This is a genomic window from Sphingobacterium olei (assembly GCF_005048855.1).
In the GTDB taxonomy this organism is placed as follows: Bacteria; Bacteroidota; Bacteroidia; order Sphingobacteriales; family Sphingobacteriaceae; genus Sphingobacterium; species Sphingobacterium olei.
In genome coordinates this window covers 403,699-461,369 of sequence record NZ_SUME01000004.1, presented here as the reverse complement: position 1 = coordinate 461,369, position 57,671 = coordinate 403,699, and the positions used below count along the sequence as shown (strand labels likewise).

Here is a 57,671-nt window from a genome sequence, read left to right as displayed (position 1 = left end):
TACCATCATATGTACTGGTACCACGACCAATTTCATCCAGCAAAATCAGGCTACGATCCGATAAGTTGTTCATAATGCTGGCCGTCTCATTCATTTCTACCATGAACGTAGACTCACCGGATGATAAATTATCTGAAGCGCCTACACGGGTAAAGATTTTATCGACTAATCCAATATATGCCTCTTTCGCCGGAACGAACGAACCGATCTGTGCCATTAAGACAATCAGACCTGTTTGACGTAACAAAGCCGATTTACCCGCCATATTTGGCCCTGTGATAATGATAATCTGTTGTGTATCGGGATCCAAATACGTATCATTGGTGATATAGTCTTCACCAATAGGAAGATTCCGTTCAATAACGGGATGGCGACCTCCTTTGATATCTAACAACCTGTCTTCCGTAATTTCCGGCTTTACATAGTAGTTCTTATCTGCAATAACCGCAAAATTAAGCAAGACATCCAATTTAGCAATCAATTGCGCGTTAAGCTGAATAGGCTTTATATATGCCGCTATAGCAACTAGCAATTCGGCATACAGCCGGTTTTCGATGACTTGAATTTTTTCTTCCGCTCCTAATATCTGGTCTTCGTATTCTTTTAGCTCTTCGGTAATATAACGTTCGGCATTGACCAGGGTCTGTTTTCTAATCCAACCTTCCGGCACTTTATCTTTATGTGTATTGGTTACTTCAAGATAATAACCAAATACGTTATTAAAGGCTATTTTCAACGATGGAATCCCCGTTAATTCAGACTCTCTACGTTGTATTTCTAACAAATAATCCTTTCCACCGAACGCCACGCGTCTCAATTTATCGAGATCAGCATCAATACCGTCTGCCATCACGTTTCCCTTATTCAAGGCAACGGGGGGTTCAGGGAACACCTCTTTTTCGATCTTATCACGAATAATCGAACAGGCGTTCAACTGTTCAGAAATAATGCGCAACGATTCAGATTCCGACACATTTGTTAACTCTTTTAGCTTCTCGATAGCGAAAAGCGATCGTTTAAGCTGTATGATTTCACGTGGATTTGCCTTCTGAAGACCGATCTTACTGATGAGTCTTTCCAGATCACCTACTAATTTGATTTCCCTAATCAATTCATCTCTTAAATCCCGATTTTGATGAAAATACTCGACGACATTCAGACGTTCCTGAATGGATTTTTTATCTTTCAGAGGCATAACAATCCACCTTTTGAGCAAACGTGCCCCCATTGGAGAAGAGGTGTCATCCAAAACATCTGATAATGTAATTGCATTTTCATTTGCTGAACCAATTAACTCTAGATTTCGAATCGTAAAGCGATCCAGCCACATGTAGCGATCTTCCTCTATACGCGATATATTGGAAATGTGTTGCAGATTGCGGTGTTCTGTTTCATTCAAATAGTGTAATGCAACACCCGCGGAAATAATACCCAGTGGCATCCGATCAATGCCGAATCCCTTCATGGAGTTAACTTCAAAATGTTTTTGAAGCGCCTCTTCCGCATAGTCGCCCGTATAAGGCCACTCATCCAATAGATAGGTATAATAGGTGTTGCCAAAATGTGCGATAAACTCTTTATTCTGCTTCTTTGGCATAATGACTTCAGTAGGTTTAAACCCCTGGAGTAATTTATCAATATAGCTGATGCTACCCTGTGCGACAAGAAACTCCCCAGTCGATATGTCTAAAAACGCTACGCCTACCTGTGTCTTATCTATAAATAAAGAAGCTAGATAGTTGTTTGATTTTTGTTGGACAATATTATCATTATATGAAACACCCGGCGTTACTAACTCTGTGACACCACGTTTTACAATGGTCTTAGTTTGTTTCGGGTCTTCCAGCTGATCACAGATAGCCACACGTTGGCCGGCACGCACCAATTTTGGCAGATAGGTTTCCAACGAGTGATGTGGAAAACCTGCCAGGGCCGTTTCTGACTCACTCCCATTCCCTCTCTTGGTCAATACAATACCTAAAATCCCTGCTGCCTTAATTGCATCCTCACCAAAAGTCTCGTAAAAATCACCAACTCTAAACAACAGTAAAGTACCTGGATATTTGGTCTTAATGCTGTTGTACTGCTGCATTAACGGAGTTTCTTTCTTTGCCTTTGCCAATGGTTTTATGCTTTTAAATAAGCTGTAAACTTAGATAAATTTGCTTTTATTTGCAATTATAATTGCCTTGAACCAAAGCAAATTTTAAATAAACTTACTTACATTTTTTCTAAATAATTAGGGATAAAATTATTTAGTTTTGTTGACTCAAAGTAAAGTCTGATGGCTATCAAACGCGTGAATCGAAGAAAAAGAAATAAAATAAAATCTCTTCCTATAAAAAAGAAGATTTTGAAATGGACATTACGTATCGTGGGCGGATTTTTTGCGGGTACTATTTTTTGGGTGCTTCTTCTTATCGTTATGGATCCACCGATCACATACCTGCAGCTCCAACGTGCATTTGAACGAAAAGCTGCAGGAAAAGATTGGAAAATAGACAAAGAGTGGCTAGATTATAAGGACATCTCAGACAATTTAAAACGAGCGGCAATAGCAGGAGAAGATGCACATTTTATGACACATAATGGCTTTGACACGAAAGCCATCAAAGAAGCTATCGAAAAGAACAAGGAAGGAAAAAAATTACGGGGAGGAAGTACCATAAGTCAACAGGTGGCCAAAAATGTATTCCTATGGCCTGAAAGATCCTGGCTACGTAAAGGACTAGAAACCTATTTTACCGTGTTGATTGAAATATTTTGGAGTAAAAAACGTATTCTCGAAGTATATCTCAATGTGATTGAAATGGGACAAGGGGTATATGGTGCAGAAGCAGCATCCAGATACTATTTTTACAAATCCGGAAAAAGTTTGAGCAAAAAAGAAGCGGCATTAATTATAGCGATCTTACCGAGTCCGCAAAAATGGGACGCCCGCAATCCATCAAACTATGTAAATCGTAGAGCAAATAACATCGTTAGGTATTTAAATTACTATAGCATTCCTGAATAAAACCTTCATAAGGGCGTCTAAAAAGGGAGCCACCCAAAAGAAAAACGCATCATTACGAGGAGAGCAGCGAAGAAGCAAATTTGTTATTCTACGTTGCGTAAAGACTGCCGCGTCGTACCTCCTCGCAGTGACGTTTAAGTAGACGCCCTGTGATTACAATCACGACGATACAGTGCTTTTTAGAGACATCTCATAAAGATTCCTGACCGCACTTTCAGAAAAAATACTAGAATATCACGCATACAGGTTGTCCGATTGCTATTCTCTTCTTGCTATCTGTAAGTGCACCTGTTTTGATATTACGATTAAAAATTATAATTTCATCAGACTGCTGATTCGTTACCAGTAGAAATTTTCCTTCTGGAGAGAAGTTGAAATTTCGAGGTGATTTCCCTTCTACTGAATACACGCTTTTTTGTTCTAGAAGTCCATTTTTCAGAATCTTATAGTGAACGATAACATTTGCTTCGCCACGATTCGTGGCATATAGATATTTCCCATCCGGAGATATCTTCACGTCCGCTCCTCCCTGTTCGCCGATAAATCCTTTTGCATAGATCGGCAACGTTTGATGGAGTTTCCAGTGTCCGCTACTATTTTGATAAACCGCAATCTCACCGGTAAGTTCCGCCAGTGCGTAAATGGTAGCGGCATCTGCCGCAATAGCAACATGACGGGGCCCGGATCCACCTTTTAACTTAATTTCCCCTACTTGTTGAAATGCGTAATCTGTACCCGTATTTACGATGGCATATTCCACGACACGATCCGATCCCAAATCCGAGACATATAGTCTATCCCCTGCTGTATTAAAAAATGCGGAGTGGACATGAGAACTTTTCTGTCTGGATACATTTGGCCCTGTACCTTCGAACTGGATAAAGTCTTCTTTCTTATGAATATAACCGTCGGCATTCAACGAATATAAGACCAACGAGCCGCTGCTGTAATTGGATACCGCCAGCACAGGTTCTTTATTTCCGATGGCAACATGGCAGGGGTGCTTACCTTCTGTTGACAACTGATTTAACAGATCAAATTGTGGATTGGAAAATTTCAACGCGGATACCTTTCCGTTTTCATCTTCATTAACCGCATAGATATATTGCGCATTGCGCGCTAGAAAAGAAGGATTATTGGTTTTAAAATAGGACTGCATCGTAGCATCGCCACTGGAAACATCAAAACTGTACAGATATATCCCCTCACTATTCCCTTTATGCGTATAGGTTCCGACAAAAAGAGGGATAGATTGTGCGCTTCCGGATTTTAGCATAACACTCATTACGATATGTATTAAAAAATATTTCATATATATATATAATTATTCAACAATATATTGTCTTCAATGGTATTCATGAATGCTCCGCGATTTGACTTTTATGGTCATATGGAATATTTGCTTTTTGATCTCACCTCAAGCTAAATGAATATTTAAAAATAGTAATAATTCAGGTGCTAAACGAATTATACAAAAATAGGAGACGCCCCCTAGGAAAAAACTGTTATACCCGCTACTGTTTCGTCACAGTCAAGACTCCTTTATCAATCCCGGACGACAAATCCAAGACAAACACATATGTCGCTCCATTTTCCAACTGTTTGCCCGTTACGAGTCCAAGATTTCCGGAATCTCTCCCGTTTGTACCATCACCTATGAATATGACATCGCTTGAACCTGTAATAGAAGTATGACCAAACTCGCCACCCCATCCTTTCTGATGGAAAAACTTAAAGTTTATATCTGATGCCCGTATCGTTTGTCCTGCAACAACTGTAATTTGGTATTTTTTACCTCCGATAGGTGCCATGCATAGGGCTTTTTCGGTAGTCCATCCAACTTCATTTCCAGCTAGAGACGGTTTCCCAACACCTTGTCCAATAATCCAGACCGCTCCCGTACCATCATTATTTAAGGTCGCAAGATTATCCCCTTGCATCGCTTCAATAACAAAATATTCTTTCCCAAAATCAGCAGTAATCCGATATTTACCCGTCATCGCATTAAAGAAATACTTGTCATCTTCTTGTCTAATGTAATCCGCATCAATCCACCAACTTGCCAGTTCTTCAATGCCATCTATCATTAATTCCTCGTTGTATGTCAGCTGTAAATCTACAGCGTACAGATCGTCCGAGATCATACGCATCCCATTTCCATTCACCGCGTATCCAATAATAAAAGGACTCGCTTGATAATTAAATGTATTAAACGAAATACTATATTCGCCAGATGTAGAATTGGAAAATGGAATAGGTTGTGCACTGCCTTCCGTTACCTTATCGACGTCCCAACCGAATTGGACAAGATTCCCATTTGTACCATACATAGGAGCTTCTATATATCCATTCACTTTAAAAGGCAGATTTTCGGTCAATTCGTACTGGTATAACCCAACTTTTTCCATGCGATAGGATACAGTCGGTGTAACTAGCGTTAAATACGGAAAATCAGGGCGTGCCAACGGAAGTTCAACCTCTTTCTCCGTTTTTGTTAACGTAATGTTCTGTAACGTAAATTTCAATGTTGCCGTTCCATTAGGCACATTGGCATAGTAAGGCACAAAAATCTTACCCGAATATGTGCCATAAGTCTTCGTGCGTATGGTTTGCTCCGCTACTACATCTTCGCTATAATACAATTGTACTTTTAACGTAGAAAGATCAATAGCCTGGTCTGCGACATTTACCGTATAGGAAATGCTGTCTCCAAAGAAAGCATTGGTCGGTACAGCTGTAATATCGATACTCGGTAACCCCTCACCAATAGGAACAATCAACTCCTCCTTACAGGAAGAAAAAGCAATGCAACATGCTATAATGATCATATAATTGATACAATTTTTCATCCGTTTCATTTTTTCTAAAGTGTATAATTTTAAATGGCCATCGAGAACCTTCATGAAGCTTTCATGGCTGTTGGTGTTGCCAGCAATCATGGAGTTTTTTTCCAAGAATAAGATACTACGGATTTTGCCGGTGCTTCGTAACTAAAGTGATTTTTACCATCTGAAAACGTAATACGCGAAGCCTCACCTGTATCATTGATAAGCACAACAGCATAACTGTTATCCGGATTTTTAAAAGCCGTATAAATAATACCTTCTGCGGTATATCCTTGTGTCCCGATACGTACTGCCCCTGGTTTCACAACAGAAGACAAATGTCCGACGATATAATAATGTGAGTTTTTACGTATCGTTTTGTAGTCTCTGGAACTAATATCTACCGCTCCGTAACAAGTCTGACATCCTCCGTCTCTATTCGGGCCACGTTCGGTATCCAGCATCAGGTTCCATACAATTACGGCTTTACTCCAATTGTTAATCGTCCCAAGTCCCACTTCCTTCATATCTTCCAAAAGACGTAAGCCAAGATTTTGTCCATCATTCCATGTACCTATTGAAGTTTCGGTAAAAATGATCTCCTTATGTGGGGCCTTAGCCTGAATGTCGAGTAATTCAGCTTTGTTACCACCATAATTGTGATAGGCAGAACCAGCGAAATAGGTGGCGGCGGTTGCATCCTCAAATATTTTAACCGGATAATCTTCTTGATCAGCCATGTTGTCGTAATTGTAGTTGTGATCAAAAGCATATATTTTAGTATCAAGTCCGGCAGCTCTGAGTTTCGGTCCTAAGGCATCACGTACAAATGCTTGCTGTTCGTGCCAAAACATCAACATGGACGCTGAATTGCCCGGATTCAAGGGTTCATTTTGCGGTGTGATGGAATAAATCTCAATCCCGTTAGTATTCATCGCTTGTATCCATTTCACAAAATAGGTCGCATAATCCTGATAATGTGCAGGATTTAGATGTCCACCAGTCCACGAATCAAAAGGCGCCAAATTCGTGAGATTATTTACTTTCATCCATTTAGGCGCTGTCCAAGGTGAACCTAAGATTTTCACATTCGGATTAATAGCCAATATTTCTTTCAGGACAGGAATCACGTAATCCGTTTCTTCTGATTGAAGTGCAAAATTGGCTAGCCCTGGCGTGTCATTCAGCGTGTACTCGCTAAGAGAAAAATCCGAACAGCCTATAGCGATACGAATATAGCTTTGCCCCATACCTTCGGATTCAGAAAATGTTTCCTTGAGAAATTTTGTTCTGTCCGATGACGTCATCTTTAGTAAATTATAAGCAGTTGAGCCTGTAATGGCTGCTCCGAAACCGTCCATGGTTTGATAGGTTACGCTCTCATCCAAAGTAACCGTCCTGGGGGACATGTTGGATGTCGTGCTAAAGTTGACAAAGGATTTTCTGAAATCCAGCGTTCTACTACCTGTAGTTGTATAGATTTTGATATCTCCAGAAGTAGGTTCTGTAGGGTTTTCAGGAGTCAATGAATTATTGTCTGAGGCACAGGCCGTAAAGATGGAAGTAATGATACTTCCGCATATTAATGTATTTCTAAGATTAAGCATGTTATACAATATTAATAACCAAGATTTTGTTGAATATTAGGATTCTGATCAATGACCGACTGCGGAATAGGTAAGCGATAAGAATTGGCACTAAATGGGTACACCTGTGTTCTACGTCCGGTATCTTTTGCAAACACAGAATTCATAACCTCTTCGACTTTGTCCAGTCTCACCAGATCAAACCAACGTTGCCCTTCGAAAGCCAGTTCCAAACGCCTTTCTTTCAACAGCGCATTCAATAGTGCTTCTCTATTTGTCCGGGTAGCTGTACCTAATTTGGGGAGATTCACCCGTTGTCGAACCTGATCGATAATGTCTGCCGCTGCAGAAAGTTCAGGACTGTCTTTTAAGATCATTGCCTCTGCTTTAAGGAGCAAAATATCTGCGTAACGGTATTTGATAATACTATTTAAAGCCGAACGTATCTTATACATAAAAGGATAACTGCTCGTTGGATAATAATTGCTCCAGGTCGTCTGATAATACACGATAGATTCAGTATATCGAATTTGATCACCTTCTAATTCGTATGCTCTGATCAGATCACGGGAAGGAGTTACCCACTTAGCCCAGGTAAAATTCGAGTTGTAGTTGATCAAATCACGGCCAAACATCCAGGTTACCCAGTTGCCATTTCCAGAAAAGAACTGCGCTTCCAGAATAGATTCTTTTGTGTTACGCATTTTAGCATCCGTGTTATCCGCATTCATCCCAAAAAGATTGGTAAAATCGGTCTCCAAAGCAAAACCATCAGCAGCTAGTTCATCGGTATATTGGATTACTTTCGTATAATCACGGATTGGCTTTTCAGCGTAGACTTTAGCTAATAGCGCCCTTGCGACAGATTTAGAAAGCTTCGTTTTATCCGAAGAATTGTTACCGGGTGCAAATGGCATCGCCTCTAAAAGATCTTTTTCAATTTGTTTGTACACCTCTTCTTCTGTACTTTGCTTCGGAAAATATTCATCGTACACTTCTTCTATGGTCTCGGCAGTAATATCTCCAGCTATTGTTGTGATAAGTGGTATGTCTCCCCATAAACGTACCATGTCAAAGAATATCATGGCTCTGAATATTTTTGCCTCGGCTTTATACTGCTGTCTTTCGGCAGTGGTTAGGGAATTATCCTGTACCGAATCTACATTCACGATCAACAGATTCGCGCGCGCCACATCTTCCAAATAGCGGTTCCAGTCTCTGCTCATGACGGAGTTCGAGCCTTCAATCGAATTATTTTCAAACGGCAGTACTTCAGCTCCTGTGGTCCCTGCATAGGCGTTGTCACTATGCGAATCCCCTATCAATAGTACGTCGAGATACCAATGCTCCTGACGATCACGTAACTGATTATATAACGTTTGAAGATGACTCTGCACTTCAGCTTTATTTTTAAAAACGACCTCTTCCCCTTCTTCATTAATGCCTTGTGTCACATCTGAAAAAGAATCCAAAGGGTCTTTGTTTAACGAACAGGCGCTCCATAGCAACATCATTGCAAAGAGTACAATTTGATATATAAAATTTCTTTTCATTACTTCCAATTTTTACGTATTAGAACTCAAGACTTACACCAACTACATACGAACGACTATGCGGATACGTCCCCCAATCTATTCCTTGTACAGCGCCACTCCCACCCCATTGATTTACTTCAGGATCCATACCCGAATAGTTCGTGAAAGTCAACAGGTTGCTAGCTGATACAAATGGTTGTAATTTATGGATTCCCCACCTTGTCAGTACATCACCTTTGATATCGTAGGAAAGGGATACATTTTTAACCCGTAAATAGCTGCCATCTTCGATAAAATAAGTTGAATTTTTTAGGTCAAAGCCTGCCTTTGGCACTTCGGTATGTTGACCAGGAACGCGCCATCTCTGCAATACTCGGGTAGATTGGTTTTTACCATCGTACATACCTTCCATCTCCATTCTTGATGCATTAAAAATATCATTGCCATAGGTTCCCTGAAGAAATATGTTTAAGTTAAAACCTTTATAAGCGAAGTTGTTGGTTAATCCAAACGTAAAGTCCGGATTTGGATCACCGATATAGGTACGATCTGAAGAAGAGATCCTTCCATCACCGTTAATATCGCGATACATCAATTCTCCGGTTTCCACATCTACGCCATCGCTAATGTATCCAAAGAAACCACCGAGAGCTCTTCCAGGTTCATTGCGTACGACCGTTTCGTTGACAAAGTTGGACGTAACGGCTGTATTATAGATCTTCTGTAAAGCCAAGCTTTCTAATTTATTCTTATTGAACGAAATATTAAAATCTGTACTCCAACCGAAATCACCAACGAGATTCTTCGTATTTGCATTAATTTCAAATCCCCGGTTACGCATGACACCTTCGTTTCTCATGATCGTACCTGACACGTTTGCACCACTCGGTACCGTTACATACATCAACATATCCTCGGTTTTTTTGTTATAATAATCCACGTTCATGGATAACCTGTTGTTGAATGCCGTGAAATCGACACCTATGTTGCTTTGGGAAGTAGTTTCCCAGGTCAAATCCCTGGTCCTTAAATTGCCGGCACTAATAGTTGGCACGGCATTTTCCTGTCCTGTTACAAACCATTCAATACGTCTGAGATTATACATTTGCAAATACGCATAATCACCCAACCCGGATTGATTACCAGTCTGTCCCCATCCGCCTCTTATTTTGAGATCATTCAGCCAGTCGACATCACTTAAGAAACTTTCGGCAGAAAGACGCCAGGCAGCAGAAACAGAAGGGAACACCCCCCAACGGTGATCGGGATGCAATTTGGAAGAGCCATCTGTCCGTACATTTGCCGTCAATAGGTAACGGCTATCGTAGTTATAAGCGACACGTGCAAAATAGGACATAATTGCCCAATGCGACGCGCCTGATCCGGTACCATCCCACGAAATTTTGTTGGCCGCATTCAGGGTTTCAATCAAGTTATCACGGTAATGGGAAGCATTGATCCAGCTATTTCTGTAATCAGAGCTCGTCCACGACGAACCGCCCATTGCTTCTATGTTATGCTTATCGTATGATTTATTGAAGGTCAGTATATTATCAAAAGTTAATACCGTGTTCATATTGCGGGCATCGGAACCTTCGCCGTATTGATTTCTACCCCATGAGGTAGACAGGGGGTCCAAAAAAGTCGTTGCCATCGCATTACGTCGATCTAAGGCAAACGTTGTTTTAAAATTAAGTACAGGAGAAAACGTGATGGTACTGCTTCCCGATGCGAGAATACGGTTCTCCCTATTTTTATTGTTTTTACTACGGGCAATATTTTCCAGCGGGCTGGTAATGTTTATACCGTAAAAATCGGTATTGTATTGCCCCGGGTTAAACACGTCCCAAATAGGTGCAAATGTCGGTGTGTTAATAACCGAAAGTACGACTCCACCCCGATTGGCTCCTGTACCCGTTATAATGCCATTGCTATTGTAATCCGAATAAGCGACATTAGCATTGATGGTGAGCCAACTGCGAACTTTGTTTTCAATATTCCCTCTAAAGTTGTACCGTTTGTAGAAAGCGGTATTGATAACACCTTTTTCGTTGAGATATCCACCTGAAAGGAAATAACGCAGTTTGTCGGTACCGTCAGAAATGGATAACTGGTAATTCTGAATATTTCCCGTGTTATAGGTTTCATCAAACCAATCGGTTTGATCGGTCAATCCCACAGGTATATTAACCAGTCCGATTTCGTCCTGGAGTTCTTTATACTGCGCGGTATTCAGCACCTCTATCTGATTAGCAACTCTATTTTGAGTTGCCTGTACATTAAATCCTATCTTCGCTTCACCTACTTTACCTCTTTTGGTCGTGATTAATACCACCCCATTCGCCGCGCGTGATCCATAGATTGAAGCAGATGATGCATCCTTTAGGATCTGCATATCGGCGATATCATTAGGCGATAGAAAATTAAGGTTATCGACAGGTACACCATCCACCACGTACAGCGGATCATTGCTTCCGTTAAAGGAGGTGGTTCCACGGATACGTATGGAAGTTTCACCACCGGGAGCGCCATTCGGCTGGATAACAGATACACCCGCTGCTTTACCCTGAATGGCCTGTCCTGCAGAGACAATAGGACGCTCATTCAGATCTTCGAGCGATACACTCGATATCGCAGTCGTTACATCTTTCCGTTTTACAGTACCATAACCAATTACGACGACGTCCTCCAACATGGATGACGATGGTACAAGACCGATATTGATCATAACAGCGGTCACTGCTATGGACTGTGTATCATACCCCAAATACGAAATACTAATCCTAGAATTGGCAGGTAGATTGGAGATAGAGAAATTTCCATTCTCATCGGTCGAAGTGGACAAATTGGTTCCGACTACTGTAACAGTAGCTCCAATAATGGGTTCATTTGTACTTTCATCGGTGACTTTTCCGCTTATGCTCGACGGGTTCTGGGCATAGAGTCCTGAACTGCACAGCAGCATAGAAAATAGTATAAGATGAAACGTAACTTTGGTAAAAAGCTTCATAGACTTATAATTGTTTAAACTATAGATTATAATGGAGGAGATATCAATTAGCTCCTATACAAAGGTAAAGAAGTAGGAAAGCTTTATTCTAGCATTGAAGGAAGTGGAGTACTAAAAAGTAACACAGAACACAACAAAAACAACTGTAAAACAGACTCTTACAGAAAAACATCCATTAAAGAAAGTAACTATTTATAGCCGATTAGAACTGAACTTCGCCGATTTTTTTAATCTTATCTTCGAATTCATCCTTAGATCCCAAGACTTTATTACGCACTTTTACGCGATAATTATAAACCGTTCGTAAGGAATAACGGAGGAAGCTCGCAATCTTTGTAGAGTCAGAGATACCCAAACGGATCAAAGCAAATATACGTAACTCCGTACTGAGCAATTCTTCGGACTTTGGAAGGATCTGTTCCTCCGGTTTCAATAGTTTGTTGAATTCGTCTATAAAAGACGGGTACAAATTCAAAAATATAATATCAAAATTACGGTAGAGATCCTCCAACTCTTCCTTGATCACATCTTGTGATTTTAAATGTTTGAGTATATCACTCTCTTGCTTATTCGCCAGTTTCTTCAAAATCGTTTTACGTGCGTTATCCATCTTATCGATATAGGATGAGCATATATCAAAAAAATGGGCAATATACTCTTCTTTGATATGGTTGGATTCAGAAAGTTCGTTATTTACTTTGAGAAGCTGGTCGTTCAGGTGATGCAGGTCATCATTGGCCTGTTTAAGTGCTATCCGTATTTTTTTTAGTTTTTTAATTTGGATAAAGAGAACCCCAAGAACCACCGACAATATAATAGTCATCAAGCTGATAACCATCAAGTAACTTTTGAGCTCGTTTTTTTGCCTATTTTCCTTTTCTTGAAAAGAGGCATTAATAATGGGATAAAAAGACGAACTTTCAATAGTTCGATAACGAACGTTGCAAAAAATAGCATCGTTAATTGCTTCCTGAATGTATAAATATGCTTTATCAACATCTCCCTTTTCGTAGTAACATAAGGCCAAACTTTGTAGAGATGCATTGTCCTTAACCGCATGTTTGATATCAGTTAGTGCGGACAGACCAAAAAAATAGATTTGCTTGTCTAATTCTCCTTTGTTCTTATAGATTATCCCCAATAAGTAAGCGATTAACCCACGTTCGCTAAGGGTTTCATCGGTCTCCTGTAATAATTGACGGAGGAGTTTCTCTGCAACCGTCGTTTCATTATTGTAAAGTTTTTTCGTCGCATAAGTGATCTGGTACTCTATAGATTGAGGATCAAGTACAGATAATAGCGAATCCCGAAATATTTCACTTTCTCTAAAATAAAGATCGTTATTACTACTTTGTCCATAATGGCTACTGAATTCAGAATACGCCTTATAATAATCAGGCAATAAATCTTCCGACATTTGCGCTCTGCTTATTTGACTCAGCAGATCTGCGGACTCTATAAACTTGCCTGCTGATGAATATAAACTTGCCAGTTGGATGAGGGACTCATCAATAAGATATTGATTGTTCAGCTCGCGTCCGATAAGTTGGTTGGCTTTTATATAAAATATAGCCGAATCAATCTGGTATTTTTTAAATTCATGATAGAGATTGAGATGCAATACATATTTATCATGCAGGTTTTTTGTCGTTTTTAATGCATCTTTGAATCTGGAGATGGTTTCAATTTTCTTTGATTCGAATTGGCTTTTTCTATTTAATAGAAGATGTAGTTCCTTTTCCACAGAATCGACCTGGGAACTAGCAAATACTACTGTATCAAAACTTAATACACTACATAGAACAACTAAAAATTTATACATTGCCAAAACGTTACGCACCATACGAAATTCGCTTACTTCCCAAAATCTCATTGCGTATAAAAATAGAGCAATTAATATAAATAGAGAAGATTTATTATCCTCTTTATCTATACGTTAAAATTCGTTAAACAACAGCATTATAGCATTCCGAAATTTTATCTTCGTAGCATACGGACACTTATTGATATAAGTCGGCTTACACTTATGCAGAAAATAAATCTACTTTTACAAATAATTCTGATATTTTTGTATCTATAATGCTGAGACACAAAATTAACGGACAATAAGGTACAATAGCAAATAAAAAATAATATACAGATGAAAAAACACATAGGATTAACGGTTTTATTACTTACAACGGTATTTTCATCTTTTTCCCAAGAAAGATTGGTTGACCGCATCGTGGCTACCGTAGGTAATAGTTCAATCTTACAATCCGACCTTGAGATGCAGTATGCACAAGCGCTAGCAGAAGGGAGCAAGCCCGATGAAACCATAAAATGTGCAATTCTTCAACAATTATTAACCCAAAAACTCTTGGCACAACAGGCCGTAATTGACTCCATAGAAGTATCGGAATCGCAGGTGGATGATGAATTAAACAGGAGAATTCGTTTCATGACACAACGGGCCGGTGGTAAAGAAAATTTGGAATCATTTCTAAACCGATCGCTTTTACAACACAAGGAAGAGATGAGACCTAGCGTAGCTGAGCTCTTAAAAGCGCAGCGGATGCAGCAGACTATCGTTTCTAAAATTGATGTAACCCCACAGGAAGTAAAAAAATACTTTGAGAGCTTAGATGCAGATAGTCTTCCTTATTTTGATACAGAGATTGAATATGCACAACTAATTGTTAACCCTATTCTAACCAAAGAAGAGAAGCAAACATTTAAAGATAAGGCAGAAGGATATCGCCAACAAGTCGTAAATGGCTCAGACTTTGGTACCATTGCCCGCTTATATTCTGAAGATGGCTCTGCACCCAGTGGTGGTGATTTAGGATTTGCTACACGTGAATCGTATGTGAAAGAGTTTTCTGCTCAAGCTTTTAGACTGAAAGAAGGCGAAATATCTCCCGTATTTGAAACGCAATATGGATTTCACTTTTTGCAGGTACTCGCCAGAAGAGGTGAAGAAGTGAACGTAAGACACGTACTCGTTAAAACAAAGCCTACACCGGCTGCTCTACAACGCACAAAAGCCAAAATAGACAGTATATACGATAGAATTGCGGCAAAAAAAATGGACTTTAATACGGCCGCATCTTTATATTCCGACGATAATTTCACGAAATATAATGGCGGGGTCGTCACAAGCGAATATGATGGTTCTACATTGATTCCGGTAACCCAGTTAAATGATGTAACCGTATTTAATGCCATAGATCCACTAAAGGCTGGCGAAACTTCTAAATCCGTATTAGTTACCGATAAAAGAACCGGTGAAACATCTTACGTATTATACTACTTGAAGTCGCGTATACCGCCTCACAAGGCAAGTTTAGAACAAGACTTTGCAAAAATCAAGGAAGCAGCTAAACAAAACAAGACCAACATTAAATTGAGTGAATGGTTTGAAACGCGTAAAGACAATACCTTTATCGATGTAAATCCAGATTTCATGACCTGTCAGGAATTGGAAGACTGGGTGAGTACCGGAAAAGTCGCAAAAAACTAGTCGAAACGATAGCAAGAAAAAAGGGAATGATTTACAAGTCATTCCCTTTTTTCTTGCTATCGCTCAAATAACATTTCAATAATCACACGCCACTGATAATCATCTTTCAATTGCCAGACACGAATGTAATTGAATTTAGTTGCTTTATCTTTGGTATGAACGGTTGCTGTGCCCGAAGTAAAAGCAAACTCGCCACTATATGCCCGCCCTACCTCTGCTGGTGTCGTTACGATCTCATATCGTTGCTTTTTTAAAAAGGAAAGCACGTTGTCTTTACCTTCTATTTCCTCCTGCCAAGGATAATAAAAACGAACGTCCTCTGCCAAAAACTCTTTATAAGCTGTCTCATTATTTGCCTTTAAGACAGTTGAAAACAATTCATCCGTCTGAAAAACGATATCTTCGCGTTGCTTCAACCGTACCTGAGACCGGTGTTTTAAATACCAGGAATCGTCAGGCTCGAAATAGATGAGATCGCTAGCTACCTTTTTGCCAAAATTCTCTACCTCGGCACGAATCGCAACTTTCCAATCACCTTTTTTTCCTCTTTTCCAAACAGTCAAATATTGTCCATGCCGCTTAACGGCTCCCACTTTCTGAAATTGCATTTTTCCCGAAGTCAATCCCCAATCTAAACTTCTGGAGACAATCGCAAAATTAGGCTCCCATGACATCACATCAGGAATATTGGGCCTGTTACTTAAATAATTAAACGCATTGACTGTAGAAGGCACATAAAAGATGGACTCCTTATCGATTATTGACATGAATGCAGCGTGTGGACTCTGCATCTTTGCTATTGCGGCCGCATTTTTATCTGCAGCTATAAGTCCGCCTACTTTATCCGGAAGCTGTCCATACAACTTTGTGAAGGAAGTAAGACCGATAAAAAGAAAGGTGTTAAACAAGAAATTAAAATTCATATTTTCCTGAACTATCAAATCTTATTCCAAAGTGTTCCTTCTTTGCTATCTTTTAGTTGAATTCCAATAGCGGTCAGCTCTTCGCGAATACGATCTGAGGTCGTAAAATCTTTATTTTTCTTTGCTTCATTACGCAACTTAATGATCACATTCATCAGATTATCAACACTTTCTCCATCTCCCCCTAACTGATCATCTTGCAGTCCCATAATATCACAAACGAAATGCTGCATCAATTCTTTTATATCAGCCAGCGTCTTTACGTCTACTTGTTGTTTACCGTCATAGACTGAATTGATTACCCTTACGATTTCAAAAAGTTCGGCAATAAGGATCGGGCTGTTAAAATCATCATCCATGGCGGCATAACAATTTGCTTTGATACTTCCTATATTGTGCTGGATCGATGAATTAGCCGAAGGAGTAATCTTATCTAACAGATTAATAGCGGCCATTAGACGCTTATATCCTTTATCTGCCGCATCCAGTGCTTCATTGGAGAAATCGAGCGTACTTCTATAATGTGCCTGTAGCATAAAGAAACGAACCGCCATCGGTGAATAGCCTCTTTGCAACAAAGGGTGGTTGCCCGTAAACAATTCATGTGGCAAAAAACCATTACCTGCAGACTTTGACATGCGCGCACCGTTCACGGTCAACATATTGGTGTGCATCCAATATTTAGCCGGATCAGTATGATTACAAGCTTGAGACTGTGCAATCTCATTGGTATGGTGCGTAGCTGCAAGATCCATACCTCCCCCGTGTATATCAAATTGATCGCCCAAATACTTACGGCTCATGGCCGAACATTCGATATGCCATCCTGGAAATCCGACACTCCAAGGCGAAGGCCAACGCATAATATGTTCAGGTTTAGCTTTGATCCAAAGGGCGAAATCCAATCTACCTTTCTTTTCATCTTGACCACCCAGCTCCCTGGTATTGTTTAATAAATCTTCCAGATTTCTGTTGGTCAAAATCGTATAATTATATTCTTTGATGTATTTTTCTACATCAAAATATACCGTACCATTAGTCTCATAGGCATATCCATTATCGATGATCTGTTTAATCATTTCAATCTGTTCGGATATATGTCCCGTCGCCGTGGGCTCTATGCTCGGTGGAATGGTATTGAATAAACGCAGTACATCATGAAAGCCTATTGTGTACTTCTGAACAATTTCCATTGGCTCCAATTGTTCCAATTTCGCTTTCTTCGCAAATTTATCATCACCTTCATCATTATCACCTTCTAAGTGACCGGCATCTGTTATGTTGCGTACGTAGCGCACTTTATAACCGAGATGCAACAAATAGCGAAATATGAGATCGAATGATACAAATGTCCTACAATTCCCCAAATGCACATCGCTATAAACGGTAGGCCCGCATACATACATTCCCACCATATTGGGATGAATGGGTTCAAATTTTTCTTTCTTACGCGTAAGGGTATTGTATAAAACTAAATTGTGCTGCATAGCATGATACTGCTTAATCTATTTTTGTCTAAAAAACACTTGAATAGGAACTCCTGAGAAATCAAAGTTTTCTCTTAATTTATTTTCAACAAAACGTTTGTAAGGGTCTTTGATATACTGTGGTAGATTACAGAAAAAGGCAAACATAGGTGACCTGCCCGGAATCTGGGTTATATATTTTACTTTGATGTATTTACCTTTTGTCGCCGGAGGAGGATAATTTTCAATAATATCCAACATCACGTCATTCAGCTTCGAGGTAGGGATTTTCTTCGTTTTATTTTGGTATACCTCCATAATTGTTTCTACCGCCTTGAAAATACGTTGCTTTTCAGTTACCGATGTAAACAAAATTGGCACATCATTGAAAGGTGCAATTTTCTCACGGATACGTGCCTCAAATTCCTTGGCTGTTTTATGGTCTTTCTCCACCATATCCCATTTGTTCACGAGGATAACAACACCCTTTTTATTCTTTTCTGCTAAATGGAAAATATTTATATCCTGTGCTTCCAATCCGTCGTTAGCATCGATCATCAGCACCACGACATCCGAGTCTTCAATTGCTTTGATCGTACGCATGACCGAATAAAACTCGATATTTTCGGTCACTTTTGTCTTTCGACGAAGGCCTGCAGTATCAATTAAAAGAAATTCATTTCCAAATTGGTTATAATGTATTCGTATAGCATCCCGTGTGGTACCCGCTATCGGGGTCACAATATTACGATCTTTACCCAGCAATGCATTGGTTAAAGAAGATTTGCCGACATTGGGTCTACCTGCGATAGTAATTTTAGGTAATGTACTCTCTTCTTCTTCCAGCACTTCGAAATGCGAAACCACCTCATCTAACAGTTCCCCTGTACCCGATCCGGTAGCGGAAGAAATGTTAAAGATTTCACCTAATCCGAAGGCGTAAAATTCTGCCGAGGCATGGTGCAATTTTGCATGATCTACTTTATTGGCAACGACGTATACCGGCTTTTTACTGCGGCGAAGAATATTTGCAATGTCGTCATCCAAGTCTGTGACACCTGTTGTGACATCTACCATAAAGAGGATTACTGAGGCTTCTTCAATTGCAATATGAACCTGTTCGCGAATAGCAGCTTCAAATATATCATCCGACCCGTGAACAAACCCGCCCGTATCGATTACGGTAAATCTTTTACCGATCCACTCAGCCTCTCCGTAATGCCTATCGCGCGTGACACCACTAAAATCGTCGACGATCGCTTTACGACTTTCGGTCAGTCTATTATAAAGGGTGGATTTACCTACATTCGGACGCCCAACAATTGCAACTATATTTGCCATATTAATATATATTAAAAACGTTACCTCACGGCAACTCTAAATTATGCTTTTTTTATAAGGTTACAAAGTTACGGATAAATAAGGGATTTTCACCGCTATAAACAAAAATGGCTTTGCAATATAGCAAAGCCATTTTCTAGTGCATAACCGCCGAAATTCGACACCAAGCGATTAATTAGTTGGATTCTGCGTTAGTGTACCTGGATAAGAGTTTATCGCATCCTGCGGAATATAATAGACCACACGGTAATCCGTAGGTGCGATCGCTTCAAACTGTCCGTGCGGACCTGGATACTGCCGGACCAATGATCCTCCATTGCGGAAAACGTCGTAGCTGCGTTCTGCCTGATAGGCCAGTTCTAATTGACGCTCTTTATCAATTCTCTCGCTCGCATTAGACGCATCTAAAGAACTATATCCGCCGTTTACGATAGAACGTGTTCTGATCTCGTTCAAGTCTGTCAGTGCAGCGCCATAGTCCCCAAGTTTAGCATAAGCTTCTGCACGGTTCAGATACACCTCGCCTAACCTACTGATCACTGGCGAATGAAGATGTGAATCTTCACCTTCACGAGAAGCTTTCGTAATATAAAACTGTGGATAAACTCTATTTAAACTAATGAAATAATCAATCACCCCTTGATACGTTTTACCATCCTTATACTGAATACTATAAATTTCTTGTGCTGCGTCAATAGCACTTAAGGTATAGATATCTTGACCTTCTTTGCAAGTTATACTATTACCATTACGTATTACCGTGTCCTGCACATAGTTTAGCACATTCGCACCATCTTCTTTAATGAAACGGAAAACTTCCAAATAAGCACCCGTAGTTGCATTTTTTGAATATGTTGGTTCAATAAAAGCAGCACGTGCATCTATCATTTTGTATTTTTCCGGACGCCAATCATTTCGTCCTGTTTCGTTCAATAAGTCGATGTATTTGGCACTAGCGTACATTTCACCCCAGCCTTGTCCACCAATATTAGCATACATTCCGCCGATTCCGTAATAATGGTCAGAACCAGAAAATTCCGAGGCCACGCGTTTTACTGCAAAAATCGTTTCCGGATTATTCTCGGGCACATAGGTATTGTATTGCATAAATTGATCCCTTGATAAGAGTGCATAATCTCCAGAGTTGATAACCTTATCTGCATAATCAACAGCCAATTGTGCATATGCCGTATTCGGCGATTGATACGTACCGCTCATATAAAGATACACGCGGGATAACATGGCCTGGGCCGCACCTTTTGATGCATAGGAAGAGCCATCATTAATAGTAAGCAACTCCTCTGCCTTCTTTAAATCGCTAATAACCTGTTCGTATGTAGATTTCACCGTTGCGCGATCGGGCAATTCCAAATTGATAACGTCCTCCGGTGTTCCGTTCACGATTGGCACACCCAAATTTGTTTCCGGATTTTGATAATACGGACGCCCATATGCACGAACTAAGTAAAAATACATCATACCACGAATGTAATAGCACTCGCCTAATTCGTTATCAAACGCTGCACTCTGCCCTTCTTCAAACATATTGATCACATTGGAGACTTGTGCAATTGCCTTATATCCCGAATTCCAAAATTGGTTTAACCGGCCATTATTCGGTGTCCGCGCAAATGAAATAAATTCGTAAAAGGCATCCGTAGACGCCCCTCTGATCATCATATTGTCACCAGCATATTCTCCCGCCCGATGCATGGGGTCAGACCATGCTTTCAATTGCGCATAAGCCCCATTAAGTAAAGACGCTAAATACGCTTCCGGATCGTTCTCAATCCGTTCGGAATCCATTGAACCATAAGGCAAACGATCGATATCGCAAGAAGCGAATGTAACCAAGATCGATAATGCAATACATATTTTTTTCATGTTCTTTTCGTTTTTAAAATGAGAGATTAAGTCCAAACATAAATCTGCGTGTAGCAGGGTACACGGATGGACCTGTTGAACCTAAGATTACCCCCCCTGTTCCAGCTAAACTGGCTTCATCATCTTCTTTAAATGGAATTTCGGGATCTACTCCTGAGTATTTGGTAGTGACAAATAAGTTCTCACCGGCAAAAAACACACGTACATTCCTGATGTTGTACCGGCTAAGGTCAACATTATAACCTAGCGTCAATGAACGTAACCGAAGAAAATCACTATCCTCTACAAAACGTGAAGAAACCTGATTTCCCCTGTCCTGATTGTTATACTTTGCGATTGGGTGTGTTGCGTTATCCCCTGGTTGCTCCCAACGACTCCATCCCGGCATTAATTTCATTTGGTTCCGATCAGTATAGGTACCATCTGAATCGTATTCCTGACGTGAGTAGTTGTAGATTTTTCCACCAATCGAATACCCAAAAACAGCGCCTAGATCGAATTGTTTATATCTTAATGCTGTAGAGAATCCACCGAACAAATCCGGCGCAGCTTTACCGAGTTTTTCAAAGGTAGCGGCCGAATAATTTGATGTCGTATTACGTGAAACTTCATTCCCATCCACATCCCGCTCCACTTGATACCACATCGGTGCTCCATTATCTGGATTTACACCCGCCCATTCTTTCAAATAATACGTATCAACCGGAAGACCTGGCTCCAACACACGCTGTGCAGATCCAGCAATACCTAAGCCGTCGCCGATAATAACCGGCCTAACGGCATAATTTCCATTGGCATCTTTTGTCGGATAGAGTTTGGTAAGTCTGTTTTTATTATGCCCGATATTAACGTCTATACTCCACAACCAATCATCATTTCGAATAATGTCACCTCCAACAGCAAGCTCAAATCCGGTATTTCTCATTTCTCCGATATTTTGCCAAATGCTGGTAATACCAATTGTTCCAGTAACTGGAACTTGATATAATATATTATCTGTGTCTTTTACGTAATAGTCAAACGTGGCTCTTACCCGATTATTCAGAAAAGTAGCATCGACTCCCGCTCCTGCAGTGTACGTTTTTTCCCAAGTAAGATCTTTATTACCCTTTTGGCTGATTAATGCTCCAGGTTGACCGTTGTAACTTGAGCTTTGCGATATAGAATAAAGATCATATTGCGGATATAGGGAACTCGGACGGTTGCCTACCGAGCCTTATGCCGTACGAAGTTTCAAAACATCTACCCAATCGGCCTTAAACCAGTCTTCACGGTTAATGTTCCAACCTGCACTAACAGAGAAAAAGTTACCATACTTGGCATTGTCACCAAAATTAGATGCGCCATCTCTACGGAATGAAACCTGAGCGAGGTATTTGTTATCATAAGCATAATGTACATTAGACAAAAAGGACTGAACAGCCCATTCATTGATCTTGCCCCTTGTACGTTCTGGCCTTGTTACAACATCCAGCACTTCAAATCCAGGAATAAAGCCGGTACCATAAGCATCCAATGTTTTTGCTGAATAGTCATTAAATTCATATGCAATCAAACCATTTACAACATGTCTATCCCAGGTTTGATTTGCGCGAAGAATTTGACTGGTGTACCTTCTTGCATATTCTGACCGGTATTCGGTCAGACGCCCGCCCACACTCAGTCCGCCATTAGAACGTGGATCAGTATATCCACTAGCTGAATAATGATTGTACCTGTAGTTATTGACAGATGAGAAACTCAACCAGTTGGTCAACTTAACGTCAAAATCAAGGTTTCCCATAAATTCATAGTTGACATTGGCGGAATGGTTCCATTGCAGGTCATACAAATAGTTGGTGCTTGCATTATTTACCCAACCACTATAACGATGAGGAACTAAGTTACCATCGGCATCAAACGGACTATCCCATGGCAAATTAGAATACATTGCGGTTGTGGAATACTGCCTATCATCTACCCCTCGACGTGCACCAACTAATGACGGCTTTATCGAAAACCACTCAAACGGTTTATACGTTTGTCTGAAGCGAACATTATAACGTTTAAAATCATAACCTTTCACGGCTCCCTTTTCATCATACAGTCCTATGGACATGAAAGACTGAAGTGTCTCCGTCCCCCCTTGGATAGTGGCATTATGATTCTGGGTGAATCCACTTTGCGTCGCTAAGTCCCACCAATCGAAGTTGCTATTGCGTAAGTTTTCGTTCCAACGAGGAAATGAAATATTAGCTGAATTAGCAAACGAAGCATAATAATCATACAATTCCGCTCCATTCATCATTTCCATATTTCCGTTCGTGAGCTCATTAAAGCCGATCTTCGTCGAAAGGTCCACGGTTGTCTTTCCTACTTTTGCATTTTTGGTCGTAACAACAATAACACCATTGGCACCTTGCGAACCGTAAATTGCTGTAGAGGCAGCATCCTTCAAAATGGTCATTGATTCGATATCATCGGGATTTAAATCCCCAGCTCCCGATCCGACGATAACACCATCAATAACCCATAGTGGACTTGTACTTCCACTCAACGTAGCCTGACCTCGGATGACAACACCACCTCTCGCACCTGGTTGTCCGGAACCTGGAGCAACAAAAACACCAGGAGCCTTTCCATTCAGCATATTTTCTACAGACGGTGTAGTTATATCTCTCAACTCCCTACCTTTTACGGTATTCAATGCTCCTGTTAGGCTCTCCCTTTTTTGGGTACCATATCCCACCACTACAATCTCTTCCAGGGCTTGATCGCTTTCATCTAAGATCACCGACAGCACATTTCCGGTCACGATTTCCTCTAGCGTTGAGAATCCAACAGCTGTAAAAATCAATGTCTGACCGTTGCTTGCCTCAATGGAAAAGTTACCCTGAACATCCGTTGAAGTCGATACAGAAGCATTTCCTTTAATGGTCACAGTGACGCCTGCAACAGGCCCAGTAGATGAGGTGACACGGCCAGTTACCGTTTGTTGATAAAATGCATTCGCATGGGTAGTCGAGTCACTTCCAAATACTGAAGCAGTAGGTATACCAAACCCAAGCATCAAGATTGAAGCTAGCCGAAAACTTTTGCCAATGAAAAAAGGACTTGTAAATCTCTTTATCATAAAATTACTTTTAAAGGTTTTTAATTAAACTAACGAAGTTCCATAAGTAGTAGAATTCAATAATTTAACCGCACCAAGTTAACCCAAAGTAACCTAATCAAAAACATAATGTTAAACGAAATCGTTTGCGTAAAACACACAAACGTTTGCATAAACAACCTTTTATAACATTGTTAAAATCTCTGAAAGAAGGGGATCAAGCAATAATCAATTCTTGTAAAGAACAAAAGCTCCGATCTAAAAGATCGAAGCTTTGTTTTAGTAGCGGGGATTGGACTCGAACCAATGGCCTTCGGGTTATGAGCCCGACGAGCTACCAACTGCTCCACCCCGCAATGTATTTTAAATTTCGTTGAGCTAAGCTTTCACTTAGCTCTTTAGTAGCGGGAACCAGACTCGAACTGATGACCTTCGGGTTATGAGCCCGACGAGCTACCAACTGCTCCATCCCGCAATGTATTTTAAATTTCGTTGAGCTAAGCATTGCCTTAGCTCCTTAGTAGCGGGGATTGGACTCGAACCAATGGCCTTCGGGTTATGAGCCCGACGAGCTACCAACTGCTCCACCCCGCAATATATTTTATATATTAAATGCGTTCTTTTGGTCAAAACGCAAGATATTGCTCTCCTTAATTGGAGTACAAAGATATTATTTGTTTCTTTGTAATCCAAATAAAGATTGAAAAATGTCGCACAAAGCAGGATTCGTAAGTATTATAGGTAAGCCAAATGCTGGCAAATCTACCCTAATGAACTCATTAGTAGGGGAAAAGATGTCTATCATCACACCGAAGGCTCAAACAACCCGCCACCGGATTATTGGGATTGTCAATGATACAGATCATCAAATCGTGTTTTCTGACACCCCCGGTGTGATCAAACCCAATTATTCTTTACAAGAATCAATGATGAATTTTGTACAGGGATCTTTGATTGATGCCGATATCATTCTTTTTGTGACAGATATACACGAAAAATATGATGAGAACGATGTGATAGAAAAACTGCGAAAAACCGCTTCACCTGTTGCCGTTTTAATTAATAAAATAGACAAATCCTCGGAAGAAGAGGTCATGGCTAAAATAGAATTCTGGAAAGAGAAATTAAATCCTCACGCTATTTTTGCAATCTCGGCTTTATTGGATCACGGTGTTAACGGCATTATGGCCTATATCAAGGAAAATCTACCCGAGCATGCCCCCTATTACGAAAAGGATGAGTTGACGGACAAATCAATGCGTTTTTTCGTTTCGGAGATGATCCGCGAAAAAGTGTTCAAGCTTTACGACAAAGAAATCCCTTATAGTACGGAGGTGATTGTAACGTCCTATAAGGAAGAAGCTAATATTACACGAATAGCAGCCGAAATTATCGTAGAACGTGACTCCCAAAAAAATATCATTATTGGAAAAGCAGGCGCAATGATAAAAAAAGTGGGTACTTATGCACGTCAGGATATCGAAGAGTTCATCGGTAAAAAAGTCTTTCTCGAACTATTTGTGAAAGTGATTCCTGATTGGAGATCCAAGAAAAATTATTTAAAAAGTTTCGGTTACGACGATTAACAGGAGTGTCTAAAAAAGTGCACTTTTACGTCATTGCGAGCGAAGCGAAGCAATCTTATCGAATCAAAGAAGATTGCCACGTCGTGCCTCCTCGCAATGACGATACCATGTTTTTTAGACGCCATCCAGTGATTAAACTCTTCCTCCGACAGATTCGCTCGCAATGAAGACGATATCGTTCTTTTAGACACATTTTTATTTCTCCAAAAAGTACGTCCGAAGAGCCATTAATTGTTTTTGATTTAATACCTTTTTAAGCTCTTCGTCCGGCTGTTCCTTTATTCGTTTCACGGACTTAAACGTTTTCAGTAGACGTTCTACTGTCGTCTTCCCAATTCCAGGAATATTATCCAATTCCGACACAAACGTCTTGCGGCTTCGCTGGTTACGGTGAAAGGTGATCCCAAATCGGTGGGCCTCATCGCGAAGGTGTTGAATGATACGAAGCGTTTCTGATTTCTTATCCAGATAAAGCGGATACTGATCTCCGGGATAAAACAGTTCTTCCAATCGTTTGGCAATACCGATGATGGTCACTTGTTTTTCGATCCCTAGCAAGCGTAAGCTCTTCAAGGCTGCGCTCAGCTGCCCCTTTCCGCCATCTATTATGATTAATTGAGGCAACGACTGCTCTTCATCTAAAACACGCTTATATCTCCTGTATACAGCCTCTTCCATCGTCGCAAAATCATCCGGTCCTACAACGGTCTTCACATTAAAATGCCGATAGTCCTTCTTAGAAGGCTTTGCATCTTTGAATACCACAATCGCCGATACTGGAAAACTACCTTGAATATTGGAGTTATCAAAACATTCGATATGTCGAGGAAGTACATTCAGTCTTAAGTCCTTCTGCATCTGAAGAAGGATGCGCTCCGTCTTCAATTCGGGATTCAGACGCTCGTACTGTGTCAACCGTTCCTTTTTAAAGTAGGCGACATTCTTAAGTGAAAGCTCTAAAAGCTTAAATTTATCACCCGCTTTGGGTACTGTAAATTTTATGTATTCGGGAACACTCTCGATCTCTAAATCAAAAGGCACAATGATCTCCCGTGAAACACTCTTAAAACGGCTGCGTATTTCCGGAATAGCTAGGGCGAGCAGCTCTGCATCGCTTTCATCCAAGCGCTTTTTCATTTCCAGGGTCTGGGTTTGGATGACAACACCATTCATTACTTTTAGGAAATTCACAAAAGCATAACTTTCATCCGAAGCGATGCTAAATACGTCTACATTGGAAATAGACGAGCTCACTACCGTAGATCTGCTTTGGTAATTACCTAGTTTATCCAATTTCGCTTTTAGGCTGTGTGCAGCTTCAAACTTTAATTCGGCAATTGCATCATTAAGCTGAACCTTCAAACGATTTGTGACCACCGAGATTTTACCGTTCAGGATATCCTTGATGTCGCTTAGATTTTGGCTATAATCTTCCTCCTCTTGAAATCCTTCGCATGGCCCTCTACAATTACCGATCTGGTATTCCAGACATACTTTGTACTTGCCCTTCGCAATATTCTGAGGTGCTAAATTAAGATTACACGTACGCAAAGGAAACAACTCCCTTATGGTATCCAACACAATGTGCATCATACCAACAGAAGCATACGGACCAAAATAGCGGGAACCATCTTTGATGTATTTGCGTGTCCAATAAATTCGGGGGAAATGTTCATTTTTGATCACGATCCACGGATAGGTTTTGTCATCTTTTAACATGACGTTATACCGCGGTTTATGTTTCTTGATCAGATTGTTTTCCAGAAGCCAGGCGTCGATTTCCGTATCCACAATCGTAAATGCGATACGTTGAATTTTGCGTACAAGGACACGTGTTTTCGAATTGAGTTGCCTGTCATTGACAAAATAGGAACCCACACGGTTTCGTAGATCTTTGGCTTTACCCACGTAGATCAATTCACCGCCTTTATCAAAATATTGATATACGCCCGGCTTATGAGGTATCCTTTTTAGTTCTTCTTTATAGTCAAATCCACTCATTGCCTCTATTCTCTACACTCTTCCGATAGGTATTGCGTTAAAGCTGTTAACTAGTATTTTGCCATCCCGACGACAGGAACTGCGAAGCAATCAATCATGCATTTTTATACAAACACAAATGAATAATACCCAAAAAGCCGTGCAGTAAGCCCCTTCAACGAGCTCCAGGATGACAATATTCAATGTATAGCCCTTAACTTAATGACATTGCGTATTGTATTAAAATCCTAGCCGATCGTCATCCAACGGAGGATCTTCTGTGATACCATCGAATTTAGAATATTTACTACAGTCCATTTCTCTTGTCATTCCACCGGGAGGTAAGGTGAAGTCTTCTTTTGAATATTTTAAGTCTTTATCACCATACACCTTCTTCATAAATAAACCAAAAACCGGAAGTGCGGCAGCAGCACCCTGACCATATTGCATATTGCTAAAACTAATACCCCGGTCTTCTGCACCTGTCCATACACCCGCAACCAGCTCCGGTGTAATACCGATAAACCAGGCATCAGAATTATCATTTGTCGTCCCTGTTTTTCCACCCATCGGATAAGTCAGTCCGCCATATTCTTTACGGCGAAGACGACTTCCGGTACCGCCATCTACCACACTTTTTAATATATCGACCATAATATAAGCGGATTCTCCATTCAGTGCTTTCACTACTTTTGGCGCCTTCTCATAAATGGATGTACCGTTCTTATCTTCGACCCGTAGGATCATAGTTGGTTCGATCCACGTCCCGTGGTTCACAAAAGCCGAATAGGCTCCCACCATATCGAAGACAGAGGCTTCATATGCTCCTAAAGCTATCGAAGGATAACTGGGTACATTCGATGTTATACCCATCCTTTTAGTTAATGCCGCAACACTAGATGCACTCACTTCATTTATCACGTAGGCGGAAGCAAAATTTTGAGAGTATTTTAATGCATTCTTCAATGTAATGGGATCGCCACCTTGAACCGTTCCACGCGGCGTCCAATTACCATAAGTTCTTTGATGATTAGGTACAGTAAAACACGGGGAGTAGCCATTATCAATTGCTACCGCATAGGTGAATGGTTTCGCCGTTGAGCCTACCTGGCGTGTTCCCAACTTCACTTGATCATATTTGAAATGCTCGAAATTAATCCCTCCTACCCAAGCTTTAATATGCCCTGTTTGCGGCTCCATAGCCATCATCGCATTCCGTAGCAATAGTTTATTGTACTTAATTGAATCCATTGGCGTCATTACGGTATCAATATTCCCTTTCCATGTAAACAGAGTCATAGGTACTTTTGTATTGAACGCTTTCTTGATATCAGCTTCAGACAGCCCCTCGTTCTTCAACATGCGGTAGCGATCCGAACGTTTCATCCCTGTTTCCAACAATTTCGCATTTTCACCTGTAAATGCATTTCTGCGCTTCCATTGCTTATCAAATTCATTTTGCAGTGTCTGCATCCATTCCTTTTGTGCATCTTCCGCATATTGTTGCATACTATAGTTGATAGGCGTGTAGATACGTAATCCATCTTTATCTAAATCATACGGGCTACCATCTGGCTTGGTAATAGAAAGTCTTTGAAACTCCTTCTTTATTTCCTCTTTTAATACCGCCCGGAAATACGGTGCTAAACCTTCTCCGTAATTTGAAATCCGTAATTTCAATCCCAACGGCTTTTCTTTAGCTGTACTCAGTTCTTCATCACTTAAAAAGCCTTCATCATGCATATTAATAAGAACTTGATTTCTACGCAGTTGAGACTTTTCCGGAAACTTAATTGGAGAATACAAATAAGTACCTTTTAACATGGCTACCAATACGGCGGCCTGCTCTGCAGTCAGCTTATCCGGAGTCGTATCAAAATACGTACGCGCCGCAGATTTAATACCGTAGGTATTGTACGCGCCAAAATCAACCGTATTGAAATACATCATAATAATCTCTTCCTTCGTATAATTACGTTCTAATCGTACAGCGGTAATCCATTCTTGAAACTTCTGCATCACCCGCTTGACCTTATTACGCTCTCTTCTTTCCGAAAAAAGATTCAATGCCAATTGCTGTGTAATTGTGCTCCCTCCCTGCTTATTACCAACCAAAGTGTAAAATATGGCCGTTACCGTTCTAGAATAATCAATTCCCGAATGGCCGTAGAAACGCTTATCTTCAGTAGCGATCAATGCATTGACCAAATGAGGAGATAATTCACTGTATTTTACATTAGACCGATTGTGAACATAGTATGTACCCAATACCTTGTGATCATCGGTCAGTATTTCCGAAGCTAAATTACTTCTTGGATTCTCCAAATCTTCAAAAGAAGGTAGTGACCCAAAAAAACCCATACGCACACAGGCTAAAAATAAGACCGCACAAACAACAATGCCGATGAGGAATTTCCAAAAATTGCGTGTATAGCGGGAAATATCTTCTTGCGTTAATTTATTTTTTTTAGACTCTCTCTTCATTTTAATATGATAGTTGTAAAACTACTGTTCACTATAAGTTTGATGATAATTCTTAATCTGCACCCCGTCCGTAAGAGATGGAAACACCTCTTTTGTAACGACAAAAGTATTGTAAATTTCTACAGGTACTTTCATAATTTCATGCATCATTGGCAAAATCTTTGATTCGTATGCTTTTACTTCGTCAAAGGTATTGAACGGTCCGATAAATATAAGTTGATTCTCCCCGTTTACCATTTTCAGCTGATGATTGATTGCTAACTGGGCATAGCGCGTTCGATTAAACTGCCCTATTCCGTACCTGCTCGGTGCCATGTTTAATTTTGCATCCATCACATTAACGGTAAAATAATAGGTAGCTGTATCTGGGAAAAGCTTTTTATCTCTATAGTCATTTGGACCAAGATCAATATTTACCTGCCCCACCGGTCTATTGATTTGGCCGATCGATAAGTTGGTATTAACCTGCGTGCTTGCATTTATTTTACCATCTGTCGTAACACCCGATAGACCTGCTAGCGTTCTTTCCTCCTTAATTTCGTCCACTACTTCAACTTCCTGATTCAATTCTTCTACAGCAACTTTTTCTTCCGCTTTTACCAACTCCTCTTTTTTGGGCTCTTCTTTTATCGCTATTTCGACTTTTGCAATTATTTCTTCTTTCTTTTCTTCTTTTACAGCCACGCTTTCAGTATTAGCAACCTGTTCGATTGCAGGTTCTACTTTAGCAATTTTTATTTCTTCCTTGGGTTTAGGTTTCTCTTGCACAATTGCCGTACCAGTTCTATAATCTCCGTCAATACCTAGACTGGGCCACGCCGTCATGTGCGGTTCGTCTATAAACGCTATTCTACTTTTGTCTATATCCTGTAGGGCATTTACACGATTGGTAAAGTAATTCGGATACTGCGCTATAAAGGCTAAGTTCTCCTTTGCTAAAGGCACCACCAAACTATCTGTAGGATACTTTGCAACGATATCATTCAACGCTTCCGTAAAATCTTCTACCCGCCCAACTCTACCTACAGCTAAAGCACGTAGATATTCCACCTGAGCCACTAACCCCGTGTTTTCAAAGCGTTCTTTTAAGTCTTTGTCTGCCTCGGTAATAACAGTCATATGATCGCCATTGGCGTACAGCGTGAACAGCTTTTCGAATACACGATCCAAAATATTTTTATCCCTTTTTATTTTATCCATGTAAGATGGATCACGTGCGACCTGCGCATGTAAACTTTTAGGGTATAATGCAATCAAACGGTTTTTGTAATCCAATGACTTGGCTTGGTCTAAACCATCATACATACGGTATAGGGAATAGTATATTTCCGCACCAGCTTCCGTATTTGGATATCTTCTCAAAAACTCCTCATACACTTTAATGGCATCGATGTTGTCTTTGGTGTAGTCCCGGTATATGTTTCCGATAACAATTAGGTTATCGTGAACCTTTTTATGGCTTGCTTCGTACGCCTCTTTCTGTGTTGGGATTTCACTGCTGTATCTGGACTTTACAGATGACACAAAAAGTGTTTCATCCAATTCAACGTCTTCATTTTTCACAAGGTCAGTTCCCAAAGGGGTGTTTTGGGTTACTTTAACTGCTGCTGAATTATCTGCCTCGTAACGCCAATTATCTTTCAGTTGTCTATTACCCCAGCGTCGTCTAAAGGACGACTGCCCCAAAACCAATTCATCCTGATTATTAAAATAAAATGTTTTGTCAGAATTTGCAGCTAATGAATTAGTAGGTGCGCCAAACGTCATCTGTGCTGCGTTTACATTCTGTGTAGTATTTTTTCGATTTTTAGATTTGGATTCTGCTAGTTTTGTTTTTTCTATTTCCAGTTTCTTTGCCTTTAACGCGACATTAGCATATTCTTCCAACACATTTTCTAGGTCTGTTTCACTCAGCGCGGCTAACTGTAATAAGGTATCTTGCCATGCAATTTCGGAATACAGTCTGGTGATTTCGGACATATAGCCCAATTTCCGACGCACCTTATTTACATCCGTATAATCTGCAGGCAATACCGTTGCTACGGAATCGTAGTATAATTGGGCTAAATGATATTTACTCCCTTCAAAGTAATGGTCCCCCAATTTCAAATAGGTCTCGGTAGTTTGGTAATTATTTCTTTTCGGTTCGCTCAACGATCTATTATATGACGCAAGCGCTTCATCTATTTTGCCGTCTGCATAGTATATGTCTCCTATTTGAAATAAAATCTGATCCTGGTATCCGTCATTTTTACCTTCACGAAGCATTCTTTTCAATGGCTTTACGCGATCTTCGACCGATGAATATCTATTTCCTTTCAAAAAAGCTGTTTGTAGGGAAGCTTCAAACGCCATGTCATAGGGCACATTGCTTTTTGAAATCCGCTGAAAGTATTGAAGAGCATGCTCTGCTTGACCATTGTCACGGTATAACTGTGCGAGCAAAAACATCCACCTCCTCTTGTTACTCAGATCACTATTCGATTCTAAGGCATACTCCAAATAGGGAATCGCTTCCAGCTCTTTTCCATTACGTATGAGGTAATTTGCCTTCGCAGCATTGATAAAGGTGCGCACATCCTTTTCTTCACTCAAGGTTGCAAACGCAGAATCTACCATTAACTTCGCTTGTTCTTCTTTACCTATTTGAAGCAAGGCTCGGGATTTCCACGCATATGCCAAAGATACGAAATCCGCCTGTTCACCAGAATTACGGATGAGATGATTAAAAAACTCCAAAGCCGTGTAGTAAGACCCTTTGTAATAATTGGCCTTCCCAATAATAAAATATGCATGGTTGACGTATCTGCTGTCCTGCTTCGTGTTTACAACTTTATAAGCCTTTTGAATCAGGGAATCCATCATCATATGGGAGTCGCCTTGAGCAGTGGGTTCGTCGAAAACGGTCTGACGGATTTGATAGTTATGTGTCTTGATATTTGCTATTGCGTCACGTTCTTTGTCCAACATCAGATTCGCATTGTACAGAATGTTATATTTTGAGGTAACGTTCTGCATGAAACTAAACTGAGCTGTGGTATCATTTCCGGCATCTACTTTTTGAAAAGCAGTGTTGCTTCTTTTAACACCCTTACATCCTGCCACAAAAGCAGTGACACTCATCGCAAGGAACAACAGAAAACATATCTTTTTCAACCGATAAATCTTTTTCAGATTAAGCATTCTCTAATTTCAAAACTTAAGTAACTTCCGACACACAACTATCCATATAAATGCAAACTTAGATAAACTTGAGGTGCAATGCAAGAAAGACAAGCTTATAGACTAAAAATAGTAATAATTGTAAGGTGATGACATGTTAAAAAAAACTAAATTTTATTATCATTGACTACCCATACTTTTTATACATTTACGCTCTGTAATGAAAAATAATAAAACATCAGCTGGTCTTTTTTTTATTTTTATCACCGTAGTAATTGATACGATTGGTTTGGGTATAATCATCCCTGTGATGCCCAAGCTTATTCAGGAACTTATCCACGGCGATATTAGCGAAGCATCACAGTACGGAGGCTGGCTTGTTTTTGCGTATGCATTTACCCAATTTTTTTTTGCTTCGGTTCTCGGTAGCCTAAGCGATCGTTTCGGAAGACGACCAGTATTACTGATTTCCCTTTTCGGTTTTTGTATTAATTATCTTTTGATGGGTTTTGCTCCTTCTATGTTCTGGCTTTTTATGGGACGCTTAATTGCAGGCGTAACCGGAGCGAGTCATACAGTTGCTGCAGCCTACATAGCAGATATCAGCACGCCACAAAATAAGGCACAAAATTTCGGGTTGTTGGGGGCGGCATTCGGTGTGGGTTTTATTATAGGGCCGGTGTTAGGGGGATTGCTAGGTCATTACGGCGCACGCGTGCCTTTTTTCGCGGCTGCTTTATTAAGCTTTCTTAATTTCATTTACGGTTATTTTATCGTTCCCGAATCGCTAAAACCTGAATTAAGAAGATCTTTCAATTGGCGATTAGCAAATCCTATTGGAACCTTTGTCCATATCAATAAATACCCCATCATCCTGCCATTGATCATATGCATTTTCCTAATCAACATGGCTGCTCATTCGGTACAGAGCACGTGGTCGTACTATACAATGGAAAAGTTCCATTGGAACGAACGAATGGTCGGTATATCTCTTGGGTTTATTGGCATCTTATTGATGATTGTTCAGGCGGGTTTAATTCGGCTCATATTACCTAGAATTGGACTCCAATGGGCTATCGTTTTAGGGATCTTATTGTATACGATATCTCTTCCACTGTATGGACTCTCTACGGACAGCTGGATGCTTTTTGCCATCAGTATTCCTTATGTGTTAGCCGGAATTGCTGCACCATCTCTTCAAAGTTATGTTTCTAACCTGGTACCGCAGAATGAACAAGGGCAAATCCAAGGAGGCATAACTTGTGTTATCAGTCTAACGGCTATCATTGGCCCCTTGATGATGACAAGTTTATTTTCACATTTTTCCAGTAAAGGAACTCCAATTTATTTCCCTGGAGCTCCATTTTTTGTGGCAGGTTTATTAGCCTTAATCGCTTTGATTATCGCCATTCGTTATTTTAAACGAATCAATAAGAGTTAATCCTTCTGAATCAAACAGACGGCATATGCCACTACTCCCTCTTCCCTTCCAATAAAACCCATCGTCTCGTTTGTAGTAGCCTTAATAGAAATGTCTTCTATATCCAAGCCCGTCGACGCTGCAAGTTTCTTTTTCATTTCAGCGATATACGGTTTTATTTTGGGAGCTTCCAAACATAGCATTGCATCGATGTTTCCTATATTCCAGCCTTTATCACCTATTAATCGAACGCACTCTTCTAATAATACGAGACTGTTGATACCCTTCCATGCAGGATCCGTATTCGGAAAATGATAACCAATATCCTCCAGGTTGGCTGCGCCTAGAATAGCATCGCAAATCGCGTGAACTAACACATCCGCATCGGAGTGGCCAAATGCCCCAGAATGATGATCAAGCTGAACCCCACCTACGAAAAACGGATGACCTTCCCTCATTTGATGAACATCAAATCCAAAACCTACTTTTATTTTCATCTGTATATAATTTGTTTATTCATTACTTGTTTGCTTGCAAAGGCATTATTCACTATCGTTAGTTTTTCAAATGCCTTCATGAGATCGCTACGCTAAGTTCATGCTGCCTTCGGCGGTTTTAAAGGCGATGAAGTTATCAGATTTTTCACCAGTGTTTGTTTTAATATGTATTCATGAGCTCACTACGTTCGGTTTGAAAAATCATGATGATTTCATTTATTTATTTTTTTTAATGGTTGATGAGAGCTCGAAGTAAATAAGGATTGCCTTGTGTCTCCATATTATCTTCGATGAGCTCGCAAGCTCGGTTATTTACATCTCCGTTTCATGAAGGCGAAATTAAGACTTATTTGTCACAGTAGAAAAAACTCGTTCAAGGCCATTAAAAAGGATATTCTTAAATTTTAACATTTTTTAAGGCTTTTTGAAAGGTAAATTGCTAAGATAAAGTCTCTTTATAATAGTTGATATTAAATTATTTCTTAATTTTGGCTTTACGCAATGTAATATTGATCATTTTTTATGCATTATATCAAAATCGCTATAACCTCATTATTACTAGTGGCTTCTACGTCATTAGTGATAACATCTTGTAAAAGTAGTAGAAGCAATGTTTCTGACAAAACTGGTGTGCGATACAATGACCCTTATAATGGCGGTTTACAAATCAATCGCAAAGTCAAAGAATCCCCTGGGCCTGGATTAATAGGTATAGAAGGAGGTACATTCGTCATGGGGGGTAGTTTAAATGAAGATCTGGGCTATTCTCATGATAATCTGAGAAGACGGGTAACGGTAGCTTCATTTTATATCGATGAAACGGAGGTTTCAAATGCCGATTGGCTCGAATATTTGCATTGGATTGCTCAAAATTACCCTGAAGACGGAAAGTTGTATTATGATGCTCTACCCGATTCGTTGGTATGGAGAAACCCTTTATCATACAATGAACCGTATGTTAATTTTTATTTGCGCCACCCTTCTTTTCAGGATTATCCTGTAGTAGGCGTAACTTGGGATCAAGCTAACGCATATTGCATGTGGAGAACAGATCGCGTAAATGAACACATACTTCGTCAAAGCGGTGCCTTGGTAGATTATAAAACGTTAAGTGAACAACAAAATCGAGAAGGTCAGGGCTTTAATACCGACATTTATTTGAATGGGCAGATACAAGGAGATGGTATAGACGGTAAGAATATGCCTAGAGACACTAAAATCGGTGCCGCAAAAGATGCCAAACGCATTGTACGCATGGAAGACGGGATTCTTAAACAACCCTATCGACTGCCTACGGAAGCAGAATGGGAATATGCAGCTTTGGGTTTGATTGGCAATACCGTAGAAGGAAATATTGAGAATAGTAAAACTTACCCGTGGAATGGCTTGGGTGTACGCTCAGGTAACCGCAGAAATCAGGGCCGTATGATGGCTAACTTTAAAATTACCAGCGGTAATAATATGGGAGTTGCGGGAAATTTAAATGACGGTGGCGACATAACGGTTTCTGTTAAAAGCTATGCCCCTAACGATTTCGGATTATATAATATGGCAGGCAATGTAAATGAATGGGTAAGCGATGTATATCGCCAACTTTCCTACGAAGATTTCGAAGATTTTAATCCTTTCCGTGGCCACGTATTCATGGATAATGAATATGAAAACGCAGAAACCCGGACATTGGCGAAGGATAAGTATGGGCGTCCAATTAAAGTCCCTTCAAAAGCAGCGAGAAAACAAACTTGGGAAGAATTGCAGGCGGCTAAAGCCGGAGATCCATCAACTGCCACCTACGACTACGATGTAAGAGGATTCAAAGATGAGGAACTCAAGGAATTGTATGGTAAGACTACCTTGGTTAACGACAAATCACGCGTTTACAAGGGTGGATCTTGGAACGATAGAGCGTATTGGTTAAACCCTGCAACACGTCGTTTTATGCAGCAGGATGAATCCAATGCCATGACTGGTTTCCGTTGTGCAATGACAATGGTAGGTAATGTATATGGCCCTTCTTCAGGTAAAAGAGGCTCGGCTACGCCATAAAATTAAGACACATTATAAAATACAGAAAAGGCTTTGGCATTATAATATGTCAAAGCCTTTTTTTTCTGAAAGTGTCTATTTCTCAAAGGCCATCAAGAACTTTCATGCCTGTTGGTGATTCATTGAATCATGAAAGTTTTGTTATATATAGTTAGCATTTGTATTTTGTTTTTTATTAAAGGAAGGATTTTCTTAATCAATTTTTATGCGCCTCTGTCGCCGGCGCAGGGGCGACTTCTTTTTTTATAAAAAGAAGGAAAAAATCATCGCTGTACCCATTTGCCAGAATGGCTAATGCGTCCTCCTGCATTTGGCAAATGGCTAAGGCGATATTTGTCCAATTTGTAAGGCTGGTGCTTTTTCTCGATATTATTTTATACTTCAGCTGGATTAAAAAGACGACCTAGGTCGATGTAGCGTTAAGAAAGCTTGTAGATTTGCGTTAGAACAGATTCACAAAGCGAAGCGGCTTGGAGCTGTTTAGTAAATCCAAAAGCTTTTAGCGTAACATTGACCAAGTCTAGGGTTTTGCTTCTTTTGGCCAAGCAAAAGAAGGAGAGCCGCCCGCCGATGAGGGCAAAAAGATAAAATATAGATATTATTGGCTACCAATAAAATTGGAAATCAGCGAATAATAACCTGACTAATTTAATCCTTCTTTATTTAACAAAAGAAGCTCTTTTCAAATAAAGGCATAAAAAAAGTCCGCTTACCGCGGACTTTTCAATATCTAATAAAATTTTAAACTAAGCTTGGGGAGCATCAGCAGACGGTGCTTGATCTTGCCTAGGCTTGTCTTCACGTGGAGGACGAGGTAATAGCGCCTTGCGGGAAAGCTTCATCTTACCCTGCTTATCGATATCCAATAACTTAACCGTTACCGTATCACCTTCTTTTAACACACCATCCATGGTTTCAAGACGTTTCCAGTCAATTTCAGAGATGTGTAATAAACCATCTTTACCCGGCATGATCTCAACGAATGCACCGAAGTTCATGATCGATTTCACTTTACCTTCATAGATTTCGCCAACTTCAGGTCTAGCTACGATATTTTTGATACGCGTAGTGGCAGCATCGATGGCAGCTTTATTATCTGCAAAGATCTGTACAATACCTTTATTATCCACTTCTTCAATAGAAATGGTAGCACCGGTTTCACGTTGCATTTCCTGTATAATTTTACCACCGGGTCCGATAACTGCACCGATAAATTCTTTATCGATTGTCAATTGGATAATACGAGGAGCATGTGGTTTATAATCCTCACGTGGAGCAGCAATCGTATTCTTCATTTCGCCTAAGATATGAAGACGTGCTTCTTTCGCCTGGTCTAATGCCTGCGTAAGCACTTCCCATTTCAAACCATTTATTTTCAAGTCCATCTGACAGGCTACGATACCATTTTCTGTACCGGTAACTTTAAAGTCCATATCGCCCAAGTGATCTTCATCACCTAAGATATCAGATAAAATAGCATATTTTCCAGTTTTTTCATCCGTGATTAAACCCATTGCAATACCCGAGACAGGAGCTTTTAATTTCACACCCGCATCCAATAAGGCCAACGTACCGGCACATACGGTTGCCATTGATGAAGACCCGTTTGACTCTAGGATATCAGAAACGATACGAATCGTATAAGGATTTTCAGCATCGGATGGCAACACCTTTTTCAATGACCGCATCGCTAAGTTACCGTGACCAATTTCACGGCGACCAGCGCCTCTGTTAGGTCTTACCTCACCAGTCGAAAATCCTGGAAAGTTATAATGCAAAATAAATTTATTATATCCATTGATGAACGCACCGTCAATCATTTGCTCATCGTCTTTAGCACCCAACGTAACAGAAGTCAAAGATTGTGTCTCACCACGCGTGAACACAGCCGAACCGTGTGCTGCGGGTAAATAATCAACTTCAGACCAAATCGGACGAACAGTACGTACATCACGTCCATCCAATCGCTTTCCTTCATCCAACACTAAATTGCGAACCGCATCGTATTGTACATCGTGAAAATATTTCTTTAATAGGAACTTTGTTTCGTCGTCTACTTCTTCGCCAAAAGCAGTTTTAAATTCTTCAAAAATTTCAGCGAATTTATCCGAACGATCGTGTTTTGCAGAAGCAGAGGCTGCAATTGCATACACTTTATCATACGTAGAAGCATATACAGCCTCACGCAGTTCTGGATTTGAAGGTTCATGGTTGAATTCACGTTTTACCGTCGAGCCTACCAGATTTGCCAATTCAATCTGTGCTGCTACTTGTTTTTTGATCGCATCATGCGCAAAAGCGATTGCCTCTACCATTTCAGCTTCTGAAATTTCGTTCGCCTCACCTTCTACCATCACGATATCCTGGGCGGAACCCGCAACGATAAATTCCAAAGAAGCATTTGCTAATGCTGAAAGACGAGGATTAATCACTAATTGACCATCGATTTTCGCTACGCGTACTTCTGAAATAGGGCCGTTGAAAGGAATATCAGACACTGCTAAAGCCGCTGAAGCTGCCAAACCTGCTAATGCATCGGGCATAATATCTTTGTCCGCAGAAATAAGTGAAATCATCACCTGTGTATCTGCATGGTATGTTTCAGGGAATAATGGACGTAAAGCTCTATCGACCAAACGAGAGATTAATACCTCATAATCGGACAATCTTGCCTCACGACGTAAAAACCCTCCTGGTATACGGCCGGTAGCCGCATATTTTTCTTGGTAATCGACGGATAATGGCAAAAAATCCACACCTTCTTTCGCTTCTCTTGAAGAAACTACTGTTGCCAAAAGCATGGTATCACCTTGTTTTAAGACTACTGAACCATCCGCTTGTTTCGCTAATTTACCAGTAGACAATTCGATAGGCGCTAAATCTCCGCCTAAATCAATTGTAACTTTTTTTTCGTTATAACTCATTGTTTTCTTGTTGTGATGCATTTTGCGTCAATTGTGGAATGCATCTAATTGTATTTTACTTTTTTAGTTGCACAAAGGTAATTAAAATTTACAAAAAACCTTCATGATGCTCACGATAGTACCAACGATTATGAAACCCCAATTCAAAAAAAAAGCCACCTACAAATGTAAGTGGCTTTCGCATTTTTTCTAAAAGCTTATTTGATGATATCACGTAAACCTAAGCCCTTGATAATAGCACGGTAACGGTTGATATCTTTTTTGTACAGGTAAGCTAATAATGAACGACGTTTACCTACTAACATTTGTAGCGAACGTTGTGTGTTAAAGTCTTTTCTGTTTTTTTTCAAATGCTCAGTTAAGTGAGCAATTCTTTTAGTAAATAAAGCTACTTGTCCTTCTGCAGAACCTGTGTTTGCTGCTGCACCTGCAAATTCTTCGAAGATACCAGCTTTGTACTCTTTACTTAAATACATTTCTTGAATAATATTAAAGCGTTAAAAATTTAATGAATTGGATGCAAAGATAGAAATTAGATTTGGAAAAATCACACTTTAACGTAGATTTTTTTCCTATCCAGCCAATAACATATAACCCACATCAGCGCAAGAAAACAAAGCGAATACACAAAAGATCCTATTTCAGGCGGACCTGGAATCTCCGCACATACATTTCTGTAAAACCAGGTAAGGGCGGTTGTGTATTTCGGTTCACCATTTTCCCCTATTCCATCTGCAACACGAAACAAACCGAGAAAACGCGGCAACAAACCACTTAACACAAATATAAACAACGGATTTTTACCAAATACATCAAAAAACTGCGTTAGTTTATTTTTTACACCCTGTACCTCAATATACCAAATCATCCCTCCAATTGTCATTATACCTAGTCCGGTAGTATATAATACATACGAACTCGTCCATATTTTTTTATTTATCGGAAAACCCAATGACCATATCCATCCAGATACAAGAAGGATAAATCCCGTTACTAAGAGTCCGGACAGCAATTTAAAATGAGGTTCTTTACTCGTTGGGACTTTCGTCCACAACCAATTTACCTGTCCTTGATTTTTGATATACACACCTGCTAAATAGCCAAAAACAACTTGCACAATCGCAGGCAACGTACTCGCTAAACCTTCCGGATCAAACGGCACCCCCTCGCCTTTGTACATATGTGCAACCCCTAAGATTTGTTTATCAATATCCGTTCCGAACCAGCCTTCCAGAGAATACGGATCCGCTCCGCCCAAGAAAGCGCAAAAAGCCCAATAACCCAACAGAATTGCCGCCGAGATATAAATTAACATGCGGGGTCTAAAATAGTAAGCCAAGATAGAAGCAAAGAAATAGGCAACAGCTATTCGTTGCAATACGCCAAAAATCCGTATACCTTTAGTAGGATCTATACTATTAATCCATTCTTTGAAATGCAACTCATTGCCAACCCAGGTCACAAATGGCCACCAATTGAGGAATAGCCCAATTGCAAAAATAAGTACTGTTCTTTTGATTACTTTCTTCCAGAATACAGCAGCCCCTGCTTCCTGCAATCTAGGGATCACAAAAGACATCGCGTTTCCCACCGCAAATAGAAAAAATGGAAACACCAAATCGGTTGGCGAACAGCCATGCCATGGGGCATGCGTTAACGGCTTAAACATATGCCCCCATGTTCCCGGGTTATTTACCAAGATCATCAAAGCCACAGTGGCACCCCTAAATACATCCAAAGAATAATAGCGTTGCTTCATATGTAATTTGCTTCCGATTTAGACAACTTAATATTTTTTATTGATTAATAATGTACAACGAATATAATACTTTTTAAAATCAAAAGGAAAAATGAGTTTTTTTCCAAATACTTTTTAAAAAAATTAAAAAGTATTTGGAAGTTAAATTTATTTTAACGTATCTTTAACATAGTTTTAAACTTACTATCCAATGAGTCTTGAATTATCCATTTTAAAAAGTCTCTATTTTACGAGCCCGCAGTCCATCGCCGATTTAAGCAGCGATATTGGAAAAAGTGTGCCTAACATTACAAAGACGGTTAATAATCTACTGGAGAAAGAGGTCATTGTAGAAAATGGGTTGGCTCCTTCAACTGGAGGACGGCGTCCGGTTCAATTCTCGCTGAATGTGGAGAATCTCCCTTATATCCTAGCAATAGCAATCGACCAATACTATACGAGCATCGCTTTAGTAGATTTTTCCAACAAAGCGATCAAACCCGCCGAAACAATTACCATAGACTTAAAAGAGTCTGCATCGCCGGCAGAAGAAATCAAAACACTGATTGACGGCTACCTCCAATTTTCAAATGCGACAGATATTCTAGCAGTAGGCGTTACGGCGCCCGGCTTTGTCGATACGCACGTCGGTGTCAATAACTCTTATCCTAAAAACAGTGAGTTATATAATTTACGAAAAACTATAGAAGATCATACCCATATCCCAACCTATATTGAGAATGATTCTACCGCCATTGCGATAGCCGAGCAAAAACTAGGATCTGTAAAGGATGTGGATCATGCTTTAGTGATTAATTTGAATTGGGGTGTAGGATTGGGAATGATTATAGACAACAAGTTATTCAAAGGACATAGCGGATATGCAGGCGAGTTTAGCCATATACCATTATCCAATCTGAACAAGCTTTGTTCTTGTGGTAAGAAAGGGTGCCTAGAGGTAGAAGCCTCCCTACTCGCAGCGGTTGAATCCGCCACGTCGAAAATTGAAAGCGGCGAACAATCTTTACTTTCCTCAACCTTCAAAAATAAAGGCAGGATAACAGGCGATGAATTGCTGGATGCAGCGGTGAGCGGTGATCAACTCGCTATCGAGGCCATCAACAAAATCGGGTACATGTTAGGCAAGGGTGTAGCGACGTTGATGCACATCATCAATCCCGAAAAAATAATCATCAGTGGTAGAGGTGCAAAAGCGGGACGCATTTTATCCCATCAGATTCAAAGTGCTGTATTGGAATTCAGCATCCATAGACTATCAAAAGACACAACAATCGAAATATCAAAACTAAAAAATGCACAGCTTTTGGGCTCTGCCTGTATTGCTGTAGAGCACTCCAAATGGAAAAATTTAAAATCAGAAAGTTCTATTAACTTAAAACAACAAACACAATGAGCAAGTTTTACCTAAAATGCTGCTATTTATCGTTGTTCATGCTCCTGAGCATCACGACTTTATTTGCACAGCAATCTGTTACGGGGATAGTATCAGATGCGAACGGGATAATTCCCGGTGTAACGGTGAGCGTATCCAGCACGTCACGAGTTACACAAACAGATGCCAATGGTAAGTACACCATTCAAGCATCAAATGGTGAAAAAATACGTTTCACCATGATTGGTTATACATCCCAGGAACTAACGGTTTCTTCTACAACACATAACATTGTCCTACAAGAAGATGCAGGATCTTTGGACGAGGTTGTCGTAACAGCGATGGGGATCACAAGAGATCAGCGTAAATTAGGATACGCTGTATCTACAATCAAGAATGAAGAGATTGTACAGGCATCTCCTACTAATTTTGGATCGGCGTTATACGGAAAAGCCCCAGGTGTTTCAATCAGTACCAGTGCTGGTGGAGGTAGTTCAGCAGTTTCTATTGATATACGAGGAAACATGAACTCAATAGGATTCCAATCACAACCTTTAATTGTTGTTGATGGAGTGATTACCCGAAACGAAGCTGTAAATAATGGTGGTTTTTGGAATGATCAGAGAATCAGGGGAAACGGCATACTCGATATTAACCCTGAGAATATTGAAAGTATTAACATACTGAAAGGAGCAGCTGCATCTGCCCTATATGGATCAGATGCTAGTTCGGGTGTCATCGTTATTACGACCAAAAGTGGTAAGGGGGTTCAAGGAATCGGCATTGATTTTAATGCTTCTTATGGGTTAGAAACTGTCGGGGTAATTCCTGATTATCAATTTGAATTTGGCCCTGGTTATGCAAGAACTATCAATCGTGCCAACTTCAACGCCAATGATGAGGGCTTTATTGAAAGAACTATTTCTAATGGTCGCATTTGGTTTGGCACCCCAAACCAATCATCTACATTTAATATCGCAGCACCCTCCGGTTATTCAGATGGGGACATTATCAGTCAGCCTATACTTAGTGCGTGGGGGCAATTTGGACCAAGATTCAATGGACAGGATGCTATATACTGGGATGGACAGATCAGAAATTATGTTGCATATAAAGATAACTATAAGAATTTTTACAGGAATGGACATAGTGGGATCTATAATTTAGCCATTGCTAACAGTAATGAGAAAACAAATTACCGTTTTTCTTATACTAGAAATGATTATCAAAGTATGATGGAAAGCGGTCCACAAAATAAAAACACTTTTAATCTTAACGCCAATTATATCTTAAGCCCCAAGCTTGAAGTTGGACTTATTGCCAATTACACTTCTGAGCATGTAAATAATCGCCCCCAAATGATTGACAGGATGACGAATAACTATACGGGATTTTTGAGTCCTGCTCAAGATATTCGCTGGTTCGAACAAAACTACCAAACATCGAAAGGATACAAGTACGTAACGTTTGGAGATAGGATTCGCGATCCTGAAGAAGCATTTATTTTTGGTACAGCAGGTGGTGACTATTTAGATTATTTTTGGAATCAAAGAGCAAAACAGTATGACGAATATACAAATAGAGTCATAGCGTCTACTACAGCTAATTATAAAATATTGGACAATCTAAGTCTGAGAGGTCGTATAGGTACTGACTATACAGGTTATTTATCTGAAAATAGACAGCCCAATGAATTCCCAACCGCAATAGGGACCTCAGGCAGTTTTAATATACAATCAAATAAAATGCAAATCCTTTACGGAGATTTATTATTAAGTTATAACACTAAGTTATCCAACTCCGTCGGTCTACAACTCCAAGCGGGATACCAAGGCCGCAAAGAAGAATATAACTGGTATAATATAGGAACTGTCGGCGGTCTTTCTGAAGAGAATTGGTTTAGTTTAAGAGCAGCAAATGAAAACTCTAGAGTAGACCTAAATCAGCCATTGGGCAAACAGACCCTCGTTAAAGATGGTTTATTTGGTGTTGCGACTTTAGATCTTTTTGACTATTGGTTTTTGGAAGGATCTATTCGTCAAGAAAGGACTTCTTCTCTGTTCCCCGGAAACAATGTTTTCTATTATCCCTCCGTGAGCACTGCGTTTGAATTGAATAAAGCACTCGATTTGCCAGAATTCATAAATTACAGCAAGCTTCGAGCGTCATATGGTGTTGTAGGAAATCCGCCAACAGCTTATACAGCGAACCGTGTCTATACAGCATTAACCGTGAGCGGAACCCCAACATTAGTTCTCCCAAGCGAACCTTTTGGTAATGATAATCTAAAAAATGAAACCAAGCGTGAATTCGAAATAGGCTTGGAAAACCGATGGTTTAATAATAAATTCGGGTTCGACTTGACATACTATAACAACAGGATCGTGGATATGATAGTACCTTTAGACGTTGCTCACACCACTGGCGTTGAAAGGATAATCCAAAATGTTGGAAACATGAAAAATTATGGTTTAGAAGTAGGGTTAAATTACACCCCTATTAAAAATGACAATTTCATGTGGGATAGTAGATTTAATATATCATTTAATCGTAATAAACTTACGGCCCTCGCTGACAATCTTGAGCGACTTGAGCATACAAATGTGGACAATGGATCCCTGTACGTTCGGTCTGAAGTTGGTAAAGCTGCGGGAGATATTTATACCTATCAACTTAAGCGTCATGAAAACGGACAACTGCTTGTTGGTGATGACGGCTATTATATCCCTGATTATGACAATCTTGCGGTCGTAGGTAATATTCAAGCAAAAGGTGTAGGTGGTTTTATAAATAATTTTACCTACAAAGACTTCTCAGTCAACACTGTAATTGATTTTAGATATGGAGGTCAGGTATATTCGCCTTCCATTCAATACGGAATCAGTGCAGGGATGTATAAAGAAACCCTGTTTGGTAGAGATGAATCTACAGGCGGACTTCCATACTATGTGGATGGTAATGGAGACTTCATCCAAGTTAACGGTTCCGCACCTACAGGCAGAACAGTTTATCATGACGGAATGGTTCTTGAAGGAGTAACAGCTACAGGACAGCAGAATGACCAAGTGATAGAGTCCAAAGAATACTATCGCTTAGCTCATTATTGGGGACAGTACCCAGGTTCTAACAGACCTGGAACATATGAAACAGCCGTATTTGACAATAACTTTATCCGAATGCGAGAAATTGCTATTTCCTATCGTTTACCTAACCATTTATCCACAAGACTCAAAACGAAAAACTTAGTCATTAGTGCGTATGGTAGAAATTTATTTTTCTTACATAAAACTTTACCTCACTTAGATCCAGAGGCTACAGTAGGCACGACATGGTTAACGAGAGCCAATGTAGGTAATGCAGGTATGGTTCCACGTTCTTTTGGTTTATCAGTAAGAGCAAGTTTCTAAAGTTTTAAAATTGAAAAATATGAAAAAGAGAAATAGATATATAGGATGGCTTTTAGTTTGTACCCTCATAGTGAGTGTAGTTGCCTCCTGTTCCAAGTCAGCGTTTGATGAAAACTATTATAACCCTGAAAAATCAGTAACTGCAGATATTCCTCGATTGTTCTCAGGATTATTATACAATCATAATAGACAGAATGCGAACACCATATTTCCTAGGTATTGGAACTTATTCGTTTTCCAAATACCGATGATAGGAACTTATACACAAACATATGGGTATTTCAACGTGAATAATCGCTACGATCAGCAGACCAACTATACTCAGCTTCGTTGGACCTACTATTATACTACTCCCCTAGCATCATTTCGTGAAATGGAAAAAACGTATGATAATATGAGTGACGATGAGAAGAAAAATTATGAAATTTTCATGGAAACAGGACGTATTTTCTTCTATGATCAGACGATACAGATGGTGGATATGTGGGGAGATATACCATTTTCCGAGGCAGGAAAGCTTGTATATACAGGCGGCAGCATAGAAAATGCAAAGTATGACGATCAGCGGGAAATATATGATTTCATTTTGGCAGATTTAAAAAGAATCAGCGACTATCTGAATTCGGCTTCTATACCATCTCTGTACAAGAATATGTTTGGCTCTGCCGATTTACTTAACCGTGGTGAATTAGAAGATTGGAAAGTTTATGCAAATTCTCTTCGACTGCGGTTGGCTATGCGCATTTCGTATGTTGATGAAAATAAAGCCAAATCCATTGCGTCAGAGATATTATCTGATCCAGCAAAATATCCAGTAGTAACAAGTAATAATAACAGTGTTAAGATTGATGCTCGGGGAGATCAGTTGCGCTCCGTAATAGGTGTAGACGGAATCAAAGGTACTCTAGAAGGTACGGACATGAATGTTGCTCCTGGTTATATGGTCAATGAAATAATGGCACCAGCAAACGACCCTCGACTACGTGCCATGCTCGCTCCAAATATAAATGGCGAATATGTCGGAATGGACCTAACCAAAACTTCTACAGAGCAGACAGATGATGTGCGGGATAATCTTGTCTCACGCTTAGATTCTGGAACATACAGTAGGAATGACAAGTTCCCTGGTATAATAATCACAGCTGCTGAAGTAAGTTTTCTTAAAGCCGAAGCTGCTGAGCGATGGGGAATCGGAAATGCTAAAGATGAATATGAAAAAGGTGTAAGGCAAGCTATCGATTTCTTATTTTACATTAATGAGTTGAATGACAACGCCGATAACACTAGTTTTATCCCTGAAACTAAGCCTACAGAAGCCGAGTTATCATCATATCTAAATCATGCTTTAATAAAATATGATGGCACTCTCGAACAAAAAATGGAAAAAATAGGAATTCAGAAATGGATAAATTTTGGGTTTATTCAGGCTACTCACGCTTGGGCAGAGTATAGAAGAACAAAGTATCCGCAGCTAATTTTTGGTCGTGACAACGCTTCTACCCAGTCTCCGCTTCCTCCTAACAGACTGTTATATCCAGAAAATGAACGAAATTATAATTCCGCAAATTATAACGTAGTTAAGGATAAAGACAAGATTGACACCAAAATCTTTTGGGACGTAAGATAAAAGAGTCTATTTTACACTGCCACCAAAGAGGGCTCAACTTGTTGGTGGCAGTGTTTTAATAACTCATTTTTTTCTACTCCTAATATAAATCTATTCAAATTTCAAGAAGAAGGATCAAAGTCATCACAAGAGCTTTTACAACTTATACAAAATCAATTTACAGTAATAAAAGTAGGTAAGCTCCATCCACTCCATCCGCAGTTATTCCGGATTCTTGCTTTCACAGAAAAAGATCCTCTTGCAGTAAAAATTATATTTTTACTACTTCCGTTATCTATTGCACAAATTGCACTTCCTGACGTCATATTATAACTTGACGAAGAAACTTCCCACTGTACCTCTGGGAATTCACATCTTTGTCCTTTATAGCCGGCTACTACATGAACGGGATATCCTATAGATGTTGAAGTCGGCATCGCGTAAACAGATATTTCAGCGGCATTTATTGCACCCGATTCTATCTTTTTCGTTATCTTAACTACAGCGCCACATGCCGACGTAATATTGGCTGTTAATGTAGTATTTAGGTATGTTGTGCCGGTTCTGCTTACTGTAACATTATTACCACTGGGAGATAAAGTAACTCCGGATGTTGCAGTCCAAGAAACGGTCGCCCCTGTTGGCAGATTGTTTAGCGTGTAGGTGCTACTTGTACAAAACGTATTGGCTCCTGATATGGACGGCGCGATCGCATTTAATGCTGCAAATGCATTAACTCTACCATAGCCAAAGGTGTTATCAAAACCACTCGATCCCATATCGGTAGCGGTATTTTGTAGCGTTGTACGTACTTGTGCTTCCGTAAGATTTGGGTTCATAGACAGCAACAACGCCGCGACTCCAGAAACTTGTGGACAGGCTGCGGATGTGCCACCGAAGACATGTGAAAAATCGCCACTGCTCACGCCCCACGTACCCATGCGATCCGTTGTCACCACATCCCCAGTATTACTAAGAGCACCACTTGGTGCAACTAAACTTAATTGAGAACCTTGGTTGCTATAATTCCAAATATTGCCATTTCGATTGATAGCCCCTACTGCAATTACGCCAGCCAGACTACTGGGGTAACTTACCGATGTTGCCCCTCCGTTTCCTGACGCAAATACGACGACAGATCCCTTATTTCCTCTCCCTGAAGTTCTTGCGTTATTTATCTCGGAACTGATATCAGTTGAGGGAGCGCCACCTCCCCAAGAATTACTTAAAACATCTGCATTACCTAAGGTGGGATGCCAAGCCCAGTGAATAGCTGTCGCGATATCAGATGATGATGCCGCACCACTAGGATTGGAAGGATAGCTTGGCGGATATGGGAAAATATTAATTGGGATAAGCAATGTATTAGGAGCTATTCCCTTTATACCATCTCCATTATTATGCGCCGCACCTATAATACCTGCACAATTGACTCCATGCCCTTTATCTACATGATTGAGAGGTACTCCCAATGTATTGTTGGCACCAGCTGTAAATCCGGATAGTAGTCTTCCTGTGAACTCATCATGTGCATCTATTCCATCGTCGATCACAGCAACCCTAATATTACACCCTATAGTAATATTCCATGCTTCTGGTGCATTAATATCAATATTAAAAGTTCCTCCTCCTTGACCTGTGTTGTTCAGATAATATTGAAGAGGATACAACGTATCCGTGCTTTTTTGGATAATCATAACAAAATCAGGGCTACTCCAAAGAACATTTTCACTTTCATGAATTGCATTTGCAATCTCGAAGGTTTGGCTCGTGTCATTAGTTTCGAAGATATATGAGCCATATAAGGTCTCTTTTGCCAAAGTCAGATGGTATTTACGAGCTATTTCATCTATCGTAACTTTACTTGTATTGTCTGGAAATTTGATTGAAATTTTGTTTGTAATGAAGGCCGTGCCAACCCCATCCAATGTTTTTATAGCGGGGTAAATAGCCCTAATCCGATTAGCTCCCTTATGCTGAACAGCTATGTTAAGTGCCCCTTCGCTTGTCGTTATCAACTGTAAAGTATTTTTGTCTTCCATTCGAAGCGCTATTGTTTGATCAGCAGAGAGAAACTCTACCGCTTTTTCTACCCCACTCTCCATAATCTCAACCAATGCCAGAGATTTATCGAGTTTAAAATAGATTTTCTCCTTACCGTGCCAATAATAGAGGTCTTCCTGTGAAATGTTAAACAATTCTGTCTGGTAGAGGTCGGAAAGATTTTCATCATCGCCCCTTTTCAATGCATCCTTATTACAGCTAGCAATAAGCAACAGAAAAATGACACATGGCGTTAAAAAAGAAATGTACTGTTTCATAATAAATGTTTTATTAAGGTGATAAAATAGATGTATGAGCAAAAACTACTGGTTATCAGCTAAAGACCTACGTTACAATCGGTTCTATAAAAAAGTCATCTTGACTTTTAATTGTTTTACTAAACATCGTCATTCCGACTAAGAAAATGTCAAATTTCAATGAAATTTGGCAAGAATTTTAGCATGGAGGAATCTATACCATAGACTAATCTTTAGATTCCTCTATTCCGTTGCACTCCAATCGGAATGACGAAAAAAGTCAAGACGAGCTCAATATAATAATTTTGTTCGATAACTTCAATATAAATACATCTAACACTGTAGCATACTGGCTCTTACGCTCGTTTAACCTTACAAAACCTTTGTTCAATTATGAAAAAACTAATTTTTGTATTACTAGGCATCTTGTTTCTCGGGATGCAATCCTGTAAAAAGGAAGACGTCGTCTCAAATGAGTTTGTGGTAACTTATGATGGAGCTTCGTTTGCTTGCGCAGGCCAGAAGGTATTGCTCGAAGCCGATGATATTGCAAGGATGAACCATTTTCTTACTTATTCTGACTATACACACAATGAAATAGGTGTGCACAAACTGCGTAATAGCTATGAAAAAGGACAAAAGATTATCATCACCGTCACGAAACATGTTCCAAATCCAGAATGGATTTGCCCGGCATGGATTCCATACCCTTCTGTAGATGTTATCGAAGATAAATTATATAAGGGGATAAACTAATCTAAAAATTTCGAAAAGCGCTGTGGCACGTACAATTTTCAGATTTGCACTACTCACTTCGTCAATTATTCGTATATTAAAGCCTGTTAATATATGTGGAAAAATTAGTTTACCATTTAATGAAAAAAACACCCTTTTCATCCCTTTTTAAAATACATCTGATTGCAATAAGTATATTATATCTTATCCCTTTCCCTGCTTGCACCCAAACCACCCACCTATTCAAAGATGCACTCTACCTACCACTTCCCTTTAACTACGGACGGGAGGCCATCTATACCGATGAGTTTCTTTGGAACTATTACAGCGGAGCAGTTGCTCAACCTAAAGCAGGACAAAACATACTTGGCAAGCAAAGCACAGAACAATCTACGTGGATATCACTAGAGGCCGATACTTCCGGCTTTTTTCGGCCTTCCCCTGGCGCGGGGGGTAACCTCCGTAACCCCAATAACCCAGCAGGACCGGGAAGAATCGAAAGAAGCTCATCGACCACTGCAAACCAACGAACCGCCTTTCAACGACGTGGATTTGGCACAGGTTATCTATACATCACCTATAAATCACCCAAAGCCCAAGATGCTGTACTAAATGTAAAAGGAAATAGTGCAGTATTGATTGATGGTGAATTGCATGCGGGAGATCCCTACCGAATGGGTTGGATGAACATTCCTGTAAAATTAAAAAAGGGAATCAATGCATTCTATATCCGCGGCATGCTCGTTAGTGCCCAACTGCAATTTCCTGCTAAACCCATATATATTCAAACCGAAGATACTACCCTACCCGATGTAATCTTGGAAAAAGATCAACAAAATCTTGTCGCTGGCATCGTCGTCGTCAATACATCGGCGGAAACGCTCAAAGACCTTAAGATACACAGCAGCATTGATGGTGCCATGGCAACGGCCGACGTACCCGCTATACCGCCACATAGTACGCGAAAGATTGCGGCGACACTTAACGCATCGCATGTAAATGATGTAGGGGATATTATTGCCCGAATTACGCTATTCCGAAAAAACAAAACGCTGGATGAGCAAGAAATTAGCCTCCGCAGTCTACGGGCAGACAAACCTTATCGTGTTACTTTTATAAGCGAAATAGATGGAAGTGTACAATATTATGCCGTAAACCCCGCAATAGGAGGTGAAAAGGCAAACGATGCCCTGTTCTTCTCCGTACATGGTGCAGGCGTCGAAGCCCTTGGACAGGCGCAAGCTTATAAAGCCAAAGACTGGGGCACACTGGTCGCACCAACGAATAGGCGTCCACGTGGTTTCAATTGGGAAGATTGGGGACGTCTTGATGCCTTAGAGGTGCTCACATTAGCCAAACAAACGCTGCAGCCCGATTCACAACGCATCTATCTTACCGGCCATTCTATGGGCGGACATGGCACCTGGTTCCTCGGCGCGACCTATCCTGACAAGTGGGCGGCTATTGCACCTTGTGCCGGATACCCCACCCTCAAAGGATATGGCTCTGCTGACGGCGTTATACCGGACCAAGGACGCAACGAAATGGAAAACACACTCTTACGAGCTAGCAACCAAAGCGACATTATTGCTTATGCTACGAACTACAAACCACTAGGTGTGTATGTACTACATGGTGACGCTGATCGTACTGTACCTGTACACTATGCAAGACAGATGCGCGAGGTCTTAGGTAAATTTCATCCGAATTTCAATTATTATGAATACCCAGGCGGATCGCACTGGTATGGTGATGAAAGCGTCGACTGGAAACCGTTATTCGACTACTTCAAATGGCACAAACGCCAAGCCGACACAGCTGTTCAAACGATTGATTTTAAAACGGCCAACCCGAACATTTCCGCGTCGTATTATTGGATGACTATCATACAGCAACAGCAGTCCCTAGCCTTCTCACACGTTGTTCTCAATCGCGACGTAGAAAAACGAATGATAACAGGTACAACAGATAATATTGAGATGCTGAAGCTGGATTTAACTATTTTCGCAAAAGGAGGATCCGTACAAATCGTATTAGACAGCCTTAACGAACTCAGCTATATACCACAAGACAACAACTCATCGGTTTATCTTCAAAAAAACAACGATGCCTGGCAAATCATAAGCAAACCTTCGCTAGAAGATAAAGGTCCACATCGGAATGGAATTTTCAAAGAAGCCTTCAATCATCGGATGGTGTATGTATATGGCACAAACGGTACAGTAGAAGAAAACAAATGGGCTCTAGCCAAAGCGAGGTATGACGCAGAATCTTGGTATTATCGGGGCAATGGTTCTTTTGAAATCGTTGCCGATCATGAATTTTCAGTGGAGAAATACCGTGATCATAACATCATCGTTATTGGCAATGCGACAACAAACCGTGCCTGGTCTATACTGCTTGCGGATTGTCCGGTATCGGTTGACGCTTCTGGTGTCAAAGTCGGTGATAAACAATATACTGGAGACGATCTCGGCGGATATTTTACATGGAAGAAACCCGGAAGCGACACCCATACACTTGGTGTAATTACAGGTACTGGTATCAACGGCATGCGTGCTGCCACTGCTAATCAATACTTCGCTGGAGCCAGCGGGTTTCCGGATTATCTATTCTTCCGTTTCGGTATGTTAAAGAGCGGAGCAGATGACGTAGTAGATGCCGGTTTTTATAGTAATCAATGGGAAATCAATTGATGTTCAATCAATAGTTTGTATTTTTAAAAGTCAAAAATAATATTTCATCCAAATACGACACACATGTTAAAAAAAAGCATAATCTTATTATTTACTAGCTTATACCACCTTTCTGCTTATCCACAAGCTCACAACGTCTCCGCAGGATATCAAAAGCCTTCCGATCCACAGGTAATTGCCAACCTCGAAACCTGGCAGGACATGAAATTTGGATTATTCATGCATTGGGGCACGTACAGCCAATGGGGTATTGTAGAAAGTTGGAGTCTCTGTCCCGAAGACGAAGGCTGGACACAGCGTAAACCCGAACATGGTGAAAGCTACTATGACTATGTCAAAAATTACGAAAACCTACAGAAAACGTTTAATCCTACGGACTTCGATCCCCAGAAATGGTCGAATGCAGCCAAAGCTGCAGGTATGAAATATGTCGTTTTCACAACGAAACATCATGATGGATTCGCGATGTTTGACACGCAAGAATCAGACTACAAGATCACCTCTGCAAACACCCCTTTTTCAACAAACCCAAAAGCAGATGTCACAAAAGAAATCTTTCATACATTTAGAAAAGATGGATTCAAAATAGGTGCTTATTTTTCGAAACCAGATTGGCATACAGAATACTACTGGTGGCCGTACTTTCCCCCGAAAGACCGGAATGTAAACTACGATCCGACCAAATATCCGGAACGTTGGGGAAAATACAAAGACTTTACGTACAATCAACTAAATGAACTGACATCTAACTATGGGAAAGTAGACATTCTTTGGTTGGATGGCGGCTGGGTTCGGCCTTTTAAAACAATTGATCCTACAGTGGAATGGCAACGGACGATTAAAGTGGAACAAGATATCGACATGGACCGCATCGGTAAAATGGCTCGCCAAAATCAACCCGGTATCATTGTCGTAGACCGTACAGTTCCTGGAGAGTGGGAAAACTATGTAACCCCCGAACAAGCGGTGCCAGAACACCCGTTGGACATTCCTTGGGAAAGCTGTATCACTATGGGCAACTCATTTTCGTATATCCCCAATGATCAATACAAACCAACCAAGACGATTGTCGAAACGTTAGTGAAGATTATATCACGTGGTGGCAACTACCTGTTAAACATTGCACCTGGTCCCAACGGAGATTTCGATCAGGCAGCATATGACCGCTTAACAGAACTCGCATCTTGGATGAGTGTTAATGAATCAGCAGTCTTTGCTACAAGGGCTATTGCTCCTTATCACGAAGGCGACTATTACTATACCCGAAGTAAAGACAATAAAGTAATCAATATTTTTCACCTCTCCGAGGGCGATACATATCAGAAACCCTCATCTTTTGAATTTACAGTACCTGCCGGATTTGACATTAAGGATGTTAGAGTACTTGGCTACTCGGGAAAAATAAAATGGAGTAAAAAACAAGACAAAGTTACAATTCAAAGTCCAAAAACGGATCTGGCATATGCAAGCGTTATCCAATTAAAATCAAAGTAAAAGTGAGTTTTATATTTATAAGAAATGCTGCTCAATTTCTTTTTCTAATTTGTTCCACGTGTGTACATGCACAAAAGCCTAACTTTAATATCTTGAAAGAAGAGTACCTGTTTCAAGAAGGCAAGCATTTTAATCAGTGTCATGCATCAACAATAGCGGAAACTGCCGATGGTAAATTATTAGGTAGCTGGTTTGGCGGCACACACGAAGGCAATAAAGATGTCGTCATATGGGGATCCATTTCCGATGGCCAAAATTGGACTAAACCAACAGTATGGGCTGAGGGTGTGATAAACGATACGTTAAGGTACCCCTGTTGGAATCCCGTACTATTTAAGCTCAAAAACGATAAAAAAATATATCTGTACTATAAAGTTGGTCCTAATCCCCGCGAATGGTGGGGTATGGTAAAAACTTCTGTAGATGGAGGCATTACTTGGAGCTCGGCACGTCAGCTCCCCCATGGCATATTGGGACCCATCAAAAACAAACCTATCGAACTAGCCGATGGCACAGTCTTATCCCCTTCGAGCGTTGAGCTAAGCGAAGATAGATGGGTCGCGCATATTGAAGCCAGCGACAGCGATCAAAAAAAATGGGAAATCTATCCTATTGACCAAAAATCAAAATTTAACGTGATACAGCCCAGTATTCTACTACACCCTGACGATAAATTGCAAGTTTTGTGTCGAAGTAAAGAGGGAACAGTTGTTACGGCTTGGTCTCGTGACAATGGCTTAACATGGTCAGCTCTCGAGAAAACGAATCTTATCAATCCCAATTCCGCTACAGACGCGATTCGAGTAGGCAGCCTTTTTTACATTGTATACAATCCTGATATTCCGGGTAAAGATTGGTGGGAAGGTCGAACAAAACTGAACCTAGCTTATTCGAGAGATGGTATAGACTGGATAGATCTGATAAAACTAGAAGATGAAGAAAAGGGCGAATTTAGCTATCCGACAATATTTCAGGACAGCAGGGGGTTAGTTCACATAACATATACGTATAATCGAAAAAACATTAAGCATATTGTTTTGGAAAAGTAAACCCAATCGTATCAAGAATAGATAACATAGTTTATCGTTAATTATTACTGTATAAGACAGACAGGCTGTCTTATACAGTAATAAAATTGCCTGGCAGGCGTTTTGACACGCAGTAGGCTTTTGTGATGTTATATGTTATTGGTAGATATGATACTGAATTACCCGAATATTGTTATTATTTTGCCAGCCCGACACACTTACCCGTAAGTACCGTGCTGTTACAGGTGAGTAAAAACGAATGAATTGATTGTTGGAGTTGGCAACTGCAGATACGCCTTGGGAAATCCAGTCACTCCCGTTATGACTTGTAAAAGTCTCCACCTGTGACAAGCGGTAGTTGTTTGCACTGACCATCCGTATCCCCTGAATTTCCGATTTTTCGGTTACCATATCTACAGTGATATCACACGGAACGGAAGGCGACAATGTCCAGTGTTGTTGGGAGCTTGTTGTAAACATATTACTGGCAGAACCCGCTGTCGGGCTAGGATTCACAGTAGCAACCCAACCCGTGCGATCATTAATCAGCGTACCGGGAACAGATGTAGGACCATCGTATACGTTGGTCGATCGCGTATGAATACGAATTAAAATGGTATTCAGGTTACTACTGATTTCACTGTTTTCCGCACCGGAGATTGTTTGAATGCGCACCGGTATAAGGTATGCACTCTCCGTAAGCGTACTTACATTGGGAATATGGATATATAATGAATCAGTTGATGACATCCTCCCGCTTGTAATCGTAAGCTCTTGCCCTTCGATCTCAAGAAGATTAGCAGGTACGGTCTGATATCCCGTTTGATTCATACTGTTATAGGTATCCAGCAAGGTAGGATCCACTGTGAAAGACACCTTTACATCAGATGAGGTAGGCTTGGTCGCACTAACAGGAACCTTTAGCTTGATTTCGTCGCCCATGTTTCCTATTGGCGTATGAATGATATTATAGGTGATGTCGTTTACATAGCCAGA

33 protein-coding genes, 3 tRNA genes and 1 pseudogene (2 of these 37 only partly in view) are annotated in these 57,671 nt (G+C 40.3%); 12 read left to right on the top strand and 25 right to left on the bottom strand.

Annotated features, from left to right (window positions below; all coding sequences use genetic code 11):
• Window positions 1-2,122, bottom strand: partial view of a DNA mismatch repair protein MutS gene (mutS, locus tag FAZ15_RS11870; protein ID WP_136901522.1) — the 5' portion only. The gene continues 485 nt to the left of window position 1, outside the view; the window shows 2,122 of its 2,607 coding nt (coding positions 1-2,122); it begins with the start codon at window positions 2,120-2,122; its stop codon lies beyond the left edge, outside the window.
• 162 nt (window positions 2,123-2,284) lie between these two features.
• Here mutS and mtgA point away from each other — a divergent pair, with 162 nt between their 5' ends.
• Window positions 2,285-3,016, top strand: a complete 732-nt coding sequence (gene mtgA / locus FAZ15_RS11865) for a monofunctional biosynthetic peptidoglycan transglycosylase (protein ID WP_136901521.1) — start codon at window positions 2,285-2,287, stop codon at window positions 3,014-3,016.
• A 226-nt stretch (window positions 3,017-3,242) separates the two neighbouring features.
• Here the strand turns inward: mtgA and FAZ15_RS11860 are convergent, their stop codons facing one another.
• The 6 genes from FAZ15_RS11860 to FAZ15_RS11835 form a co-directional block, all read right to left on the bottom strand.
• The gene (locus FAZ15_RS11860; RefSeq protein WP_136901520.1) at window positions 3,243-4,328 is read right to left on the bottom strand and encodes a lactonase family protein; all 1,086 of its coding nucleotides are present in this window, start codon (window positions 4,326-4,328) and stop codon (window positions 3,243-3,245) included.
• Window positions 4,329-4,530: 202 nt separating this feature from the next.
• Window positions 4,531-5,865, bottom strand: coding sequence for a DUF5125 domain-containing protein (locus tag FAZ15_RS11855; protein ID WP_136901519.1), 1,335 nt, complete (start codon window positions 5,863-5,865; stop codon window positions 4,531-4,533).
• An 86-nt stretch (window positions 5,866-5,951) separates the two neighbouring features.
• The gene (locus FAZ15_RS11850) at window positions 5,952-7,448 is read right to left on the bottom strand and encodes a glycoside hydrolase family 30 protein (RefSeq protein WP_136901518.1); all 1,497 of its coding nucleotides are present in this window, start codon (window positions 7,446-7,448) and stop codon (window positions 5,952-5,954) included.
• Between the two features lie 11 nt (window positions 7,449-7,459).
• Window positions 7,460-8,980: a RagB/SusD family nutrient uptake outer membrane protein gene (locus FAZ15_RS11845; protein ID WP_136901517.1), complete on the bottom strand. Its 1,521-nt coding sequence runs from the start codon at window positions 8,978-8,980 to the stop codon at window positions 7,460-7,462.
• Between the two features lie 19 nt (window positions 8,981-8,999).
• Complete coding sequence (locus FAZ15_RS11840; protein ID WP_136901516.1) at window positions 9,000-11,972, bottom strand: SusC/RagA family TonB-linked outer membrane protein; 2,973 nt, start codon at window positions 11,970-11,972, stop codon at window positions 9,000-9,002.
• Between the two features lie 202 nt (window positions 11,973-12,174).
• Entirely contained in the window at window positions 12,175-13,845 is a 1,671-nt protein-coding gene (locus FAZ15_RS11835; protein ID WP_202912380.1) for a DUF6377 domain-containing protein, read from the bottom strand.
• 267 nt (window positions 13,846-14,112) lie between these two features.
• Between FAZ15_RS11835 and FAZ15_RS11830 the strand changes: the two genes are divergently transcribed.
• A complete protein-coding gene (locus tag FAZ15_RS11830; protein WP_136901515.1) occupies window positions 14,113-15,474 on the top strand; it encodes a peptidylprolyl isomerase in 1,362 nt (453 codons plus the stop codon).
• A 56-nt stretch (window positions 15,475-15,530) separates the two neighbouring features.
• On the opposite strand, the gene FAZ15_RS11825 is transcribed toward FAZ15_RS11830, so the two are convergent.
• The 9 genes and pseudogenes from FAZ15_RS11825 to FAZ15_RS11790 all read right to left on the bottom strand — a co-directional run bounded on the left by FAZ15_RS11825 (window position 15,531) and on the right by FAZ15_RS11790 (window position 24,773).
• On the bottom strand, window positions 15,531-16,397 hold the full coding sequence (locus FAZ15_RS11825; RefSeq protein WP_136901514.1) for a YybH family protein: 867 nt from the start codon (window positions 16,395-16,397) through the stop codon (window positions 15,531-15,533).
• A gap of 14 nt (window positions 16,398-16,411) precedes the next feature.
• Window positions 16,412-17,884 (bottom strand): cysteine--tRNA ligase, encoded by a 1,473-nt coding sequence (cysS, locus tag FAZ15_RS11820; protein WP_136901513.1) that lies wholly within the window; start codon window positions 17,882-17,884, stop codon window positions 16,412-16,414.
• Between the two features lie 18 nt (window positions 17,885-17,902).
• Entirely contained in the window at window positions 17,903-19,204 is a 1,302-nt protein-coding gene (gene der, locus FAZ15_RS11815; protein WP_136901512.1) for a ribosome biogenesis GTPase Der, read from the bottom strand.
• Between the two features lie 171 nt (window positions 19,205-19,375).
• Window positions 19,376-21,088, bottom strand: a complete 1,713-nt coding sequence (locus FAZ15_RS11810; RefSeq protein ID WP_136901511.1) for a RagB/SusD family nutrient uptake outer membrane protein — start codon at window positions 21,086-21,088, stop codon at window positions 19,376-19,378.
• Window positions 21,089-21,101: 13 nt separating this feature from the next.
• Window positions 21,102-22,253: pseudogene (locus tag FAZ15_RS22705) on the bottom strand (TonB-dependent receptor domain-containing protein); the annotation flags it as partial.
• A 51-nt stretch (window positions 22,254-22,304) separates the two neighbouring features.
• Window positions 22,305-24,200: a SusC/RagA family TonB-linked outer membrane protein gene (locus FAZ15_RS22700; RefSeq protein WP_202912379.1), complete on the bottom strand. Its 1,896-nt coding sequence runs from the start codon at window positions 24,198-24,200 to the stop codon at window positions 22,305-22,307.
• 262 nt (window positions 24,201-24,462) lie between these two features.
• Window positions 24,463-24,535 (bottom strand) — tRNA-Met (locus FAZ15_RS11800).
• Between the two features lie 46 nt (window positions 24,536-24,581).
• Window positions 24,582-24,654: transfer RNA gene (locus FAZ15_RS11795), tRNA-Met, on the bottom strand.
• 46 nt (window positions 24,655-24,700) lie between these two features.
• Window positions 24,701-24,773: transfer RNA gene (locus FAZ15_RS11790), tRNA-Met, on the bottom strand.
• Between the two features lie 113 nt (window positions 24,774-24,886).
• On the opposite strand from FAZ15_RS11790, the gene era reads away from it, so the two are divergent.
• Window positions 24,887-25,765, top strand: coding sequence for a GTPase Era (gene era / locus FAZ15_RS11785; RefSeq protein WP_136901510.1), 879 nt, complete (start codon window positions 24,887-24,889; stop codon window positions 25,763-25,765).
• 195 nt (window positions 25,766-25,960) lie between these two features.
• On the opposite strand, the gene uvrC is transcribed toward era, so the two are convergent.
• The 3 genes from uvrC to porW form a co-directional block, all read right to left on the bottom strand.
• A complete protein-coding gene (gene uvrC / locus FAZ15_RS11780) occupies window positions 25,961-27,766 on the bottom strand; it encodes an excinuclease ABC subunit UvrC (RefSeq protein ID WP_136901509.1) in 1,806 nt (601 codons plus the stop codon).
• A gap of 219 nt (window positions 27,767-27,985) precedes the next feature.
• A complete protein-coding gene (locus tag FAZ15_RS11775) occupies window positions 27,986-30,229 on the bottom strand; it encodes a transglycosylase domain-containing protein (protein ID WP_136901508.1) in 2,244 nt (747 codons plus the stop codon).
• Between the two features lie 21 nt (window positions 30,230-30,250).
• Complete coding sequence (gene porW, locus FAZ15_RS11770) at window positions 30,251-33,385, bottom strand: type IX secretion system periplasmic lipoprotein PorW/SprE (protein WP_238387231.1); 3,135 nt, start codon at window positions 33,383-33,385, stop codon at window positions 30,251-30,253.
• A gap of 226 nt (window positions 33,386-33,611) precedes the next feature.
• On the opposite strand from porW, the gene FAZ15_RS11765 reads away from it, so the two are divergent.
• A complete protein-coding gene (locus FAZ15_RS11765) occupies window positions 33,612-34,832 on the top strand; it encodes a TCR/Tet family MFS transporter (protein WP_136901506.1) in 1,221 nt (406 codons plus the stop codon).
• On the opposite strand, the gene ispF is transcribed toward FAZ15_RS11765, so the two are convergent.
• Window positions 34,829-35,308 carry a 2-C-methyl-D-erythritol 2,4-cyclodiphosphate synthase gene (ispF, locus tag FAZ15_RS11760; protein WP_136901505.1) on the bottom strand — a complete coding sequence of 160 codons (480 nt, stop codon included), beginning with the start codon at window positions 35,306-35,308 and terminating at the stop codon, window positions 34,829-34,831. The genes FAZ15_RS11765 and ispF overlap by 4 nt on opposite strands.
• 522 nt (window positions 35,309-35,830) lie before the next feature.
• Between ispF and FAZ15_RS11755 the strand changes: the two genes are divergently transcribed.
• Entirely contained in the window at window positions 35,831-37,354 is a 1,524-nt protein-coding gene (locus FAZ15_RS11755; RefSeq protein ID WP_136901504.1) for an SUMF1/EgtB/PvdO family nonheme iron enzyme, read from the top strand.
• A 746-nt stretch (window positions 37,355-38,100) separates the two neighbouring features.
• Here FAZ15_RS11755 and pnp read toward each other — a convergent pair.
• From pnp to FAZ15_RS11740, 3 genes are all read right to left on the bottom strand, one after another.
• On the bottom strand, window positions 38,101-40,278 hold the full coding sequence (gene pnp / locus FAZ15_RS11750; RefSeq protein ID WP_136901503.1) for a polyribonucleotide nucleotidyltransferase: 2,178 nt from the start codon (window positions 40,276-40,278) through the stop codon (window positions 38,101-38,103).
• Between the two features lie 197 nt (window positions 40,279-40,475).
• Window positions 40,476-40,754 carry a 30S ribosomal protein S15 gene (rpsO, locus tag FAZ15_RS11745; RefSeq protein ID WP_136901502.1) on the bottom strand — a complete coding sequence of 93 codons (279 nt, stop codon included), beginning with the start codon at window positions 40,752-40,754 and terminating at the stop codon, window positions 40,476-40,478.
• Window positions 40,755-40,825: 71 nt separating this feature from the next.
• Window positions 40,826-42,037, bottom strand: coding sequence for an acyltransferase family protein (locus FAZ15_RS11740; protein WP_136901501.1), 1,212 nt, complete (start codon window positions 42,035-42,037; stop codon window positions 40,826-40,828).
• Window positions 42,038-42,227: 190 nt separating this feature from the next.
• On the opposite strand from FAZ15_RS11740, the gene FAZ15_RS11735 reads away from it, so the two are divergent.
• The 3 genes from FAZ15_RS11735 to FAZ15_RS11725 are packed head-to-tail and all read left to right on the top strand — an operon-like array spanning window position 42,228 to window position 48,443.
• Window positions 42,228-43,430 carry an ROK family protein gene (locus FAZ15_RS11735; RefSeq protein ID WP_136901500.1) on the top strand — a complete coding sequence of 401 codons (1,203 nt, stop codon included), beginning with the start codon at window positions 42,228-42,230 and terminating at the stop codon, window positions 43,428-43,430.
• Window positions 43,427-46,816, top strand: coding sequence for a SusC/RagA family TonB-linked outer membrane protein (locus FAZ15_RS11730; RefSeq protein WP_136901499.1), 3,390 nt, complete (start codon window positions 43,427-43,429; stop codon window positions 46,814-46,816). The genes FAZ15_RS11735 and FAZ15_RS11730 overlap by 4 nt, the downstream gene beginning before the upstream one ends.
• 19 nt (window positions 46,817-46,835) lie before the next feature.
• Window positions 46,836-48,443, top strand: a complete 1,608-nt coding sequence (locus tag FAZ15_RS11725; protein ID WP_136901498.1) for a SusD/RagB family nutrient-binding outer membrane lipoprotein — start codon at window positions 46,836-46,838, stop codon at window positions 48,441-48,443.
• 152 nt (window positions 48,444-48,595) lie between these two features.
• On the opposite strand, the gene FAZ15_RS23050 is transcribed toward FAZ15_RS11725, so the two are convergent.
• A complete protein-coding gene (locus FAZ15_RS23050) occupies window positions 48,596-50,743 on the bottom strand; it encodes a S8 family peptidase (protein ID WP_136901497.1) in 2,148 nt (715 codons plus the stop codon).
• Window positions 50,744-51,115: 372 nt separating this feature from the next.
• On the opposite strand from FAZ15_RS23050, the gene FAZ15_RS11715 reads away from it, so the two are divergent.
• From FAZ15_RS11715 to FAZ15_RS11700, 4 genes are all read left to right on the top strand, one after another.
• Complete coding sequence (locus FAZ15_RS11715; protein ID WP_136901496.1) at window positions 51,116-51,478, top strand: hypothetical protein; 363 nt, start codon at window positions 51,116-51,118, stop codon at window positions 51,476-51,478.
• Window positions 51,479-51,597: 119 nt separating this feature from the next.
• Window positions 51,598-54,153 carry a carboxylesterase family protein gene (locus FAZ15_RS11710; protein ID WP_136901495.1) on the top strand — a complete coding sequence of 852 codons (2,556 nt, stop codon included), beginning with the start codon at window positions 51,598-51,600 and terminating at the stop codon, window positions 54,151-54,153.
• Window positions 54,154-54,216: 63 nt separating this feature from the next.
• Window positions 54,217-55,647 carry an alpha-L-fucosidase gene (locus tag FAZ15_RS11705; protein ID WP_136901494.1) on the top strand — a complete coding sequence of 477 codons (1,431 nt, stop codon included), beginning with the start codon at window positions 54,217-54,219 and terminating at the stop codon, window positions 55,645-55,647.
• Window positions 55,648-55,739: 92 nt separating this feature from the next.
• Window positions 55,740-56,696, top strand: coding sequence for a sialidase family protein (locus tag FAZ15_RS11700; protein ID WP_238387230.1), 957 nt, complete (start codon window positions 55,740-55,742; stop codon window positions 56,694-56,696).
• A 135-nt stretch (window positions 56,697-56,831) separates the two neighbouring features.
• On the opposite strand, the gene FAZ15_RS11695 is transcribed toward FAZ15_RS11700, so the two are convergent.
• Window positions 56,832-57,671, bottom strand: partial view of a BT_3987 domain-containing protein gene (locus FAZ15_RS11695; protein WP_136901493.1) — the 3' portion only. 120 nt of this gene lie beyond the right edge of the window; 840 of the gene's 960 nt are visible here — the last part of the coding sequence; its start codon lies beyond the right edge, outside the window; the stop codon is at window positions 56,832-56,834.

Excerpts from the sequence above, each read along its gene's own strand:
- rpsO (WP_136901502.1), bottom strand. The coding sequence starts at position 40,754 with ATGTATTTAAGTAAAGAGTACAAAGCTGGTATCTTCGAAGAATTTGCA.
- uvrC (WP_136901509.1), bottom strand. The coding sequence starts at position 27,766 with ATGAGTGGATTTGACTATAAAGAAGAACTAAAAAGGATACCTCATAAG.
- FAZ15_RS11730 (WP_136901499.1), top strand. The coding sequence starts at position 43,427 with ATGAGCAAGTTTTACCTAAAATGCTGCTATTTATCGTTGTTCATGCTC.
- FAZ15_RS11825 (WP_136901514.1), bottom strand. The coding sequence starts at position 16,397 with ATGAATTTTAATTTCTTGTTTAACACCTTTCTTTTTATCGGTCTTACT.
- FAZ15_RS11725 (WP_136901498.1), top strand. The coding sequence starts at position 46,836 with ATGAAAAAGAGAAATAGATATATAGGATGGCTTTTAGTTTGTACCCTC.
- FAZ15_RS11765 (WP_136901506.1), top strand. The coding sequence starts at position 33,612 with ATGAAAAATAATAAAACATCAGCTGGTCTTTTTTTTATTTTTATCACC.
- FAZ15_RS11855 (WP_136901519.1), bottom strand. The coding sequence starts at position 5,865 with ATGAAAAATTGTATCAATTATATGATCATTATAGCATGTTGCATTGCT.
- cysS (WP_136901513.1), bottom strand. The coding sequence starts at position 17,884 with ATGCAGCACAATTTAGTTTTATACAATACCCTTACGCGTAAGAAAGAA.
- era (WP_136901510.1), top strand. The coding sequence starts at position 24,887 with ATGTCGCACAAAGCAGGATTCGTAAGTATTATAGGTAAGCCAAATGCT.
- FAZ15_RS11830 (WP_136901515.1), top strand. The coding sequence starts at position 14,113 with ATGAAAAAACACATAGGATTAACGGTTTTATTACTTACAACGGTATTT.
- FAZ15_RS11705 (WP_136901494.1), top strand. The coding sequence starts at position 54,217 with ATGTTAAAAAAAAGCATAATCTTATTATTTACTAGCTTATACCACCTT.
- der (WP_136901512.1), bottom strand. The coding sequence starts at position 19,204 with ATGGCAAATATAGTTGCAATTGTTGGGCGTCCGAATGTAGGTAAATCC.
- FAZ15_RS11735 (WP_136901500.1), top strand. The coding sequence starts at position 42,228 with ATGAGTCTTGAATTATCCATTTTAAAAAGTCTCTATTTTACGAGCCCG.
- FAZ15_RS11740 (WP_136901501.1), bottom strand. The coding sequence starts at position 42,037 with ATGAAGCAACGCTATTATTCTTTGGATGTATTTAGGGGTGCCACTGTG.
- FAZ15_RS11755 (WP_136901504.1), top strand. The coding sequence starts at position 35,831 with ATGCATTATATCAAAATCGCTATAACCTCATTATTACTAGTGGCTTCT.
- FAZ15_RS11810 (WP_136901511.1), bottom strand. The coding sequence starts at position 21,088 with ATGAAAAAAATATGTATTGCATTATCGATCTTGGTTACATTCGCTTCT.
- FAZ15_RS11715 (WP_136901496.1), top strand. The coding sequence starts at position 51,116 with ATGAAAAAACTAATTTTTGTATTACTAGGCATCTTGTTTCTCGGGATG.
- FAZ15_RS11775 (WP_136901508.1), bottom strand. The coding sequence starts at position 30,229 with ATGAAGAGAGAGTCTAAAAAAAATAAATTAACGCAAGAAGATATTTCC.
- FAZ15_RS11840 (WP_136901516.1), bottom strand. The coding sequence starts at position 11,972 with ATGAAGCTTTTTACCAAAGTTACGTTTCATCTTATACTATTTTCTATG.
- mtgA (WP_136901521.1), top strand. The coding sequence starts at position 2,285 with ATGGCTATCAAACGCGTGAATCGAAGAAAAAGAAATAAAATAAAATCT.
- FAZ15_RS11860 (WP_136901520.1), bottom strand. The coding sequence starts at position 4,328 with ATGAAATATTTTTTAATACATATCGTAATGAGTGTTATGCTAAAATCC.
- FAZ15_RS11845 (WP_136901517.1), bottom strand. The coding sequence starts at position 8,980 with ATGAAAAGAAATTTTATATATCAAATTGTACTCTTTGCAATGATGTTG.
- FAZ15_RS11850 (WP_136901518.1), bottom strand. The coding sequence starts at position 7,448 with ATGCTTAATCTTAGAAATACATTAATATGCGGAAGTATCATTACTTCC.
- FAZ15_RS22700 (WP_202912379.1), bottom strand. The coding sequence starts at position 24,200 with ATGATAAAGAGATTTACAAGTCCTTTTTTCATTGGCAAAAGTTTTCGG.
- FAZ15_RS11710 (WP_136901495.1), top strand. The coding sequence starts at position 51,598 with ATGAAAAAAACACCCTTTTCATCCCTTTTTAAAATACATCTGATTGCA.
- ispF (WP_136901505.1), bottom strand. The coding sequence starts at position 35,308 with ATGAAAATAAAAGTAGGTTTTGGATTTGATGTTCATCAAATGAGGGAA.
- pnp (WP_136901503.1), bottom strand. The coding sequence starts at position 40,278 with ATGAGTTATAACGAAAAAAAAGTTACAATTGATTTAGGCGGAGATTTA.
- FAZ15_RS11835 (WP_202912380.1), bottom strand. The coding sequence starts at position 13,845 with ATGAGATTTTGGGAAGTAAGCGAATTTCGTATGGTGCGTAACGTTTTG.
- FAZ15_RS23050 (WP_136901497.1), bottom strand. The coding sequence starts at position 50,743 with ATGAAACAGTACATTTCTTTTTTAACGCCATGTGTCATTTTTCTGTTG.